At 64.6% G+C, this 57,671-nt stretch carries 47 protein-coding genes and 1 pseudogene (1 of these 48 running past the window's edge); 20 read left to right on the forward strand and 28 right to left on the reverse strand.

Annotation, left to right across the window (positions count from 1 at the left end; genetic code table 11):
- Positions 1-351 precede the first annotated feature (351 nt).
- From XI04_RS23260 to XI04_RS23275, 4 genes are all read left to right on the forward strand, one after another.
- Positions 352-3,219: a PAS-domain containing protein gene (locus tag XI04_RS23260; protein ID WP_212475272.1), complete on the forward strand. Its 2,868-nt coding sequence runs from the start codon at positions 352-354 to the stop codon at positions 3,217-3,219.
- A gap of 208 nt (positions 3,220-3,427) precedes the next feature.
- Positions 3,428-4,405, forward strand: coding sequence for a tripartite tricarboxylate transporter substrate binding protein (locus XI04_RS23265; RefSeq protein ID WP_212475273.1), 978 nt, complete (start codon positions 3,428-3,430; stop codon positions 4,403-4,405).
- A gap of 156 nt (positions 4,406-4,561) precedes the next feature.
- The gene (locus tag XI04_RS23270; RefSeq protein WP_028139646.1) at positions 4,562-5,047 is read left to right on the forward strand and encodes a tripartite tricarboxylate transporter TctB family protein; all 486 of its coding nucleotides are present in this window, start codon (positions 4,562-4,564) and stop codon (positions 5,045-5,047) included.
- Between the two features lie 4 nt (positions 5,048-5,051).
- The gene (locus XI04_RS23275; RefSeq protein ID WP_095424917.1) at positions 5,052-6,560 is read left to right on the forward strand and encodes a tripartite tricarboxylate transporter permease; all 1,509 of its coding nucleotides are present in this window, start codon (positions 5,052-5,054) and stop codon (positions 6,558-6,560) included.
- A gap of 103 nt (positions 6,561-6,663) precedes the next feature.
- On the opposite strand, the gene XI04_RS23280 is transcribed toward XI04_RS23275, so the two are convergent.
- On the reverse strand, positions 6,664-8,358 hold the full coding sequence (locus tag XI04_RS23280) for a putative bifunctional diguanylate cyclase/phosphodiesterase (protein ID WP_271610298.1): 1,695 nt from the start codon (positions 8,356-8,358) through the stop codon (positions 6,664-6,666).
- A gap of 223 nt (positions 8,359-8,581) precedes the next feature.
- Here XI04_RS23280 and XI04_RS23285 point away from each other — a divergent pair, with 223 nt between their 5' ends.
- On the forward strand, positions 8,582-8,842 hold the full coding sequence (locus XI04_RS23285; protein WP_028139643.1) for a hypothetical protein: 261 nt from the start codon (positions 8,582-8,584) through the stop codon (positions 8,840-8,842).
- 6 nt (positions 8,843-8,848) lie between these two features.
- Here the strand turns inward: XI04_RS23285 and XI04_RS23290 are convergent, their stop codons facing one another.
- The 3 genes from XI04_RS23290 to mtgA form a co-directional block, all read right to left on the reverse strand.
- Complete coding sequence (locus tag XI04_RS23290) at positions 8,849-9,502, reverse strand: hypothetical protein (protein WP_271610297.1); 654 nt, start codon at positions 9,500-9,502, stop codon at positions 8,849-8,851.
- 143 nt (positions 9,503-9,645) lie between these two features.
- Positions 9,646-9,828 (reverse strand): 50S ribosomal protein L32, encoded by a 183-nt coding sequence (gene rpmF / locus XI04_RS23295; protein WP_007598106.1) that lies wholly within the window; start codon positions 9,826-9,828, stop codon positions 9,646-9,648.
- Positions 9,829-9,996: 168 nt separating this feature from the next.
- Positions 9,997-10,671 (reverse strand): monofunctional biosynthetic peptidoglycan transglycosylase, encoded by a 675-nt coding sequence (gene mtgA / locus XI04_RS23300; protein WP_271610296.1) that lies wholly within the window; start codon positions 10,669-10,671, stop codon positions 9,997-9,999.
- 161 nt (positions 10,672-10,832) lie between these two features.
- Between mtgA and XI04_RS23305 the strand changes: the two genes are divergently transcribed.
- Positions 10,833-11,756 (forward strand): polyprenyl synthetase family protein, encoded by a 924-nt coding sequence (locus XI04_RS23305; protein ID WP_095424920.1) that lies wholly within the window; start codon positions 10,833-10,835, stop codon positions 11,754-11,756.
- 9 nt (positions 11,757-11,765) lie between these two features.
- Complete coding sequence (locus tag XI04_RS23310; RefSeq protein ID WP_028139639.1) at positions 11,766-12,455, forward strand: DUF1345 domain-containing protein; 690 nt, start codon at positions 11,766-11,768, stop codon at positions 12,453-12,455.
- A gap of 44 nt (positions 12,456-12,499) precedes the next feature.
- On the opposite strand, the gene XI04_RS23315 is transcribed toward XI04_RS23310, so the two are convergent.
- Both XI04_RS23315 and XI04_RS23320 read right to left on the reverse strand, forming a co-directional pair.
- Positions 12,500-14,314 (reverse strand): caspase family protein, encoded by a 1,815-nt coding sequence (locus XI04_RS23315; RefSeq protein WP_028139638.1) that lies wholly within the window; start codon positions 14,312-14,314, stop codon positions 12,500-12,502.
- Positions 14,315-14,497: 183 nt separating this feature from the next.
- Positions 14,498-14,926 carry a GFA family protein gene (locus XI04_RS23320; protein ID WP_028139637.1) on the reverse strand — a complete coding sequence of 143 codons (429 nt, stop codon included), beginning with the start codon at positions 14,924-14,926 and terminating at the stop codon, positions 14,498-14,500.
- A gap of 95 nt (positions 14,927-15,021) precedes the next feature.
- Between XI04_RS23320 and XI04_RS23325 the strand changes: the two genes are divergently transcribed.
- From XI04_RS23325 to XI04_RS23335, 3 genes and pseudogenes are all read left to right on the forward strand, one after another.
- Positions 15,022-15,396: a nuclear transport factor 2 family protein gene (locus tag XI04_RS23325; protein ID WP_028139636.1), complete on the forward strand. Its 375-nt coding sequence runs from the start codon at positions 15,022-15,024 to the stop codon at positions 15,394-15,396.
- A gap of 218 nt (positions 15,397-15,614) precedes the next feature.
- A pseudogene (gene bla, locus XI04_RS23330) lies at positions 15,615-16,483 on the forward strand (class A beta-lactamase).
- 48 nt (positions 16,484-16,531) lie between these two features.
- The gene (locus XI04_RS23335; RefSeq protein WP_028139634.1) at positions 16,532-18,139 is read left to right on the forward strand and encodes a Na+/H+ antiporter; all 1,608 of its coding nucleotides are present in this window, start codon (positions 16,532-16,534) and stop codon (positions 18,137-18,139) included.
- Positions 18,140-18,244: 105 nt separating this feature from the next.
- Here the strand turns inward: XI04_RS23335 and XI04_RS23340 are convergent, their stop codons facing one another.
- From XI04_RS23340 to XI04_RS23365, 6 genes are all read right to left on the reverse strand, one after another.
- On the reverse strand, positions 18,245-19,060 hold the full coding sequence (locus tag XI04_RS23340; protein ID WP_038949502.1) for an N-acetylmuramoyl-L-alanine amidase: 816 nt from the start codon (positions 19,058-19,060) through the stop codon (positions 18,245-18,247).
- 3 nt (positions 19,061-19,063) lie between these two features.
- The gene (locus XI04_RS23345; RefSeq protein ID WP_271610295.1) at positions 19,064-20,401 is read right to left on the reverse strand and encodes a Rieske 2Fe-2S domain-containing protein; all 1,338 of its coding nucleotides are present in this window, start codon (positions 20,399-20,401) and stop codon (positions 19,064-19,066) included.
- A gap of 182 nt (positions 20,402-20,583) precedes the next feature.
- Entirely contained in the window at positions 20,584-21,480 is an 897-nt protein-coding gene (locus XI04_RS23350) for a TauD/TfdA dioxygenase family protein (RefSeq protein WP_038949501.1), read from the reverse strand.
- Positions 21,481-21,725: 245 nt separating this feature from the next.
- On the reverse strand, positions 21,726-23,009 hold the full coding sequence (ispG, locus tag XI04_RS23355) for a flavodoxin-dependent (E)-4-hydroxy-3-methylbut-2-enyl-diphosphate synthase (RefSeq protein WP_028139631.1): 1,284 nt from the start codon (positions 23,007-23,009) through the stop codon (positions 21,726-21,728).
- Between the two features lie 12 nt (positions 23,010-23,021).
- The gene (locus tag XI04_RS23360) at positions 23,022-23,975 is read right to left on the reverse strand and encodes a DMT family transporter (protein ID WP_028139630.1); all 954 of its coding nucleotides are present in this window, start codon (positions 23,973-23,975) and stop codon (positions 23,022-23,024) included.
- Between the two features lie 35 nt (positions 23,976-24,010).
- Positions 24,011-24,505, reverse strand: coding sequence for a Fur family transcriptional regulator (locus tag XI04_RS23365; RefSeq protein ID WP_028139629.1), 495 nt, complete (start codon positions 24,503-24,505; stop codon positions 24,011-24,013).
- 156 nt (positions 24,506-24,661) lie between these two features.
- Here XI04_RS23365 and XI04_RS23370 point away from each other — a divergent pair, with 156 nt between their 5' ends.
- Genes XI04_RS23370 through XI04_RS23380 form a run of 3 tightly spaced genes read left to right on the forward strand, consistent with a single transcriptional unit; the run spans position 24,662 to position 27,874 of the window.
- Positions 24,662-25,144, forward strand: coding sequence for a MarR family winged helix-turn-helix transcriptional regulator (locus tag XI04_RS23370; protein WP_271610294.1), 483 nt, complete (start codon positions 24,662-24,664; stop codon positions 25,142-25,144).
- Positions 25,137-26,300, forward strand: a complete 1,164-nt coding sequence (locus XI04_RS23375; protein WP_028139627.1) for an HlyD family secretion protein — start codon at positions 25,137-25,139, stop codon at positions 26,298-26,300. Before XI04_RS23370 ends, XI04_RS23375 begins: the two co-directional genes overlap by 8 nt.
- A gap of 17 nt (positions 26,301-26,317) precedes the next feature.
- Positions 26,318-27,874 carry an MDR family MFS transporter gene (locus XI04_RS23380; RefSeq protein WP_271610293.1) on the forward strand — a complete coding sequence of 519 codons (1,557 nt, stop codon included), beginning with the start codon at positions 26,318-26,320 and terminating at the stop codon, positions 27,872-27,874.
- Positions 27,875-28,063: 189 nt separating this feature from the next.
- On the opposite strand, the gene XI04_RS23385 is transcribed toward XI04_RS23380, so the two are convergent.
- From XI04_RS23385 to pcaF, 6 genes are all read right to left on the reverse strand, one after another.
- Positions 28,064-29,155, reverse strand: a complete 1,092-nt coding sequence (locus XI04_RS23385; RefSeq protein ID WP_271623772.1) for a phosphotransferase — start codon at positions 29,153-29,155, stop codon at positions 28,064-28,066.
- A gap of 48 nt (positions 29,156-29,203) precedes the next feature.
- Positions 29,204-30,892: a methyl-accepting chemotaxis protein gene (locus XI04_RS23390; RefSeq protein WP_271610292.1), complete on the reverse strand. Its 1,689-nt coding sequence runs from the start codon at positions 30,890-30,892 to the stop codon at positions 29,204-29,206.
- 251 nt (positions 30,893-31,143) lie between these two features.
- Positions 31,144-31,746 (reverse strand): protocatechuate 3,4-dioxygenase subunit alpha, encoded by a 603-nt coding sequence (pcaG, locus tag XI04_RS23395; RefSeq protein WP_028139623.1) that lies wholly within the window; start codon positions 31,744-31,746, stop codon positions 31,144-31,146.
- Positions 31,747-32,448, reverse strand: a complete 702-nt coding sequence (pcaH, locus tag XI04_RS23400; protein WP_028139622.1) for a protocatechuate 3,4-dioxygenase subunit beta — start codon at positions 32,446-32,448, stop codon at positions 31,747-31,749.
- A 94-nt stretch (positions 32,449-32,542) separates the two neighbouring features.
- Positions 32,543-33,436: a dioxygenase family protein gene (locus XI04_RS23405; RefSeq protein WP_028139621.1), complete on the reverse strand. Its 894-nt coding sequence runs from the start codon at positions 33,434-33,436 to the stop codon at positions 32,543-32,545.
- A gap of 137 nt (positions 33,437-33,573) precedes the next feature.
- Entirely contained in the window at positions 33,574-34,782 is a 1,209-nt protein-coding gene (pcaF, locus tag XI04_RS23410; RefSeq protein WP_028139620.1) for a 3-oxoadipyl-CoA thiolase, read from the reverse strand.
- A gap of 362 nt (positions 34,783-35,144) precedes the next feature.
- On the opposite strand from pcaF, the gene mutS reads away from it, so the two are divergent.
- Positions 35,145-37,883 (forward strand): DNA mismatch repair protein MutS, encoded by a 2,739-nt coding sequence (mutS, locus tag XI04_RS23415; RefSeq protein ID WP_271610291.1) that lies wholly within the window; start codon positions 35,145-35,147, stop codon positions 37,881-37,883.
- A gap of 113 nt (positions 37,884-37,996) precedes the next feature.
- Here the strand turns inward: mutS and XI04_RS23420 are convergent, their stop codons facing one another.
- The 6 genes from XI04_RS23420 to XI04_RS23445 all read right to left on the reverse strand — a co-directional run bounded on the left by XI04_RS23420 (position 37,997) and on the right by XI04_RS23445 (position 44,438).
- Entirely contained in the window at positions 37,997-39,673 is a 1,677-nt protein-coding gene (locus tag XI04_RS23420) for a methyl-accepting chemotaxis protein (protein ID WP_271610290.1), read from the reverse strand.
- A gap of 380 nt (positions 39,674-40,053) precedes the next feature.
- Positions 40,054-40,863, reverse strand: coding sequence for a hypothetical protein (locus XI04_RS23425; protein WP_271610289.1), 810 nt, complete (start codon positions 40,861-40,863; stop codon positions 40,054-40,056).
- A 168-nt stretch (positions 40,864-41,031) separates the two neighbouring features.
- Positions 41,032-41,541 carry an OsmC family protein gene (locus XI04_RS23430; RefSeq protein ID WP_028139616.1) on the reverse strand — a complete coding sequence of 170 codons (510 nt, stop codon included), beginning with the start codon at positions 41,539-41,541 and terminating at the stop codon, positions 41,032-41,034.
- A 54-nt stretch (positions 41,542-41,595) separates the two neighbouring features.
- Complete coding sequence (locus XI04_RS23435) at positions 41,596-42,381, reverse strand: ABC transporter ATP-binding protein (RefSeq protein WP_271610288.1); 786 nt, start codon at positions 42,379-42,381, stop codon at positions 41,596-41,598.
- A 4-nt stretch (positions 42,382-42,385) separates the two neighbouring features.
- The gene (locus XI04_RS23440) at positions 42,386-43,231 is read right to left on the reverse strand and encodes an ABC transporter permease (RefSeq protein ID WP_028139614.1); all 846 of its coding nucleotides are present in this window, start codon (positions 43,229-43,231) and stop codon (positions 42,386-42,388) included.
- 235 nt (positions 43,232-43,466) lie between these two features.
- Positions 43,467-44,438, reverse strand: a complete 972-nt coding sequence (locus tag XI04_RS23445; RefSeq protein ID WP_271610287.1) for an aliphatic sulfonate ABC transporter substrate-binding protein — start codon at positions 44,436-44,438, stop codon at positions 43,467-43,469.
- A gap of 187 nt (positions 44,439-44,625) precedes the next feature.
- Here XI04_RS23445 and XI04_RS23450 point away from each other — a divergent pair, with 187 nt between their 5' ends.
- A complete protein-coding gene (locus XI04_RS23450; protein ID WP_028139612.1) occupies positions 44,626-47,415 on the forward strand; it encodes a [protein-PII] uridylyltransferase in 2,790 nt (929 codons plus the stop codon).
- A gap of 136 nt (positions 47,416-47,551) precedes the next feature.
- On the opposite strand, the gene XI04_RS23455 is transcribed toward XI04_RS23450, so the two are convergent.
- The gene (locus XI04_RS23455) at positions 47,552-48,082 is read right to left on the reverse strand and encodes a methylated-DNA--[protein]-cysteine S-methyltransferase (RefSeq protein WP_271610286.1); all 531 of its coding nucleotides are present in this window, start codon (positions 48,080-48,082) and stop codon (positions 47,552-47,554) included.
- 38 nt (positions 48,083-48,120) lie between these two features.
- On the opposite strand from XI04_RS23455, the gene XI04_RS23460 reads away from it, so the two are divergent.
- The 3 genes from XI04_RS23460 (at position 48,121) to XI04_RS23470 (ending at position 51,345) form a co-directional block, all read left to right on the forward strand.
- Complete coding sequence (locus tag XI04_RS23460; protein ID WP_271610285.1) at positions 48,121-48,534, forward strand: DUF1304 domain-containing protein; 414 nt, start codon at positions 48,121-48,123, stop codon at positions 48,532-48,534.
- A 162-nt stretch (positions 48,535-48,696) separates the two neighbouring features.
- Positions 48,697-49,938, forward strand: coding sequence for an ABC transporter substrate-binding protein (locus XI04_RS23465; RefSeq protein WP_028139609.1), 1,242 nt, complete (start codon positions 48,697-48,699; stop codon positions 49,936-49,938).
- Positions 49,939-50,124: 186 nt separating this feature from the next.
- Entirely contained in the window at positions 50,125-51,345 is a 1,221-nt protein-coding gene (locus XI04_RS23470; RefSeq protein ID WP_028139608.1) for an ABC transporter substrate-binding protein, read from the forward strand.
- A gap of 212 nt (positions 51,346-51,557) precedes the next feature.
- On the opposite strand, the gene XI04_RS23475 is transcribed toward XI04_RS23470, so the two are convergent.
- A complete protein-coding gene (locus XI04_RS23475) occupies positions 51,558-51,983 on the reverse strand; it encodes a DUF1330 domain-containing protein (protein ID WP_028139607.1) in 426 nt (141 codons plus the stop codon).
- Positions 51,984-52,165: 182 nt separating this feature from the next.
- On the opposite strand from XI04_RS23475, the gene XI04_RS23480 reads away from it, so the two are divergent.
- The gene (locus tag XI04_RS23480) at positions 52,166-54,379 is read left to right on the forward strand and encodes a transglycosylase domain-containing protein (RefSeq protein WP_271610284.1); all 2,214 of its coding nucleotides are present in this window, start codon (positions 52,166-52,168) and stop codon (positions 54,377-54,379) included.
- Positions 54,380-54,692: 313 nt separating this feature from the next.
- Entirely contained in the window at positions 54,693-55,316 is a 624-nt protein-coding gene (locus XI04_RS23485) for a hypothetical protein (protein WP_097668305.1), read from the forward strand.
- Positions 55,317-55,471: 155 nt separating this feature from the next.
- Here XI04_RS23485 and XI04_RS23490 read toward each other — a convergent pair whose 3' ends face one another.
- Together XI04_RS23490 and XI04_RS23495 are read right to left on the reverse strand one after the other, a co-directional pair.
- Positions 55,472-56,311: a M48 family metallopeptidase gene (locus tag XI04_RS23490; protein ID WP_028139604.1), complete on the reverse strand. Its 840-nt coding sequence runs from the start codon at positions 56,309-56,311 to the stop codon at positions 55,472-55,474.
- A 217-nt stretch (positions 56,312-56,528) separates the two neighbouring features.
- A protein-coding gene (locus XI04_RS23495; protein ID WP_028139603.1) for a polyhydroxyalkanoate depolymerase crosses the window boundary here: on the reverse strand, positions 56,529-57,671 show its 3' portion. 186 nt of this gene lie beyond the right edge of the window; the window shows 1,143 of its 1,329 coding nt (coding positions 187-1,329); its start codon lies beyond the right edge, outside the window; it ends in the stop codon at positions 56,529-56,531.

The raw sequence follows: 57,671 nt of genomic DNA on the forward strand, positions 1-57,671 counted from the left end.
GCAGGATGGAGCCTCAGAGATATGTGCATGCCCTAGTGCGAACGCAGGGACCCATACCGCGTGATCTGTCCCTAAGCCGCAATGCTGGTACCACGGGAAGGCCCCTTCACTTCCAATCTCAGTCAAACCTTTCTTGTGGTTATGGGTCCCTGCTTTCGCAGGGACGACACTTCATTTGACGCTCCCTCCCGGCCAACTCTCGCGCGCACCTCCGCATTTCCGACGCGCTCTCCCTCGCCAGTCATCCTCCGTAAACTACTGCGCTTAAGGGAATTTTCCGGCCTCTTCGCTACCCTCGATGGCTGAATTAGGTTGCGTTAAGTCTAGTGCCCGCCGAGACCCCGCCAACCCATGATTTCGACCCGCGATAACGAGCTTGGTGCACGCCGCGAGCAAGGCCCGGAGGCCCTGGTCGCGCTGAGCCAGCTTGCGCTCGACCACATGGAACAGGGTGTCTGCGTCTACGATGCCGACAACCGGATCGTGCTCGTCAACCAGCGCTATTTGAGCCTGTTCAACATGTCGGCCGAGATCGTGCGGATCGGCACGAGCTATCGCGACGTGCTCGCTCACAGCGCCTCGCTCGGCAACTTTCCGGTGAGCGAGATCGAGACGCTCTACACCAGGCGCGTGGAGCAGATCGCGGGGGGAAAGCCGTTCCGGACCGAGCAGCAGCTTGCGACCGGCCTCGTCATGTCGCTCGAGCTGAAGCCGCTTCCCGGCGGCGGCTGGATGACGATCTGCGACGACGTCACCCGCCTCGCCCGGCTCGAGGCGGAATTGCGCGTGCAGACGGAGCGCAGCCAGCACGCTCTCTCCAACATGTCCCACGGCCTCATCATGTACGATGCCGACAGCCGTGTCGTCGTCTGCAACGAACGCTTCCTGAACCTCTACAATCTCGACCCCGAGATCGTGAAGCCAGGGGTCCCGCATAGCACGGTGATCGACCATTGGATGTCACGCGGCAATTTGCCGGGCATGGCGGCCGACGATTTCCAGAACTCCAGGTTGGAGGACGTGCGGGCCAGAAAGGCGAAATCCCTGCTGGTGATGCGCCATGACGGACGCATGGTGCAGGCGGTCTCGCGCTTCCTGCCCGACGGCGGCTGGGTGACCGTGCATGAGGACGTCACGGAGCGGCTGCAATACGAGGAAACGCTGCGGCAGCAGAACTTCATCCTCGACGCGGCGCTGGAAAATATGGCGCATGGGCTCGCCTTCTACGACAGCGACATGCGCCTCCGCGTCTGCAACACCACCTACCGCAAGATCTACCTGCTGTCGCCGCAAGAGACCAGGCCCGGCACGCATCTCGCCGAGTTGATCGAGCGCTCGATGGCGAACGGCGCGTTCTCTTCCGAATACAGCCCGCAACAGCTGCTGGAAGCCGCCAGTGCGAGGATCGCCAATCACGACGCCTCTCCGATGCGCCGACGGATGTCGAACAACACCGTGATTTCGGTCAGGTACTGCGCTCTGGCCCAGGGCGGCTTCGTCGCCACTTATGAGGACATCACCGAACGCGAGCACGCGATCGAGGAGCTGAGCGAGCAGTATCGCCGCTTCGACGCGGCGCTGAACAACATGAGCCAGGGCCTGTGCATGCTCGATGCGAGCCTGCGCGTCATCGTGTGCAATCGCCGCTACATCGAGATGTACGGCCTGTCGCCTGATGTCGTGAAGCCCGGCGTCTCGATGCGCGAGATCATGGAGCATAGCTGCGAGCTCGGTATCCATCAGAACACCACAGCCGCGCGGCTCTATGCCGATTACGTCGAGCGGCTACGCGAGGGCGAGCATACGCTGCACCGCCATTTGAGCGACGGCCGCATCATCAAGCTCAATCACAAGCGGATGGAGCATGGCGGCTGGGTCGTCACCTACGAGGACGTCACCGAGCGCCACAAGGCCCAGGCGCGCGTCGCGCACATGGCGCGGCACGATTCGTTGACCGACCTGCCCAACCGCATGCTGTTCCGCGAGAAGATGGGCGAGGGACTGAACCAGGTCGCGATCGCCGGCGGCGCCATGGCCGTGCTGTGCTTCGACCTCGACAATTTCAAGACCGTCAACGACCGCCTCGGCCACGCCGCCGGCGACCGGCTGCTGCGCTGGGTCGCGGCGCGGCTGAAGGAGAATGTCGGCGAGCACGATACCGTCGCCCGGCTCGGCGGCGACGAGTTCGCCGTGCTCCAGCGCGGACCGCAACCGCAATCGGCGGAAAAGCTGGCCCGGCGCCTGGTCGAGGTCATCGGTCATCCGCCGCCGCTGGAAAGCCAGTCGATCCATGTCGGCGTCTCCGTCGGCATCGCGATCGCGCCCGACCACGGGCTCGATGCCGACGAGCTGATGAAATGCGCCGATCTCGCGCTGTACCAGGCCAAGGCCAAGGGGCGTGGCGCCTATCAGCTGTTCGAGCCCGAGATGGAGGAAGAGGCGCGCAGTCGGCACGCGCTGGAGCACGATCTGCGCGGCGCGCTTGAGGCGCGTGAATTCCATCTGGTGTTCCAGCCGCAGGTGCGGCTGGATTCATCCGAGCTCACCGGGTTCGAGGCGCTGCTGCGCTGGAAACATCCCTCGCGCGGCTTCGTCTCGCCGGCCGAGTTCATTCCGATCGCTGAAGAGACCGGGCTGATCGTTCCGATCGGCGAATGGGTGCTGCGCAGCGCTTGTGCGACTGCCGCATCCTGGCCCGATGTCACCGTCGCGGTAAATCTGTCGCCGGTGCAGTTCCGCTCGCGTGGGTTGGTGGCGATGGTCACGAGCGCACTTGCCGAAGCCGGCCTGCCGCCGCAACGGCTCGAGCTCGAGGTCACCGAGACGGCGCTGCTCGACGACAGCGAGGCGACGATCGAGATCCTGCACCAGCTTCGCGCGTTAGGCGTGCACGTCAGCCTCGACGATTTCGGCGTCGGCTATTCCTCGCTGAGCTATTTACGCAAATTTCCGTTCGATCGCATCAAGATCGATCGCTCCTTCGTCGGCACGCTCGGCGAAAGTCCGGAGAGCGTTGCCATCGTCCGCACCATCGCGAGCCTCGGCTCCGTGCTCGGGGTCGAAACGACCGCGGAGGGCGTGGAGACCGAGGAGCAACTCGACTTCGTCCGCGAATGCGGCTGCACCGCCGTACAGGGCTATTATTTCGGCAGGCCGTGCCCGGCATCGGAGGTCGGCCGCGCCATAGAGACGCTGAGTTCGGTCCGGCGCGTGGCGTAGCGGCTTTCTGCTCCCTCAAATTCCGTCTCTCGGCACACGAAAAAACGACGAATTGTCGCACGTGCCGCCTCGACCGGGATTGCCGCACCGCCCGGCGCCCGCGATCCGCGCAATGCGCTTTTCTTCTCCGTCGATTTCAGGAACAATCGCCTCGCAAGAACGAGAAACGGCGACCCTCAAAGAGGCCGCCGCGAGGGGAGGAGTTTCAATGCCGCGATACGGGCTGAAGACGATCGCATTTGCCGCGATGCATGCTGTCATGGGCGCATTGCTCTCGACTGGCACCAGCGCGCAGGACTATCCCAGCAAGCCGATCACGCTGATCGTGCCATGGCCGGCCGGCGGATCGACCGATATCTCCATGCGCGCCATCGCCGACAGCGCGTCGAAGGTGCTGGGGCAGCCGATCGTGATCGACAACAAGGCCGGCGGCGGCGGCACGGTGGGCCCGGCGACCATGGCGGCGGCCGCGAAGCCGGACGGCTACACCATCTCGCAGATTCCGATCACCGTGTTCCGCCTGCCCTTGATGCAGGAAGTGTCGTGGGATCCGGCAAAGGACTTCACCTACATCATCCATCTCACCGGCTACACCTTCGGCGTGACCACCAGCGCGGAGTCGCAGTTCAAGAGCTGGAAGGACGTCGTGGAGTTCGCCAAGGCGAATCCGGGCAAGGTGACCTATGCCACGCCGGGCGCCGGCACCTCGCTGCATATCGGCATGGAGCAGATCGCCGCGATGTCCGGCATCAAGTTGACGCAAGTCCCTTTCAAGGGCGGCGCGGAGACCAATGCCGCGGTGCTGGGGCAGCACACGATGCTTCAGGCGGACTCCACGGGATGGCGGCCGCTGGTCGACGCCGGCAAGTTGCGGCTGCTGATGGTGTGGACCGGCGCACGCTCGCCGAACTATCCCGACGCGCCGACGCTGAAGGAGCTCGGCTATCCCATGGTCTATGATTCCCCCTTCGGCATCGCCGGCCCGAAAGGCATGGATCCAAAGATCGTCGCCAAGCTGCACGATGCCTTCAAGAAGGCGGTCGAGGATCCGGCGGTCGTGGCTACGCTTGCCAAATACGACATGGTGCCGAACTACAAGAACACCGAAGACTACAAGAAGTTCGTGGTCGAGGTCACGGAGTCTGAGCGCAAGGTGATCGAGACCCTCGGGCTCGCGAAGAAGTAGGACTGAGCCAGTTCCGTGTCCCGGACGCGGTGCAGCGCTTCTTCAGCGGTGCATCGCAGAGCCGGGATCCACCTTTGCCACGAACCTATGGGCCCCGGCTCTGCAGCGCAGCGCTTCGCGCTGCGCAGCGTCCGGGGAACGGCCGAGAGAGCGCCGATGAACAGTCAAACCAACGTCAAACTCCGCCTCAGCAATTCCGAGCTCTGGGGCGGGCTGATCGGGCTTGGGCTCGGCGGCTTCGTGATCTGGTCCGGTATGAAGCTCAAGCTCGGCACCATCAACGACCCCGGCTCCGGCTACGTGCTGTTCTACACGGGCATCCTGATGTGCGTGTTCGCAGGCGCCATCATCGTCTCGGCGGTCACCGAGGGTGCACCGACATTGGCCTCGCGCTGGGAGAATGTGCGCTGGAGCAAGCCGCTCCTGTTGATTGGCTGTCTCGTGGCATTCTCCATTGCGCTGGAACCACTCGGCTTCCTGCTGTCGTCGATCCCGTTGGTGCTGCTGCTGTTGCGGCTGATTGATCCCGTTCGCTGGACGCTGGCGATCCCGATCGCCGTGCTGGTGCCATCAGGCATGTGGTGGGTGCTCAAGCGGCTGCTGTTGATCCAGCTGCCCTCGGGCCTGTTCGGGATCGGTTGACCCTATGGATACGCTTGTCAACGTCGCCCATGGATTCGGCGTCGCGCTGCTGCCGGTCAACCTGCTCTACTGCTTCATCGGTGTCTTCATCGGCACGCTGGTCGGCGTACTGCCGGGCATCGGGCCGATCTCGGCGATGTCGCTCCTGCTGCCCGTGACGCTGTCGGGCACGCCGGAATCCGGCATCATCATGATGGCTGGCATCTATTACGGCTCGATGTATGGCGGCTCGACCACCTCGATCCTGGTCAACATCCCCGGCGAAGCTGCTTCCGTCGTCACCTGCATCGACGGCCACCAGATGGCGAAGCAGGGACGCGCTGGCCCTGCACTCGGCATTTCCGCCTTCGGCTCCTTCATTGCCGGCACATTCGCGCTGATCGCCTTGATGCTGGTCGCGCCGAAGCTTGCCAGCGTCGCCATCGCGTTCGGCCCGGCCGAATATTTCAGCCTGATGGTGCTCGGCCTCGTGGTGCTCACCTTCCTCACCCAGGGTTCGATGCCGAAGGCATTGCTGATGGCATGCATCGGCGTCGTGCTCGGACTGATCGGGCTCGACAGCATCACGGCACAGCCGCGTCTGACCTTCGGCCGCATGGAGCTGATCGACGGCATCGGGCTCGTGCCTGTCGTGATGGGCCTGTTCGGCGTTGCCGAGGTACTGCTCAACACCGAGCAGGCGATCAAGCGCGACATCATCAACACCAGGATCACCCATCTGCTGCCCACCAGGGAGGACTGGAAGGCGAGTGCAGGTCCGGTCGGCCGCGGCACCATCCTCGGCTTCTTCCTCGGCATCCTGCCGGGCGGCGGCGCGGTCGTGGCGTCCTTTGCCTCCTACGCGCTGGAGAAGCGGCTATCGAAGACGCCGGAGCGTTTTGGCCATGGCGCGATCGAAGGCGTCGCCGGGCCGGAATCGGCGAACAACGCCGCGGCGGGCGGCGCCTTCATTCCGCTGATGACGCTCGGCATTCCGCCGAATGTGGTGATGGCGCTGCTGCTCGGCGCGTTCGTCATTCACGGTCTGCAGCCGGGGCCGCTGCTGATCACGCAAAACCCCGGCCTGTTCTGGGGCATCGTCGCCAGCATGTATATCGGCAACGTCATGCTGCTGATCCTGAACCTGCCGATGATCGGCATGTGGGTGCAACTGCTCAAGCTGCCCTACAACATCCTGTTTCCCCTGATCATCCTGTTCACGATCCTGGGCGTCTACTGCTCCAGCAACAACGTGTTCGATGTCTATGTGATGATCGCGTTCGGCATCATCGGCTATTTCATGCGCAAGCTCGGCTATGAACCGGCGCCGCTGGTGCTGGCCTTCGTGCTGGGACCGATGATGGAGAACAACCTGCGCAAGTCGCTGATCCTGTCGCAGGGCGATCTCTGGACCTTCGTGCAGCGGCCGATCTCGGGGGTGTGTCTCGTGTTTGCCCTGGTGCTGCTGATCGCGCCACTATTGCCGTCGCTGCGCAAGAAGCGCGAACTGGTGGCGCTGGATGAGGGGGCGTGACGTTTCGTAGGTGGGCAAAGCGAAGCGTGCCCACCATTCGCGCCGAATTGTTGGAGAGATGGTGGACACGGCGCAAGTGCGCCTTTGCCCACCCTACGGCATCTCAGCTTGCAGCAGGCAGCGCACTATCCGTTGAAGCGCCCCACGGGCGCTCGGCAGACGCCAAGCCAATCAGGCGGCCCTGGATGTAATCACAGCCCCAGTCGCGCAGCATGTTGGCGGCCTCCTCGTTCTGCACCCATTCAGCGACGGTCTTGATGTCGAGGCGGCGGGCGAGATCGATCAGGGTCTGCACGAAGGCGCGATCGTCGGCGGAATGTGTGATGTTCTGCACGAACGCGCCGTCGATCTTCACGATATCCACGCCGAGCTTGCGCAAGTTTCGAAATGAGGTGTAGCCGGCGCCAAAATCGTCGATGGCGATACGGCTGCCGAAATGCTTGAGGCGGCCGACGAAGGCGCGGACGTCATCGATGTCCTGGATCGCGACCGTCTCGGTGATCTCGACGATCAGCCGCTCGGCAACGCCGGGATGGGCCTGCATCAGCGATTCGATTCCCGCCCACCAGTCCGGATCCATGGTCGTATCCGGCGAGATGTTGAGGCTGAGGCAGATGTCGGGCGCGGCTGCGAGCTCGGCCACCACGAGCTCGAGCACGCGGTGATCGACCAGGCGGATCAGGCCGAGCCGTTCGGCGACCGGCACGATATCGGGCGCGAGCAGCACCTGGCCGTCGCCCTGGTCCATCCGCACCAGGCATTCATGGAAAGCGCGCTCGCGCGAGCCGGCCGACACCACCGGCTCATAGGCGAGCTTGATGCGGCGCTCGTTCAGTGCGGTGACGATTTCGTCGGTGACGCGGATGTTGACGCGGCGCTGCGCATCGCGTGTGGCATCCGGACGCCATACCGCGAACGAGCCGACGCGGCGGCGCTTGGCGGCATCCAGCGTCTCATGGGCGCGGTTGACGGCCTCGTCGGTGTTGCGGGCATAGCGCGGTACGCTGACCGCGCCGATCGAGGCGGTGACCGAGACCGGACCGGATTTGGTCGGCACCACCTCGTCGCGGATGCCGGCGAGGAAGCGCTCGGCGGCGACATTCATGTCGTCGACGGTGCAGTTCTTCAGGATCAGGCCGAACTTGTTGCCGGAAAAGCGGCCGAGCACGTCGCCGCCGCGCAGGCGCGAGCGGATGCGCTTGGCGACGTCAAGGATCACGGCGTCGGCAACGTCGAAGCCGAAGGCGTCGTTGACGCGGGCGAGATGGTCGATGCCGACCAGCATGAAGGCCGCAGTCGAGCGGAAGCGGGTCGTCTCCTCGATCGCCTCGGCCAGCGCGGCAATCAGATGAGAGCGGTTGAGCTCGCCGGTCAGCGGATCGAGCCGGGCCAGCTTGGTCAGTTCCTCGTCGCGGGCGTGGCGCTCATTGTTGATTCGGACCGAGCCGATCGCGCGCACCGGGCGGCCGTCGGGGCCGGCGAACCAGCGGCCGGTCTCCTCGATCCAGATCACGGGATCGGCGGCGCTCATGCGCACGCCGTACTCGACCCGGTAGGGCGTGCCGTCGGCACCATGCACGGCGTAGGCTTGTGCCAGCGCCGCGGTCCGCAGCGATGACGCGGGCTCGATCAGCTTGGCAAATTCGGCGCCCGTCGCCAGCCGCTCGGCGGGAATGCCGGGAAAGACGCTGGCGACCTGGTCACCCCAGACGATCGCATCACTGCCGATGTCCCAGGCAAACACGGCCTGGCCGAGGGCGGCCAGGATGTCGGAGGCTTGCGGTAATGCGGGGATCAAAATCGCCTCGTTTCGGGACAGGGGGAAAGTCCTGAGCTGACACAGGATAGAGCCAGATTCGTCCCCAACCCTAGGCAAAGTTGATAAACAATTTGGAAACCACGTTTCTACACGCCGGGGGAACCAAACCGGCCCGTCCGGCATAGGCCTTGCGAGTACTGACACGCACCCGGCGCCAGCGTCCCGAAACGCGACAGGCTCTGCCGGATCAACGGTGATAGCGATGTTGAGTACCGATCGAACGGACGCGGCGGATAACGGCACGGGCACGGCCCTGGTGCCGCTACTGCCGGTTTTGCAATGGGTCCACAAGACGCCGTTGCCGCGTCCCGATCCGAGCTTCGTCGCCCAGCTGATCGCCAATGCCGAACATCTGCCCCAGGCAAGCAGGCTGCGCCGCGCCTCTTCCGAAGATGCGCAGACGGCCTATGGCAGCAAGCGCCCGCTTCAAAGCGTCAGTGCGCGCACGCGGCAGGTGGCTTGAGATCGATCAGCGCGGCGGCGTGTCGGGGGACGGAGACGTGCCGTCGCCCGGCTGCAAATGCGGCGAGGGGACTTCCGGCGATGGCATGCTCGACACCGGCTTCGGTGCGGGAGGATCCATCAGCACGGATTCGGCGACCGACTGTGCCGAGGGCGCGGGCGGTGCCGCCGGTGCTGCGATCGGCGCGGACACCGGCTCGAACTTGGGCTCGGCCACGGCATCCCCCGCCGGAGCTTCCGCCTGACGCTTGGCCTTGCGTGGCGCCGGCACCGTTGTCTCGGCGACATAGGTGACGCGGCGGCGCGTGCGCTGGGCAATGCCGCCGAGGAAATCGGCCATCGCGAGCAGCACCAGCAGGAAATAGGTCGAGTTGCCGAATTTGGGCCACATCACGAATTCGGCAGCGGCCGCACCGAACAGGATCAGTGACAGCAGATGATCCATCAGGAATTTCGAGCCGGGCCGCGCGCCCTTAATAACTTCGAGCAGCAGCAGCACGATACCGAGCGCCAGCATCACGTCGGCGAGCGTGACCGGCCAGGTCTCGCCTGACACCATCGGCACCTTGAACAGCACATCCGTGAAGGACACGGTCGGCATCAGGAAGGCGATGATGTTGTAGACCGCGAGCGGAATCAGAAGCAGCGGGAAACCGACCATCGGCGAAATGCCTTCTCGATCAAGATATCCAGACAGGACAATGCGGCGGCGAAGCATTAGCTCCGCCGCCGCCACTGTCATAGCTCATGGGTTGGCCGAAATCAGGCAGGCCCAATTATCCTGCCTGGAGAAAGGTCCTTAACTCAGGACTCTTTCTTCTTCAGGACCTGACGGCCCTTGTACATGCCGGTCTTGAGGTCGAGATGATGCGGACGACGCAGCTCGCCGGAGTCCTTGTCTTCCACATAGGTCGGCTTCTTGATGGCGTCTGCCGAGCGGCGCATGCCACGGCGCGACGGCGAGGTTTTTCTTCTCGGAACGGCCATTTCAATATCCTCTAGGGATTGGTGTTATCAGGGCATCGTCCGCGAGGGACGGCTCAGCACCCGCAATCCGAGGCGAGCTGAATGCCGATCAAGGCCGCGCTTATAGAGGAAGGCTGGCCGCAAAGCTAGGCTCTTGGGCCGGAAAATACGCCCGGAAAGGGCCCAAAATCAACGATTTTCCCGCCAGCAGGTCGCAAGCGAAGAGGCCTGCGCCCTTGCCACATAGGTCCCGGCCAGCCGCCGGACGCCCGGACCGGGGGTTTTAGCGCTGCGTTTGACCGGATTCGGCAGGATCGAGGCCAGAAGGGCCGCCTCGCGCGGGGAGAGGGCGCCGGCCGATTTGCCGAAGGCATAGGCGCTGGCCGCCCCCACCCCGAACTGGCCCTGCGGGCCGAGCTCGGCGATGTTAAGGTAAATCTCCAGGATCCGCGACTTGGGCAGGACGAGATCGATCCAGAGCGCCAGCGGGAATTCGAGCGCCTTGCGGACGAAATCCCGGCCCTGCCAGAGGAACAGATTCTTCGCGACCTGCTGGGTGATCGTGGAGGCGCCCCGGAACGGCATACCATCCTCCTGCGCGTCGTCGATCGCCTCGCGTAGCGCGCCCCAATCGATGCCGTGATGCTTGCAGAAATGGGCATCCTCGGCTGCAACCACCGATCGCGGCAGCGAGGGCGACATCGCCGCCAGATCGATCCATTCCCGCTGCATCGGCGCGCCGCGAAGCGAGCGCCACGCCATCAGCGTCGAAACCGGATGGCCGGTGCGGTAGAACGGCGCGATCACATAGGGCGCGAGAATGACGACCGCGAGCGCTACCAGCAGGATTTTGACGATGCGCAAATCGACCTTTCCGGCACGGAACGAAACGCGGCCACGGCTCTCCCCATTAAGTCTGTGATAATCCGGGCCTTTTCCAGCACTTTTTAGGCCTTCCAAACGATTGACTGGGGCGGGCGCATAAAGGATTGTCCCGCCGAATTTTAGTTCTGGAGCCCTTCTTGATGACCGGCACGTCCCCGTCCGATTTCGCCAAGCGTCTGGACAAGACCGCTGATGACACCGAGGCCCTGCTCGGGCGCCTGTTGTCGGACGACATCCTGCACGATGAGATCGCCCGGCCCAAGCGACTGATGGACGCAATGCGCTATTCGAGCCTGAACGGCGGCAAGCGTCTGCGCCCGTTCCTGGTGGTCGAGAGCGCGGCTGTGTTCGGTATTCCCCGTGAAGCCGCGTTGCTCGTCGGCGCCGCGCTCGAATGCATCCACTGCTATTCGCTGATCCACGACGATCTGCCGGCGATGGACAATTCGGACCTGCGCCGCGGCCGCCCGACCCTGCACAAGAAGACCGATGATGCGACCGCGATCCTCGCCGGCGACGGTCTGTTGACGCTCGCCTTTGACATCGTCACCCGCGACGAGATCCATCGCGACGCCAATGTGCGGCTGCTGCTGACGCGCGCGCTGGCGCGCTGCGCCGGCATCGGCGGCATGGTCGGCGGCCAGATCCTCGACCTCGCCGGCGAAGGCCGCTTTGGCGGCAACGAGCCGATCGATGTCGCCCGCATTCAGCAGATGAAGACCGGTGCGCTCTTGCGTTACGGCTGCATCGCCGGCGCGATCCTCGGCCAGGCCACGGAAAAGGAATATCAGGCGCTCGACGATTACGGCCGCGCGCTCGGCGAAGCCTTCCAGATCGCCGACGATCTGCTCGATGTCGAAGGCGATGCGGCGGCCCTCGGCAAGCCGGCCGGCGCCGACGCCGCACTCGGCAAGACCACCTTCGTCACCCAGCTCGGCATCGAAGGCGCCAAGCAGCGCGTGCGCGACCTGCTCGCCCGGGCCGACAGCGCGGTCTCGATCTTCGGCGATCGCGCCGCAGTGCTGCAGGCCGCTGCGCGCTTCGTCGCCGAGCGGAAGAGCTGACACGCATCGATGGCGGCCGAGGGCAAAGAAGACCCCGTCCTCGCCCGCTTCCGCCAGATGTCGCGGCCGATGCGGCTGCTCTATGCGCGGCCGCGGACATTCATCGCGCTCGCGGCTGGCGTCCTTGTCTGTCTGCTCTTGCCGGGCTCACACCGGCTGGTGACACGGCTCCTGTTCGGCTGGGATGCGCTGATCGCGGTCTATCTCGTGCTGGTCTACGCAATGATGCTTTGCAACGACCATCAGCACATCCGGCGCGCCGCCGCGATGCAGGACGACGGCCGTTTCGTGATCCTGCTGGTGACGGCGATCGGCGCCTTCGCCAGCATCGCCGCGATCGTCTCGGAGCTCGGCACACCGCACCGGGGCGTGTTGGAGCTGACCATCGCCATCAGCACCATCGCGCTATCATGGGCCGCCGTGCACACGACCTTCGCGCTGCATTACGCGCATGATTATTATCGGAACGCCCCGGGTGGTCTTCAGTTCCCGAGCGGCGACAAGGAAGACCACGCCGACTACTGGGACTTCGTCTATTTCTCGTTCGTGATCGGCATGACCGCGCAGGTCTCCGACGTTGGCATCACAGACAAGACGATCCGCCGCACGGCCACGGCGCACGGGATCGTGTCGTTCATCTACAACACGGCGTTGCTGGCACTGACGGTCAACATCGCGGCGAGCGCGATTGCGACCTGACGTCGTCCCGGCCTTTCGGGACGACGATCTGGATCATGCACACCCTAACGACACACTTCGGCATTGGCATCGTTGCCGGGACCGCCGCCGCCGCGATATTCGAGGTGGCAACCGCGGCTGACCGGACGGCAGCCGGTGCTATTGCAGATGACTTGCCCGCCACCTGCGGCGCGACCGGCGCCGGCAGCGGCAGCAATGCCGGCCGCGGCACCATAGCCGCCCGCCGCGCCGCCGGCCTGAGGACGCTGCCGGGCGGGACGTTCATCACCGTCGTCGCGCTTCGCCGTTGCAGGCTTGGCCGGCTTGGCGGCTCGCTTCTTCTCGCACTCATTGTCGTCGTTGACCGCATAGCCCTCACGGCAGACGATCTTCGTGCACTTGTCGCCATCGGCCTTGAAGCCGTGCTCGCAGACCAGCGGGCAGACGCGCGACGGCTTGGCCTTGACCGCATCCAGCGCGTCAGTGCTCGCTACCTTCACGTCGAGCTTGGTGCCGGCATAGCGGTTGAACTGCGACAGCGAGCGTTGCGAGGACGTACTCCAAGTGCCGTCGGCAGCGCCCGAGAAGCAGCCAACGCGGCCGAGCTCGGTCTGCACCGAGCGGCTGAGATCGGCCGGCGCGGTCGCCGGCGTCAGGGTGGCAACATTGGTGCCTGCAGGGCTCGCCGTGCTGGCCGGCGCCGCGCTCGGGGCCGCAGCGGCGAGGTTGACGCGCTGCTGCTCGGCGGCAGCTGCCTGCTGCTGCGCCTGCTCCTTGGCCTTCTGCGCGGCGAGCTGCGCCTGCTCGGCGGCCTTCGCATCGGCCGCGGCCTTGGCCTGTGCATCCTTCTGCGCGCCAAGCGCGGCGAGACGATCACGTTCCGCCTCGGCCTGTTTCGCCTTCTCGGTGGCAGCCGCATGGGCCTGCTCGGCACCAATCTTCTCGACCTGAAGCTTGGCGAGGCTGGCATAGAAGCCATCGGGATGCTGGGCGAGGAAGGCGGCCCACGCCGCCTTGTTACCGACCTGGAGCGCGAGCTCGTAATCGCGGCGGATGTCGGCCTGCGGGTTCGGTGCAGGCGCAACTGTTGCTGCGGCCGTCACCTTGACCGGAACCAGCGGCACGTCCTCACCACCGAGCGAGCCGTAGACGAACGGCTCCTGTTTGTTACCGGTCGACTTGAGCACGTCGTCGCGCACGAAGCCGAAGGCGCGGCGGACGTCGAGGCCCGGCGTCGTCAGATGCTTCGACAGCGCGACCGTAAAGGGACTGTTGGCCCCGTCGCCGTCCTGGGCGGTGAAGCCGGCCTTCGCCGAATAGGCGATCAGCGTGTTGGGGCTGGTCGGCTCGACCTGGGCAAGCCCCCGGCCGATACCGCGCGCGGCCACCGTGCGCTTCATGGTCTTGCCGAACGGATTATCGCGGCAGGCGTCCAGGATCACCAGCCGAAGCTGTTTTGCCGGTTCGACGGCGACCAGGACGCGGTCGAGCGAGAGCGCCTCGTCGTAGACGTCGGTGTCGCGCTCGAGCTTGGCGTCGACGGGGATCAGATAATTCGAGCCCTCGACCTCGATGCCGTGACCGGCATAATAGACCACGGCGATGTCCGCATTGCGGGTCGCATCGGCAAACTCGCGCAGCACGCGCCGCGTATCCAGGGCCGACAGGTCGTGGCGGAAATCGACGCTGTTGAAACCGGCCTCTTTCAGCGTCTTCGCCATCACGGCACCGTCGTTGACGGGATTGGCGAGCGACGGCGCGTGCTGATAGGCCGAGTTGGCGATCACCAGCGCGACGCGGTTGCCGGCAAAGGCGGGATCCGTGCCGAACAGCAGCACGGCGGCGAGGAGAAGCGGGCAGAGTCTGAGCAGGTTGCGCATGACACGACTTCCGAAGTTCGGGACGTTTCGGTCCCCCTTGTGACCGCTTTAGCAGGATCCGGTGCCGGCGCTTGTGATGGAGGTCACCAAGGCCGGGCCGGCGACAGCCCGAAGGACCCCCTTTGTTTGTCGCGCCAGCGCGGTCGGGGTTCGCTGCCAAACCGGCGGACAGACCGAACTCCCCTAGCCATCGCCAATATGCCCCCGATATTGCGGCAGATTGTCCGAAATCTCGTGCCAGGGCGCCTTCGAGGCTACGAAAATGTGGGCGCTTGGCCGGATCGAGGGGGCATCAACCAGGGTTCCCATGGCGACATGGACCCATTGTCCTTCCCGCACCCGGGAATAAAGCAGTGAGCCGCATCGCCCACAATGGGCGTCATGGGTAGTGTCGTCGCCGAAAATCATCCGCTGATCCCCTCCCCCGACAATGCGGAGCTTGTCCTGCGCGATGCCGGCGAACGGCTTGAAGGCGGAGCCGGTGGTGCGGCGGCAGTTCGAGCAGTGGCAGTTCATCGCATAGGAGAACGCGTCGGCCACCTCAAAGCGCACGGCGCGGCAGTAGCATTCGCCGATCAGCATACGAGCGTTCGAAGTTTCTGATCCGGTCATTCCAACACCCTCGCGCGATTAGCGAGAGACACCCATAGCGCATTTCGAAGTGTACGACTAAGTTCCGCCCAAGCCATCATGCAAAAGGATGACCCATGAGCCAGAACCGTTCGAGTATCGAAGCCGTCGTGCAATCCTATTTCGACGGGCTTTACGAGGGTGACGCCGAGAAGCTCGGCACCATTTTCCATCCCTCCGCTGACTTGCGCTGGGTCGAGAAGGGCGAGCTTCAGGTCCTGACCGTGCCCGACTGGCTCGACCGCGTCCGCAAGCGCGCCTCCGCCAAGGCTGAAGGCAAGCCGCGCGAGGATTTCATCGTCACCATCGACCGTTCGGACGAAAGGACCGCCTTCATCAAGGTCCGTTGCCAACTGCCTCCGCGCTTCTTCACCGATTATCTGGTGGCGATGAAGCTCGCCGACGGCTGGCAGATCGTGTCGAAGTCGTATCGGTATGACCTGAGGGAATGAGGAGGGCCTGACGTTCCGCTGCCTGAATTCGGACGCGCTCGCCCTCCATTCTGCATCATTGCAAGCATAACTCTCGCGGCGTCATTGCGAGGAGCTCTTGCGACGAAGCAATCCAGAGTCTCTCCGCGGAGGGATTCTGGATTGCTTCGCTGCGCTCGCAATGACGGCGCGGATGAAGCGTGCGTAATCTCTTCCATCTCTTCTCCCGAAAGCTCCCCATGCATCTCGATCGTCGCTCCCTCCTCGCCTCGCTGTGCTGGATCGCCGCCTCCCCCGCGTTGGCCGCTGAGGCCCTGCCTGAGCTCGAAACCTATGAGCGCGACAGCGGTGGACGGATCGGGGTCTATGCAGAGAACCTTGCGACCGGAAAAAACTCGCATGGCGCGCCGACGAGCGCTTCGTCATGTGCTCGACCTTCAAGGCCTCGCTTGCGGCTTGCGTGCTGGCCCGGGTCGACCGCGGCGAGGAGCAGCTTGCGGCCATGATCGCTTACGGCAAGCCTGACCTCTTGGACTACGCGCCGACCGCCAAACAGAATCTTGCGGCCGGCGCGATGTCGGTCAGCGACATGTGCAAGGCGATCGTCGAGCTCAGCGACAATACCTGCGCCAATCTGCTGCTGGCGAGGATCGGCGGCCCCGCCACCCTCACCGCCTTCTGGCGATCGCTCGGCGATACCACATCCCGGCTCGACCACAACGAACCCGAGCTCAACCGCTCGCCGCCGGGCGATCCCCACGACACCACAACGCCGGCAGCGATGGCGGGAAATTTGCGGCGCCTGGTGGTGGGCGAGGCGCTGTCGCCGGCCTCCCGTGCCCTGCTCACCGACTGGATGGTGAACTGCAAGACCGGCGCGAACCGGTTGCGCGGCGGCCTGCCCGCGGGCTGGACCATCGGCGACAAGACCGGCAACAACGGCAAGGACGCCTCGGGCGATATCGCGGTGGTCTGGCCCAAGTTCGACAATAAGCCCGGGACGCCGATCCTGATCGCGGCCTATACCCAGGGCGGCACACCGAATGCGGCGCAGATCGAAGCCGCCTTTGCACGCATCGGGCGGATGGTGGCCGAGCGGCTGGCGTAAGCCACGCGCATTGACGTTGCAGCCGCTTCCGGGTCAAGACAGACCATCATGGAAGCGAAGTTTCAGACCTTTCTCATCCTGCTCGCTGTACTGGCAGGCGTGGCGCTGGCCGCACGCCGCTTCAACGTCGCCCCCGCCATCCTGCTGATGCTGGCGGGCGTCGGCCTCGCCTTCGTGCCGGGCATGCCCCCGGTGGAATTGCCGCCGGAATTGGTGCTGCTGATGGTGCTGCCGCCGCTGATCTACTCGGCGAGCGTTGCCATGAGCTGGCGTGAGTTCAAGAACAATTTGCGTCCCATCGTGCTGCTCGCGGTCGGAGCCGTGATCTTCACCGCAGCGATGGTGGCGGCCGCCACGCACTATATGATCGGCCTGCCCTGGACCATCGGCTTCCTGCTCGGCGCCATCGTCGCGCCGCCCGACGTGGTGGCGCCGCTCGCGATCGCGCGCCGGCTCAACATGCCGCGGCGGCTCCTGGTCATCCTCGAGGGTGAGGGGCTTGCCAATGATGCCACAGCGCTGATCCTCTACCGCTTCGCGCTGGCCGCCATCATGGTCGGGCATTTCTCGCTGCCGCTCGCCGCCGGCGAATTCCTCCTCATCGTCGCCAGCGAGATCGCCTTCGGCATCGGCGTCGGCTGGCTCTCCCTTCGCTTCCGCAAATGGTCCGGGGATCCGCAGGTCGAGCTGACGCTGTCGCTGATCACCCCCTACGTGTCCTACTGGCTGCCCGAGCATATCGGCGGCTCCGGGGTGATCGCGACGGTGGCCTGCGGTCTCTATGTGAGCTGGAACGGCCCGCTGCTGATCTCGTCGGCAACGCGCCTGCAGGGCATCTTCTTCTGGGACCTCGTGATCTACCTGATCGAGGGCGTGCTGTTCCTGCTCACCGGATTCCAGATGCGCGCGCTCTACGAGAAATCGAAGGCGTTCCCGCTCGACGACATCCTGATCGCGACTGCCGTGGTCCTCGTGATCGTCGTCGTCGCGCGCTTCGCCTGGCTCTATCCCGCAACCTATCTGCCGCGGATGCTCAGCAGATCGTTGCGCGAGCGCGATCCGTCGCCGCCCTGGCAATGGCCGTTCGTGCTCGCCTTCACCGGCGTGCGCGGCGCGGTGTCGCTGGCGGCCGCGCTGGCACTGCCGTTCACGCTGCCTGATGGCGATGCATTTCCGTATCGCGACCTGATCCTGTTCGTGGCCTTCGGCGTCATCTTCGTCACACTGATCGGCGTCGGGCTGACGCTGCCACCAGTAGTGCGGTGGCTCGGCGTCGCCGAGGCCGGCCGCAACGAGCATGCCGCCGAGCACGAGGCCGAGATCGCCGCACGCCGCCAGGCGCTCGATGCAGCACTGAAATCACTCGACGCGCTCACCGAGCAGAAGGACGTTTCCGACGAGGTCATGCGGCTGCTGCGCGCCCGCCACGACATCCGTGTCAACCAGCTGCCTGATTCACTCGATCCCACCCACCACGACGTCTCCGCCGCCGGCACCGCGCTGACCCGCGACCTGATCGCCGCCGAACGAAAATTCATCCACGATCTCCTGCGCGACGGCCAGATCACCGACGAGACGCGGCGGCGGATCGAGCGCGATCTGGATCTGGAGGAAGCCAGCCTGGCGAACCGGGAGTATCGGCGGACGCCGCTGTAGGCGCGGCCAGTCATTGCGAGGAGCCGTTGCGACGAAGCAATCCAGACTGCCTCCACGGAAAGACTCTGGATTGCTTCGCTGCGCTCGCAATGACGGCGGGAGCAACTACCGCCTCGCGCAAAACTCCACTATGGCCGACGCCACGGCCGCCGCAATCGTCTCATGCCGCTCGGGTGCGTTCATCGCCATTTCCTCGTCGCGGTTGATGATGGAGCCGGCCTCGAGCAGCACTGCGGCACTGCTGGTCCGCGAGAGGACGACGAGCCCGTCATAGCGGTAGACGCCGAAATCCTTGTCGAGCAACTGGCGCCGGTAACGGCCCATCAGCGGCAAAGTGTATTGGCTGGCATAGTGCAGGCCTTGCTCCTTCAACTGTCTGCCGATCATCCGGGCCAGCACCAGGCTGGTGGCGAAGTGCGAATTCTGCTGCGACACGAACAGCGAGTGGCCCGAAAAGCGATCGCTGAAATAGCTCTTCGCGCCATCGAATTCCCAGGTCTCGAGCAGCTTGTCCGGCACCGAATCGTGATGGATCGACAGGAAAAGATCGGCGCGCGACCCATTGGCGCTGCCGACACGTTTGAACAGGCTGGGCCGAGCCTTGCCGTCCGTGACGAGCAGGCGTGTTGCGGCAAAGCCTTCGGACTTGAGTTTCGCCGTGATGAGTCTTGCGAGACGGAAGTTGAAGCCGAACTCCGGATCGTTGCGCGCGCTCAGTGCGCCGTAGGAGTCCGGCGTATGCCCGACATCCACGACGATCCGGAATTTCGGCATCTCACATTTGGCTGGCGCGGGCGAAGGCCTGGGCCTCGCTTTCGCGACCTTTCGGGCCGGGGCGGCCAGACCCGCATCGATCGATGGAAGCAATAGCGCGACCAGCGACACCAGGAGAATTGCGACGATGTCCCGCCCTGACGACAAATCCTACTCCGCTGCCGCGATGCGTGGCCGGCCGACGAAGCCCGCGACATCGCCGAATCGTTCGAGCATGACCGCGGGCAGATCCTTCGACTTGCTGGTGACGCAGGCGCCCGAGCGCACCGCATAGCGATCCTGATGCGCCGCCTGCGGAGGCGGCTCACCCTGCTGCAGCGCCCGCGCCAGATCCATCACGGCCTTGCGAAAATGCATGATGCCGAGATCGGTCGGCCCGAGATGCTCGCGGGTCCGGTCGGCGATCGGCCCTTGGCTGTCCTGCACGGCGGCGTCCTGCTCGGAGACACCCTTGATGCCGGTGTAGCTCCGGGTCTTCTGGAGCTTGCGGTCAATCAGATAGTCGTTCCCCTTATGGCGCAGCGGCACGTAATGGTCGTCGACCTCCGCGATCACGCCGTTGCCGCGGTCGTAGGCGTCGCGCTCTGCTTGCGTCAGGGGGCGCTCCGGATTCCAGGCATAGGTGTAGATCCAGCAATTGGTGTCGGTGACAGGCACGAAGGTCTGGCCAAAAATGCTCTCGCCCGGCATCGCGCTCGGCGCGTAGGCGTGGAACGGCATCAGGAATTGCGCAATGCGCCAGTAGATGCTGTCGCCGCCGGTGAGCCGGCCGCCGGCAATGGTCAGTCCGGCGTCGTGCGGGCTGATCTTGATCACCGGACGCGGGTCTTCCGCGATCCAGCGCATGTGATCGCTCGCCATCCGCGCGATCGGATTCACAAAGTGCTTCTTGATGTCCAGGATCTCGTTCTCCTCCTTGTCGAAGGAGAGATGGGCAAAGGTGAAATGCGCAGTGTCGATCGAGCCTTCCAGCGCCTGCACCCAGTTGCAGTCCTGCCATTTCTTGCTGACGTAGCGGTGCGAGGCGGGCAGCAGTGCCATTTCGAGATCAGGCAATTCGGGTGTGGCCTCGAGCGGCCCCATATAGGCCCAGACCATCTCGCCCCATTCACGCACCGGATAGGATTTGATGCGGATCAGGTCCTTGGCGTTGAGGTCGGGGTAGGAGGTCGGCATGTCCAGGCAGCGGCCGTCGGTGTCGAATTTCCAGCCGTGATAGACGCAGCGGATGCCGCACTCTTCGTTGCGCCCGAGCCAGAGATTGGCGCCGCGATGCGGGCAATACTGGTCGATGACACCGACGACGCCGCGCGTGTCGCGGAAGGCGAGCAGTTCCTCGCCGAGGACGACGATCTTCTTCGGCTCGCCATCGGGCTCGGGAAGCTCTTCTGACAGCAAGACGGGAATCCAGAAGCGGCGCAGCAATTCGCCCATGCCCGTTCCGGGGCCGGCCTCGGTCAGGAATTTATTGTCCTCTGCGCGAAGCATGGAAGATCCTCCCGATTTGTTTTTAGGAAGATTGGCGCGGACACGGGAGGACGTCAACGCAAGAACGGGCTCTCGTAGGGTGGGCAAAGGCGCGCTCTTCGCGCGCCGTGCCCACCATCCTGTCACGTGTGCGGCGAGATGGTGGGCACGCTTCGCTTTGCCCACCCTACGGCACCGTCTCCTTAAACCGGCCGCTCCCCCTTCACCGTCACCCGCGTACCCGAGCGCGTGTGGGGCCAGTAGTCCCACATCGCGCGGTGCTGGGTGCAGCGGTTGTCCCAGAAGGCGATGGCGTTCTCGGTCCAGCGGAAGCGGCACTGGAACAGCGGGTTCTCGGCGTGCTGGTAGAGATAGGCGAGCATCGCGTCGCTCTCGTCCCGCGGGATACCGTTGATGTGGCGGGTGAAGCCGCGGTTGACGTAAAGCGCCTTCTTGGCCGTGACGGGATGCGTCCGCACAACGGGATGCTCGGCGCTCGGATAGGACGGACGGTCGGCGACGCCATAGTTCGCATAGAGCCCGCGATAGATCGGCTCGCCGTCATGCAGCGCGGTGAGGCCATCGAGATAGGCCTTCATGCGGTCGGACAGCGCCTCATAGGCGGCGTACATGTTGGCGAACAGCGTGTCGCCGCCGCGCGGCGGGCACTGCTTGATGTAGAGGATCGAACCCATCGGCGGTTCGAGATCGCAGGACACGTCGGAGTGCCAGCCCTCGCCGTTGGCGCGCGGCGAGTTCTTGTCGGCGTAGATCTTCATCAGCGCCGGGTCTTCGTCCTCATGCGGCGCGGCGGGATGGAAATGCAGCTCGCCGAACTTGCGGCCGAAGGCGAGATGCTGCTTCGGCGTGATTTGCTGGTCACGGAAGAAGATGACGAGGTTTTCGGCGAGCGCGCGGTGGATCTCGTCCATCTGCTGGTTGGAGCGCGCGTCGTCGGAGACGAGCCTGCCGATGTCCACGCCCGATATTTCCGCGCCGATGATGGGGGTGAGCTTCTCGACCGCGATGGTCTCATAGGGCGCGCCGTCATCGGCCGTGTGGCGATAGCGCGGGCCCTGCTTGCCGGCGAGTGAGCTCATGGCGTGTCTCCCGATCATTCTTGATTGGGAGCCATCGTAGCGCGCGGTGAGGGATGTGCAATCTGCACCGCACACTCAGTTCGTCGTCCCGGACAAGCGCAAGCGCAGATCCGGGACCCATAGCCACAGGGAGGGGTTTGACGCGAAATTGGTAACTCCGAGTCTTCGCCAAACCACTCCCTGTGGTTATGGGTCCCTGCTTTCGCAGGGACGACAGCGGAGTGTGGAGCGCTAGCGGAGTGAAATCACTCCGCCGCGGTCACCGGCACCTTGGCGCCCTGGCCGTAACGCTGCTCGATGTAGTCGATGACCAGCGCCTTGAAGTCGGCGGAGATGGTCGGCCCGCGCAGGGTGCGGAACTTCTTGCCGTCGACGAAAACCGGCGCGGCGGGCGCTTCGCCGGTGCCCGGCAGCGAGATACCGATATTGGCGTGCTTGGATTCGCCGGGGCCGTTGACGATGCAGCCCATCACCGCGACGTTGAGTTCTTCGACGCCGGGATATTTCGTCTTCCAGGTCGGCATCTCGTCGCGGATGAAATCCTGGATCGAGCGCGCCAGTTCCTGGAACGTGGTCGAGGTGGTGCGGCCGCAGCCGGGGCACGCCGCGACCAGCGGCACGAAGGTGCGGAAGCCCATGGTCTGCAGCAGCTCCTGGCCGACCTGCACCTCGCGGGTGCGATCGCCGCCGGGCTCCGGCGTCAGCGAGATGCGGATGGTGTCGCCGATGCCCTGCTGCAAGAGGATGCCGAGCGCGGCCGAGGACGCCACGATGCCCTTCGAGCCCATGCCGGCTTCGGTGAGGCCGAGATGGATGGCATAATCGGAGCGGCTGGCGAGGTCCTGATAGACCGCGATCAGATCCTGCACCGCCGAGACCTTTGCGGAGAGGATGATGCGGTTCTTGGGCATGCCGAGCTCTTCGGCGCGCGCGGCCGAGAGCAGCGCGGACTGCACCATCGCTTCGCGCGTCACCGCGCGCACGTCGCGCGGATTGGCCGAGGCGGCGTTCTCGTCCATCAGCTTGGTCAGCAGCTCCTGATCGAGCGAGCCCCAATTGGCGCCGATGCGCACCGGCTTGCTGTTCTTGTTGGCGATCTCGATGATGTCGGCGAACTGGGTGTCGCGCTTGTCCTTGAAGCCGACATTGCCGGGATTGATGCGGTACTTGGCGAGCGCCTCGGCGCAGGCCGGATAGGCCGCGAGCAGCTTGTGGCCGATATAGTGGAAGTCGCCGATCAACGGCGTGGTGATACCGCGCTTGGCGAGGCCGTCGCGAATGTGCGGCACGGCGGCCGCGGCTTCCTCGCGGTCCACGGTGATGCGGACCATTTCGGAGCCGGCGCGCGCGAGCGCCGCGACCTGGGCAATGGTACCGTCGATGTCGGCGGTGTCGGTGTTGGTCATCGACTGCACGACGATCGGCGCACCGCCGCCGACGGCGACGTCGCCGACCTTGACCTGGGTGGTGTGATGGCGCGGCGCTGGCCCCGCGATGTCGGAATCGATGGTGGTTTCGGGCTTGTTCATGGGGTCCAAATATCAGGTTTTGGTGACGTTCAGCAATGCATCGCGCGGCGCCGCAGCGACTTGGCTGGGACGGTTAACCAGAAAAAGCCCAGCAATTACAAGGACGGCAGCCGCCCCGAACGCCAAGCTTAGGGTGTCGTGCATGATGAAATAGCTACCGACGACGCCAAACAAAGGGGTGATGAAGGTAAAAGCCGACAATTTGCTGGCCGAATAGGCCTTCACCAGCGCGAACCAAAGCGTGAACGTGGTTCCAACCACCCAGATCGCCTGAAAGGCCATCAGGCCGAGCGACAGCGGCGCCGGGGTATGCGTGATGGTCTCACCGAACAGCCATGCCGCCAGTCCCAGGATCGGGATCGAGATCGCCACCTGATAACCCAGCGCCTTCTCGGGCGCGGCGAACCGCAACCTTGTGCCCTTGGCGACCAGTGTCGTCGCCGCCCACAGCGCGGCGCCACCGACGATCATGAGGTCGCCGAGCAGGACATGCGAATCGACATTGGGCTGCGGCACGCCAATCGCGAGGGCGACGCCGGCAAAGCTGATGGCAAGGCCCAGCCATTGCGAGGCGCCGAGCCGCTCGCCAAGCACCTGATAAGAGCCGAGCGCGACGAAGAACGGCGCGGTGTAGAGGAACACCACTGCGCGCGAGGCTGAGGTGAGACGCAGCCCCTGGAAGATCAGCACGAATTCGATGCCGAACATCAGCCCGGCAATCAGGCCCGGCTTCCACGTGCCATCATTCTCGAAGAATTTGACGCCGCGAAGCGTGCCGATGAGGAACAGCACCGGCAGCGCGCCCGCCGAGCGGATCGTGGCCTGCAGCATCGGCGGAATGTCAGGCAGCACCAGCTTCACCGCGATCTGGTTGAACCCCCAGGTCAGGCACAGCATGAGCATCAGGGCGATGGCGCCGGCACTGAGGGGACGTGCGGCGGAATAGTTGGCTTGTGGCGAGGACATCTCTTCCCGATTACCGGCTTTGCGCCGTTGTTGCTCTATGCAGCTTTCTGACAATGGGTGCAGACGCCCGTGATCTCCACCACGGACAATTTAGGCGCAAAGCCCGAGCTGCGCGCCGCGGCATTGAGGTCCCCGGCGAAGGACGCCGACGGGATCTCGCCGACCAGGCCGCAGCGCTCGCAGATCAGGAACGCCACCGCCGAGGTCGCGTCGTGGTCGTGGGCGGCACAGGCAAGGTAGGCATTGCGGCTTTCAATGCGGTGCACGAGGCCGTTGGCCATCAGGAAATCGAGCGCGCGATAGACCGTGATCGGCGCCGGCCGCGACATCGATTTGGCAAGCTCGTCGATCACCTCATAGGCGCCGAGCGGGCGGTGGCTGGAGAGCAAGGCCCCCAGCACCTGACGGCGTATCGGCGTTAATTTCTGAGCGCGCTGCTTGCAGACCTCCTCGGCATGCGCCAGCGCATCCGCGGTGCAGCGGCCGTGATCGTGGTCAGGCGCGGGAAATGCCGGCTTTGCGAGGGTCATGCGGCCACGTTCTAGCATTTGAGCCCGGGAACCCAAAGCACGACCCTGCGACCGGCTGCCAGCCATGCTCGCGCTGCGGGACAGCATCCTGATAATCCGCCATGGAATAATCATAAGCTTGCTTATTATATCCCAAGCTTATTGGAGACCAAGCTTATGACCCGCGGGTCCGTCGACCAGAACTTCCTGTTCACGCTCGGTGAGCTCTACCGCCTCTTGCGCGTTTATGCCGACAAGGAGGCATCGCGGTTCGGCATCACCCGGGCGCAATGGGCGGTGCTGGCCAAGGTCGAGCGCAGCGAGGGCATGAAGCAGTCGGAACTCGCGGAGCTGCTCGAGATGCAGCCGATCACGCTGACCCGCCTGATCGACAAGCTCTGCGACAGCGACTGGATCGAGCGCCGCAGCGACGCTTCGGACCGCCGCGTCAAGCGCCTGTATCTGAAGAAGGCTGGCCGGCAATTGCTGGGCCGGATGAGCGGGCTGAAGTCCGAGCTCACCGCCAACGCGCTCGACGGCATCACGCCGGCGGACGCCCATCGCCTCCTGGCCCAGCTCGAAACCATCAAGGAAAACGTGCGTACCGCGATCCAGACCAGCGGCGCGGAACAGGCGCGTAAGGAGCAGCGCTATGGCTGACCAAGTCCTCAAGTTCCAGCCCGAGCAGAAGACCGACAGCGGCAAGCCCACCAAGAAGGCCGGCACCGATCCGCGCCGCCGCCTGGTAGCCGGCCTGCGGCGTTACCGCCGCTTCCTGCTCCTGGTCGTGCTGCCTGTCATCGCCGCCATCGGCGGCATCACTTTCTACCTGCATGGCGGCCGCTATGTCGGCACCGACGACGCCTATGTCGGCGCGCAGAAGGTGCTGGTGACGCCCGACATCTCCGGCAAGATCCAGAAGGTCGTCGTGAAGGAAGGCCAGTCCGTCAAGCAGGGCGACGAGCTGTTCGAGATCGACCCCGCTCCGTTTCGCCACGCGGTGGACGAAGCCAAGGCGCAGCTCGCGCAGGCCCGCACGACTTACGACAACCTCGTCGCCAACATCAAGATCTATGGCGACATGCTGGGGCTTGCCCAGCAAGGCATCGATTTGAAGCAGCGCGACGTCGAGCGCAAGCAGGCGCTGGTGAAGAACAATTACGGCTCGCAGCTCGATCTCGACAATGCCTCGAATGCGCTGGTCACCGCCGGCGCACAGGCGCAATACATCAAGCAACAGCTCTCCAACGCCAAGACGCAGCTGCTCGGCGACCCCGAATTGCCGCTGGAGCAATTCCCATCCTACGCCCAGGCGAAGGCCAAGCTGGACGATGCCCAGCGGAACCTCGACCACACCGTGCTGCGCGCGCCGATGGACGGCGTGGCGACGCAGGTCGAGCAAATCCAGCTCGGCCGCTATGTCGCCGCCGGCACGCCGGTGTTTTCCATCATCGACGTCGCCCACCCCTGGGTCGACGCCAATCCAAAGGAGAGCGACCTCACCCACGTCACCGAAGGACAGCCCGTCACGCTCGAGGTCGACGCGTTCCCGAACCACGTCTTCAAGGGCAAGATCGGCTCGCTTTCGCCCGGCACCGGCGCGCAATTCGCGATCCTGCCGCCGCAGAACGCTACCGGCAATTTCGTCAAGGTGGTGCAGCGCGTGCCGATCCGCATCTATTTCGACGAGACCGACAAATATGTGCGGAAGCTGAAGGCCGGCATGAGCGTCTACGCCACCATCGACACCGGCCATCAGCGCTCGCTCGCCGGCCTGCTCGGCTTGTCGGCGACAGCGAGCCAGGATAAAGACTGAACGCAAGGACTGACCCGATGTCCGGTCCCAATGCCAGCCTGATGGTCCCCGGCCTGCGCCGGAACATGGTGACGATCTGCGCCATGACCGCGACCATCATGCAGGCGCTGGACACCACCATCGCCAACGTCGCCCTGCCCTACATGCAGGGCACGTTGTCGGCCTCGCAGGACCAGATCAACTGGGTGCTGACCTCCTACATCGTCGCCGCTGCGATCATGACGGCGCCGGTCGGCTGGATCGCCAACCGCTTCGGCCGCAAGCGCATCTTCATCATCTGCTCGGCCGGCTTCACCATGGCCTCGGTGCTGTGCGGCCTCGCCCAGGACATCAACCAGATGGTGCTGTTCCGCCTGCTGCAAGGTGTGTTCGGCGCCGCCCTGGTGCCGCTGTCGCAATCGGTGATGCTCGACTATTACACGCTCCAGGAACGCGCCAAGGCGATGTCGATCTGGGGCATGGGCGTGATGATGGGTCCGATCATGGGTCCATCACTCGGCGCCTGGCTGACCGAGACTTATTCCTGGCACTGGGTGTTCTTCGTCAACCTGCCGTTCGGCTTCATCACCGTGCTCGGGCTGATCGTCTTCATGGACGAGACCGACAAGAATCTCAGCCTCAGATTCGACTGGTTCGGCTTCGCCGCGCTGGCGGTCGCGATCGGCTCGCTTCAGCTCGCGCTCGACCGCGGCGAGCAGCTGGGCTGGCTGGAATCCAATGAGATCCTCGCGGAGTTCATCGTTTCGGCCGTCGCCTTCTATTTCTTCCTCGCGCACTCCTTCACGACCTCAACGCCGTTCATCCGGTTCGCGCTGTTTCGGGATCGCAACTTCGTCACCGGTTGCGTGTTCATGATCGTGATGGGGCTCGTGCTGTTCTCGACCATGGCGCTGGCTTCACCCTATATGCAGAACGTGATCGGCTATCCCATCATCACCGCCGGCCTCTTGTTGGCGAGCCGCGGCTTCGGCACCTTCTTCGCGATGATGCTGGTCGGCCGCATGATGCGCTATTTCGAGGCGCGCACGCTGATCATCGCCGGCCTGACGCTGACCGCGGGCTCGCTGTTCCAGATGACCGGCTGGACCGATTTGACCCAGGTGCCGGAGATCGTCACCGTCAGCGTCATCCAGGGCTTCGGCTTCGGCCTCGTCTTCGTGCCGCTCTCGACCGTGGCGTTCCTGACGCTGTCGAACGATCTGCGCACTGACGGCACCGCGATGCTGACCCTGATGCGCAACGTCGCGAGCTCGGTCGGCATTTCCGTCGTCATCGCCCAATTGACGCAGGGGACGCGGCGGACCTATGCGATCCTGTCCGAGCACATCAACCCGTTCAACCACGCGCTCCAGATGCCCAGCGTCAGCGGCATGATCAACCTGTCCACCGACGCCGGCCGCGCCATGGCCGACAGGATGGTCAGCGTGCAGGCGCAGATCATCGCCTTCGCCTACGACTATCAGCTGGTGATGTTCTTCATCCTCTGCACCATCCCGCTCGCCTTGCTGATCGGCTCGACCAAGGCCACGCTGCGCAAGCAGGCGGCCGGACCGGAACATGCGGTGATGGAGTAGGACGCGGTCGATCACCAATCTCCACTGTCATCCCGGACAAGCGCAGCGAAGCGGAGCGCAGATCCGGGATCCATAATCACAGGGAGTAGTTTGGCGAAGACTCTGAATTACCAGTCTCGCGCCAAACTACTCCCTGTGATTGTGGGTCCCTGCGTTCGCAGGGACGACACTGAATATGCGGCGCGACCCCTACAACAACTCCTCGCAGCCCAGATCATCCACGGCCGCAAATATCCGCTCCAGATTGTTCCACCAGATCAGCGGCGGAAGGTTGATGCTCCATTGCCAGACCGGCTTGGTGATGTGCCAGAGCACCGATCGGCGATAGTCCTGGTCAAGTGCGCCGCGCGTGTAGCCGCTGACGCCGTGCGAGATCAGGGTCTCATGATAACGGTTGAGCAGCAGGCGCTCGAGCGTCTGCCTGCGCTCCGGATACCATTGCGTCGCCATCATGTAGGCGAGATCGTGGGTCGGCACGTTGATGCGCCACTGGTCGAAGTCGAAAATGCGCACGGTGTCGGCGATGTCCGCGCGCGGCAGGAGGAAATTCCAAGTATGGGCATCGCCGTGGGCAATAGAGAGATGTCGATGGGAATGATAGCGCTCAAGCAAACGATCCGACTGCTCAATGAACCTTCGATAGAGGATGCGTCGTTCTTCGCTCAGGCGGTCGCCGAGAAGATCGGCAAAACGATCATAGTGGCCAGCAAAGGTCTCCATCAACCTTGACGTATCATCGGCGCTCATCCAACTGCCGACGGTGTCGCCGAGACTTGGGTGGTCCCACCATGCCGCGTGCCAGCTCGCGAGCGTCGTGACGATCGCCAGCGCCTGTTCGCGAGACGGCGGCAGGGGCCACTGGGCCGCGACATCATGGCTATCGGTGAGATCCTCGAGCAGCAGATGCCAACTGACATTTTCCTCATCGAACTGTCCGTCAAAGCAACGCGGCACCAGCCCCGGCGGCATATTCGGTGCAAGTTTCGCATAGAAGGCCACTTCGTGCCGGCCACCATGCGCGAGCGTCTTGGCAAAATCGGCATGCGGCGTCTTCAGGATCAGTGTCTGCGGCGCGCCGCCGGATTCGCCGACATAGCGCAGGCCGAGACGCACGATATGTGACACGACGTTGTCACGCTGATGCAGCACCTTCACCTCGCGGACCGCGCCGGCGTCGAGCACGCCGCCCCTGCGCAGTGCCGCCGTCAGTCGGGCGGGCTCAACGACATCAGGCAGTTGTGGAGGTGTCATGAAATTCACGATGCCCCTGTCCCGCGCCATACTGCACGATCATGACCCCACGCACCAGCCGCCGGTCCGATGCCGCGCTCAAGCCGCCTCGGTCGAGTCGCGCACGGTCCGCACCACGACCGACCGGAGCTGTTCGAGATTGGCCGCCATGCCGGCGATCGCCTGCCTGACCTCGGCGGCGCGCTCGTTCACGGAAGCGGCGTCGCGGCTGACATTGCCGATCTTGGCCGAGACCTCCTTGGCCGCGGAAGCCGATTCGAAAATCGACCGCGTGATCTCCCGCGTCGCGGCGTCCTGCTCCTCCATCGCGGCGGCAACCGAGGTCGCCACGCCGTCGATCTCGACGATGTGGCCCCCCATGGTCTCGACGGCATCGACCGCGGCCTGCGTCGAGGCCTGAATCTCGGTGATTAGCCGCGTGATCTCCTCGGTGGATTTGGCGGTCTGGTCGGACAGGGACTTCACTTCGGCGGCGACCACGGCGAAGCCGCGGCCGGCCTCGCCCGCACGGGCGGCCTCGATCGTGGCGTTGAGCGCCAGAAGGTTGGTCTGGCCGGCGATGCCGCCGATGAGGTCGGAGACCTCGGCGATCTTCTTCACCGATCCGGCCAGTGCCTGGATGGTCGAACGCGCCTGCTCGCGGCCGGCGACAGCCGATTTTGTGACGGTGCTGGTCCGCACGACCTGGCTTGCGATCTCGCGGATCGAGGCGCTGAGCTCTTCGGCCGCGGCCGAGACGGCCTGCGAGCTGCCGAGGGCCTGGGTGGAGGCCGCCGCGACCGCCTGCGACTGTGCGGAGAGCGACTTCGCGATCTCCGACAGGCTGGACGCCGCCCGCTCGACGCCTTGCGTCGCTGCGCCGGCGGTGTCGACCGATCGGCCGGTCTCGCGCTCGACGGTCTCGGCCATCTGGTGCAGGGCGGAGCGCTTGGCGAGCGCCGCCTCCTGCTCCTGCCGCAACTGCTCCTCGCGCAGGCGGGAATTCTCGACCGCCGCCTGCTTGAACACCACAAGCGCCCCCGCCATCGAGCCGACCTCGTCCTTTCGGTCAGCGAAAGGAATGTCGGCGGCGAGATCGCCGGTCGCAAGCTTCTGCATCGTATCAGTCATGCGCACGATCGGGCGCACCACGCCGAGGGCGACGCCGAGCAGGCCCGCAGCAACGAAAGCCAGGACAGCGGCGGAGACGCCGAGGAGGATATAAAGCATCGAGCTGTCGCGGTCCGCCGCCAGCTTTTCCATGGCGGCATTCTGCTTGTTGGCGTTCTCGACGATGCTGTCGATCACGGCGCGATGCGCGGTGTAGGCGTCCTTCAGCTGCGCATAGATGCGCTCGGACGCAGCGGCGTCCTTGGCCTTGAGGGCCGGCAGGAGCTGGTCGGACGCCTTCCAGAACTTCTGCACCTCGGCGTCGGACTTGGACACCAGCGCCGTTTTCAGGTCGGCCGAGAGGCTGGAGGTGACCCAGAACGCCTTGCGCTCGTCGTAGTCCTTGCGGAGCTGGACCAGACGTTCGCCGTGGGCCGCCAGCTGGTCCGGCTCGCGCATGGCCAGCGTCGCCTCGAGATAGGCCTCGATGACATATTCCGGCGGCGGCAGAATGTCCGCGATGAGGTCGTTGCCGAGCTTGATGTCGGAGTAGAGCGGACCGCCGACCTTGAGCTCTTTCAAGGCATAGAGGCTGGTCGAAACCACGGCGGCAAAACCGATGGCGAGAACGATGCCGAACGCAATGATCGCAGAGGACAAGGACAGACGAAATTTCATGAAACAATCCGGGGCGGCGTCGAAACTGCAGCCACCCTAGACGAATACGGTAAATACGGGATTGCTTCGCGCCGAAATTGTATCGCGCGAACTCCGCATAACTACGGGAATTTGCCGTCAAGCCATCGGTATTTGAGTCAGCGAGGCTGACGCACACACGTGCGAATCGTTTCGGCCGGAGGCAACCTCGGCTTCGATGCGCCAGATGAGACGTGCGTGCCGAGGATCAAGCCTCCCCGGCACGCATTGCCTCACACGTCGAAGAACACTGTCTCGTTGTCGCCCTGGAGCCGCAGGTCGAGCCGGTAGACGGGCTTGCCGGCTTCGCGCACCGCAGTCAGCGTGGGGCGGCGCTCGGTGGGCACCAGCGCCAGCACAAGGTCGGCGGCGTTGCCGGCCTCGTCGCTGAAATAGATCCGGGTGTAGAGATGCCGCAGCATGCCGCGGCCGAACACCGCAAGGAGGATGTGCGGCGCCTGTGGCTTGCCATCGGGATCAGGCACCGTGCCCGGCTTGATGGTCTCGAACGCGTAATAGCCGTCCTTGTCGGTGCCGCAACGGGCAAAGCCGCGGAAGCTCGCATTCGGCAGCGCACGCTTGTCCTGCGGGTCGGCAAAGCGACCCTGCGCGTCCGCCTGCCAGATCTCCAGCATGCAATCTGGCACGGCAACGCCGTCACCGTCGAACACACGCCCCTCGATGCGGATGCGCTCGCCGGTGACGTCTGGCGTGAGTGTCGAGTTGGTGAACGCGTCGTTCCAGGCGTATTCGCCGTTCGGCGTCAGGCCGTATTTGAAGAACGGGCCGACCGTCTGCGATGGGGTGATCCCGTCGGGCGTCACAGAATCCTGCACTTAGTGATTCTCCATGGGGGTGGCGTTCTTGCCGCGCAGCACGACGTCAAAGCGGTAGCACAGCGCCCATTCGGGCTGGGTGTTCTCGAGATCGAACGAGGAGACCATCCGCGCCCGCGCCTTCTCGTCCGGCACCGAGTTGAAGATCGGATCGAACGGGAACAGCGGATCGTTCGGAAAATACATCTGCGTCACGAGGCGCGTGACGAAGGAATGGCCGAACACCGACAGATGGATATGCGCGGGACGCCAGGCATTGTGGTGATTGCCCCAGGGATAGGCGCCCGGCTTGATGCTGACGAAGCGGTAGTAGCCGGCAGCATCGCTCACGGTGCGGCCGGCCCCCGTGAAATTCGGATCGAGCGGCGCCGGATGCTGGTCGCGGACATGGACGTAACGGCCGCACGAATTGGCCTGCCAGATCTCGACCAGCGAGTTCGGCACGCCGCGACCGTCCTCGTCGCGCACATGGCCGTGCACGATGATGCGCTCGCCGATCGGCTCGCCCTTGTGCTGGGTGGTGAGGTCGTTGTCGCCTTTGCGGACGGTCTCGTGGCCGTAGACCGGGCCTGTCAGCTCCGACAACGTATGGCGCATCGGAATCAAGGGCTTGTTCGGCGCACGCTTGATCGAGCTCTTGTAGTCGGGCGACAGCGGCAGCGGATGCGCCTTGTTGCTGTCAGTGGGATAGATGAATGTCATGGACGAACTCCTCCCCGGCCATTGTGGTCCGGCCGGACAACGCTTCCGCCAATCATTATAGGATATAACTAATTGGGGGAAGCGGGTTTGAGCCCTATTTGATCGGCGGACGCGGCAGTACGGCTTCCCCGACTTCGAGCCGGTAGACATGGTCGAGCGAATACCAGGGCGTCGCAACCTCGCGTTCGGTCGGATGTGGCGCGTCATGGCGTAGGAACTTGCCGATCAGCGCCTGCGTCACGCCGAATTGCACGTCGCTGTCGATATGGGGATCGTTGGGATCGTAGACCTGCGAGATCAGGACCTTGAAGCCCGGCTTGAGGATCAGGGCATGCAGATGCGCGGGGCGATAGGGATGGCGGCTCTGCGCCTCCAGCAGGCGGCCGACCACGCCGCCCGTCGGAATGGGATAGCCGACCATCATCACCGAACGGAAGGAGAAGCGCCCGTCCTGGTCGGTCGTGAACTTGCCACGCAGGTTCATGTCGGCCTGATCGGGGTCCTGGTTCTCGTAGAGGCCGACCGGGGAGGCGTGCCAGACATCGACCTCGGCGCCAGCGATCGGACGACCGTCCTTGTCCACGACGCGGCCGTTCACGAATAGCGGCGCACCCGGGGTCTCGGAGCGGACGATCGATCCGCCATTCTCGACCCGCGGCGAGTTCAACCGCCAGAACGGCCCGAGCAGCGACTGATCGGTTTCGGTATTTCCCTGGTCGCCATTGTTGAGCAGGCACACCAGCGGGGAGACGCCGAGCGAGCCCGCCATCAGGACCACTTCGTTGTGCGTGTCGGTGGTCAGCTTGCCGAGCTCGGCGATGACAGCGGTGGCATCGCGAAACTCCTTCTCGGTCAGGCGGACGTCGCGCACGAAGCCGTGCAAATGCTTGACCAGGGAGATCATGATCTGGCGCATGCGCGGATCGGAAGTCCGCTCCATCACCGCCAGTGCCGCGGCCGTGACGTCCTGCTCGCGCTCGATGATCATGGGACGGTCCTTGAAGCGACCCGCGTAACGCCAACACTGTCATTCCGGGATGGTCCGAAGGACCAGGCCCGGAATCTCGAGATCCCGGGTTCAGCCCTTTCGGGCTGCCCCGGGATGACGGTCCACTGCGTGGACCGTCAGTTCAGCTTCTCGATCGCGACCGCGACGCCCTGGCCGACGCCGACGCACATGGTGGCGAGCGCGAGCTTGCCGCCGCGCTTCTCCATGCCGTGGACGGCGGTGAGCGCGAGGCGTGCGCCGCTCATGCCGAGGGGATGGCCGAGCGCGATGGCGCCGCCATGCGGATTGACGAAATCCGCATCGTCAGCGACGCCGAGCTGGCGCATGCAGGCGATGCCTTGCGAGGCGAAGGCCTCGTTGAGCTCGATCAGGTCGAAATCGCTGATCTTCTTGCCGAGCCGCTCCATCAGCTTGCGGGTCGCGGGCACGGGACCGATGCCCATGATGCGCGGCGGCACGCCGGCCGAGGCGAGGCCGAGGATGCGCGCACGGGGCGTCAGGCCGTGCTTCTTCACCGCGGCTTCGGATGCCAGGATCATGGCCGCGGCGCCGTCATTGACGCCGGAGGCGTTGCCGGCGGTGACCGTGCCGGGATTGCGCACGATCGGCTTCAGTTTTGCCAAACCTTCCAGCGTGGTCTCGGGACGCGGATGCTCGTCCTTGTCGACGGTTACAGGACCCGCCTTGCCGCCGGGAATGGTGATCGGAATGATTTCTTCCGCAAAATAGCCGGCCGCGATCGCCTTGCCTGCGCGCTGCTGCGAGCGGATGGCGAAGGCGTCCTGGTCGGCACGTGAGACCTGGAATTCCTCGGCGACGTTCTCGCCGGTCTCCGGCATGGCATCGACGCCGTACTGCGCCTTCAGCAGCGGATTGATGAAGCGCCAGCCGATGGTGGTGTCGAAGATTTCGGCCGAACGCGAGAAGGCTTCCTGCGCCTTGCCCATCACGAAGGGCGCGCGGGTCATGGATTCGACGCCGCCGGCAATGGCAAGCTCGATCTCGCCGGAGCGGATGGCGCGGCCGGCCGCACCGACCGCATCCAGGCCGGAGGCGCAGAGCCGGTTGAGCGTCTGGCCGGGAACCGAGTCCGGCAGACCTGCGAGCAGGAGCGCCATGCGGGCGACGTTGCGGTTGTCCTCGCCGGCCTGGTTGGCACAGCCGAAGAAGACTTCGTCCACCTGCGCCCAGTCGAGATTGGGGTGTTTTGCCATCAGCGCCTTGATCGGGGCCGCCGCAAGATCGTCGGCGCGCACCTTGGCGAGCGAGCCGCCGAAACGGCCGATCGGGGTCCGCACGGCATCGCAGATAAAGACGTCACGCATCGCTGTTCTCCCTGAATGCCGCGGTTCGGCCAGAATTTCTTCAATGACGGCGGAGTTTTAGGAGGGCGCCCGCAGCAGGTCAATTGACGGTTTCGCGGGTGGCGCATTCGACCGATGACCATGAAACTCAGTCGTCATTCCGGGGCGCGACGAAGTCGCGAGCTATGGTGCGCAATTGCGCACCTGAGAATCCATAACCGCGAGCCGGGGTTATGGATTCCGGGCCTGCGCCTGACGGCGCATCCCGGAATGACGACCGGAATGTGGCGCCCATATCCCGCCATGCGGACAGCGTGGAAAACCCGCCCTTCCAAGCCAAACCAATAGGACGCTCAGGCGAAATTTTGTAGGTTGCGCCGCCCATGACAGTACAACAGCCGATACCCGTGCCGCCCCCCGACGAAGTGCCCGCCTCGCCGGCGGAAGCCATCGCGCGCGTGACGCCGATGATGGAACAGTACCTGGAGATCAAGGCGGCGCATCAGGGCCTGCTGCTGTTCTACCGGATGGGCGATTTCTACGAATTGTTCTTCGAGGACGCCGAGATCGCCTCCAGGACGCTCGGCATCGTCTTGACCAAGCGCGGCAAGCATCAAGGCGCCGACATCCCGATGTGCGGCGTGCCGGTCGAGCGCTCCGAGGATTATCTGCACCGCCTGATCTCGGCCGGCCACCGCGTCGCGGTGTGCGAGCAGACCGAGGATCCCGCGGCCGCGAAGGCGCGCGGCAACAAGAGTGTGGTCCGCCGCGGCGTGGTGCGGCTGGTCACGCCGGGCACGCTGACCGAAGACACGCTGCTCGATGCCCGCGCCAACAATTATCTGCTCGCGATCGCGCGCGCCCGCTCCTCTGCCGGCGGCGACCGCTTCGGCCTCGCCTGGATCGACATCTCGACCGCCGAGTTCACCGTGATGGAATGCTCGGGCGGCGAGCTCGCCGCAACGCTGGCGCGCATCAACCCGAACGAGGCCATCGTCACCGACGCGCTCTATAACGACAACGAGCTCGGACAGACCTTGCGCGAGCTGCCGGCCGTGACACCGCTGACCCGCGACGTCTTCGACGGCGCCACCGCCGAGAGGCGCCTCTGCGACTACTTTGCCGTCGCGACCATGGACGGGCTGGCGCAGCTCACACGGCTGGAGGCTACCGCAGCAGCAGCAGCCGTCACCTATGTCGACCGCACCCAGGTCGGCAAGCATCCGCCGCTGTCGCCGCCAGCGCGCGAAGCCTCGGGCGCAACGATGGCGATCGACCCGGCCACGCGGGCCAATCTGGAACTGACGCGAACGCTCGCCGGCGAACGCCGCGGCTCGCTGCTCGATGCGATCGACTGCACGGTGACCTCGGCGGGCTCGCGCCTGCTTGCCCAGCGTCTGGCCGCGCCGCTGACGGACGCTCCCGCGATCGCGCGCCGGCTCGATGCGGTGAGCACCTTCTTCGCCGATTCAGCTGCGCGCGAAGACATCCGCAGCATCCTGCGCGGCGCGCCCGACATGTCGCGCGCGCTGGCGCGTCTGTCGGTCGGCCGCGGCGGCCCGCGCGACCTCGCAGGTCTGCGCGACGGCATCATCGCCGCCGACCAGGTGCTGGCCCGGCTTGGTGAACTCGAGCAGCCGCCGCAGGAGATCGCGGTGGTGATGGCGGCGCTGCAAAGGCCGTCGCGCGAGCTCGCATCCGAATTCGCCAGCGCGCTCGACGAGCAGCTGCCGCTGATCAAGCGCGACGGCGGCTTCGTTCGACAGGGCTATGAGCCCGCGCTCGACGAAGCCCGAAACCTGCGCGATGCCTCGCGTCTCGTCGTCGCCTCGATGCAGGCGCGCTACGCCGACACGACGTCCGTGAAAGGCCTGAAGATCCGGCACAACAACGTGCTCGGCTATTTCGTCGAGGTCACCGCGCAGCACGGCGACAAGCTGATGTCGGCGCCGCTGAACGCCACCTTCATCCATCGCCAGACGCTGGCGGGCCAAGTGCGCTTCACCACTTCGGAACTCGGCGAGATCGAAGCCAAGATCGCCAATGCCGGCGACCGCGCCCTCGGGCTCGAGCTCGAGATCTTCGAGCGGCTGTCAGCCAAGGCCATGGCGATCAGCGACGATCTACGCGCCGCCGCCCACGCCTTCGCCTTGCTCGACGTCGCGACCTCGCTGGCAAAACTCGCGGTCGACGACAATTATGTGCGACCGGATGTGGACGACTCGCTCGGCTTTGCGATCGAGGCCGGCCGCCATCCCGTGGTGGAGCAGGCCCTGAAGCGCAATGGCGAGCCGTTCATCGCCAATGCCTGCGACCTCTCACCAAGCCCGGCGCAAAAGTCCGGCCAGCTCTGGCTGCTCACCGGCCCCAACATGGCCGGTAAATCGACCTTCCTGCGCCAGAACGCGCTGATCGCCCTTCTTGCCCAGATCGGCAGCTTCGTGCCGGCCACGCGGGCGCGGATCGGCATCATCGACCGCCTGTTCTCCCGCGTCGGCGCCGCCGACGATCTCGCCCGCGGCCGCTCCACCTTCATGGTGGAGATGGTCGAGACCGCGGCGATCCTGAACCAGGCCGGCGAGCGCTCGCTCGTGATCCTGGATGAGATCGGTCGCGGCACCGCGACCTTCGACGGTCTCTCGATCGCCTGGGCCGCGATCGAGCATCTGCACGAAAGCAATCGCTGCCGCACGCTGTTCGCCACGCATTATCACGAACTGACCGCGCTCTCGGCCAAGCTGCCGCGGATGTTCAACGCCACGGTGCGGGTGAAGGAGTGGCAGGGCAATGTCGTATTCCTGCACGAGGTGCTGCCGGGCTCGGCCGACCGCTCCTACGGCATCCAGGTGGCCAAGCTCGCCGGCCTGCCGCCGGCCGTGATCACGCGCGCGAAGTCGGTGCTCTCCAAGCTGGAGGCGCAGGACCGCGGCCAGACCGCGCGCGCGCTGGTGGACGACCTGCCTCTATTCGCCGTGCCCTCGCGCGCGGCCGCCGAAGCCGCTCCGCCGAGCGAGGCGGAGCTCTTGATGGAAGCCGTGAAGGCGCTGCATCCGGACGAGATGTCGCCACGCGAGGCGCTGGATGCGTTGTATGCGTTGAAGGCCAAGCTGCCGAAGCAGTGACGGTGCCGTAGGGTGGGTTAGCCGAAGGCGTAACCCACCACGTCCGTCACCGCAGAAACTAAAGAGGTGGGTTACGCTGCGCTAACCCACCCTACGCTTCCGTGCGCTGAGCGCTACGCCCGCGCCGCGATCGCCGCGGCTTCCGCGGCGGCGCGCTGCATGCTGGTCGACATCTCGTTCGTCACCGTGCTCTGCTCCTCGACGGCAGCGGCGGTCGATGTCACGTATTCGCTGACATTGTTGATCGCCTGCTTGATCGAGCCGAGCGCGCTGACCACGTCGCCGGAGATGCCGTTGAGGCTGCCGATCTCCTGGCCGATCTTGTCGGTGGCCTGCTTGGCCTGATTGGCGAGGCTCTTCACTTCGGAGGCGACCACCGCAAAGCCGCGGCCGGCTTCGCCGGCCCGGGCCGATTCGATCGTGGCGTTCAGCGCCAAGAGGTTGATCTGGCCGGTGATGCTGTTGATCATCTCGACGATGCCGCTCATCGATTGCGCCGCCTCGGTGAGACGCTGGGCCTGAGCGTCGGCGGAGGCGACCTGCTCCACCGCGCTCATCGCGGTCTCGCGGGACTTGGTCATCGCCTCGGAGATCTCCCGCACCGACGCGTTCAGTTCCTCCGAACCGGCGGCGACGGATTCCATCATGCCGCGCACGCGCTCGTTGCCCATGCGGACCAGCACCTGCCGCGTGGTGTCGGTGGCATATTTCACGACCTTGAACGGCTTGCCGTTGAGGTCGAGGATCGGGTTGTAGGAGGCCTGGATGTAGACCTCCTTGCCGCCCTTGCCGATGCGCTTGTATTCGGCCGCCTGGTACTGACCGCGGTTGAGCGCGGCCCAGAACTCGCGATAGGCGGCGCCGTCGCGCTCCGTGGGCTCGACGAACATGCTGTGGTGCTTGCCCTTGATCTCGGCCATCGAGTAGCCGAGCGCGCCGAGGAAGTTGGCGTTGGCGGCGATGATCGTGCCGTCCATGTTGAATTCGATCACGGCCTGGGCCTTGTCGATCGCCGATATCTGACCGGCAAGATCGGCGTTCTTCAGCTTCTCCGCAGTCACGTCGGTCGCGAATTTGACGACACCGTACGGCTTGCCGGTCTCGTCGAGCAGCGGATTGTAGGAAGCGAGAATCCAGACCTCGCGGCCACCCTTGCCGATACGCTTGAACTCCCCGGCCTGGTAGTCGCCGCGGTTGAGTGCGGCCCAGAACTCGCGATAGGCCGTGCCGTTGCGGTCGGCCTCGGCCACGAACAGGCTATGATGCTTGCCCTCGATCTCGGCCAACGAATAGCCGAGCGTCTTGCAGAAATTCTCGTTGGCGGTGACGATGGTGCCGTCGAGCTTAAATTCGATGACGGCCTGGGCACGGCTGATGGCCGCGATCTTCGACGCATCCGTCATGCTCCGCATCTTCTTCGCGGTGATGTCGGTCGCGATCTTGGCGACCATCACCGTCTTACCATTGCCGTCGAGCACCGGATTGTAGGCTGCTTCGATCCAGACTTCGCGGCCGCCCTTCGCGATCCGCTTGAACTCGCGGGCCTGACACTCGCCACGGTTCAACGCAGCCCAGAACGCCTTGTACTCGGCGCTGTCGCGCTGGTCGGACGGCAAGAACATGGAATGATGCTTGCCCTGGATCTCGTCAAGCCGATAGCCGAGGGCGTCGAGAAAGTTCTTGTTGGCCGTGAGAATCGTGCCATCCAGATTGAATTCGATCATGGCCTGGGAGCGGCCGATCGCATCGAGCCGTGCTTGTGCGTCAATCTGGGACTTGCGACCGAACATCAAAGAATCTCCATCTCGAAATTACGTAGACAGCTCGTAGGGGAAGTGACCGTCGCGGCGAAACAGCCGTACTCAAATAACAATTCCCGCGAGTCCCTGCACTCGGATGCAGCTCGGACGAGTTCGCGCCGATGACAGCGGAGCGGGTATGCAGGATCATTCCTACGGTAAAAGCTCGAACAAAGTTCTAATAGAAGTATCGGAAAGCGGCGGGAGCGGGAATGACCGCTACCCACGTCGCGATCAGTCCCGACCGGCGGCACCATTTGAAATGACGCATCTCATTCAATAGCTTGTGAAGATGTCGCGTTGCCCTCGAGCACGAGATCGACATGCCGGACACGACTTTCCGCGACACGGCGTCGCGCGTGTCCGTAGTCTCACGGCCCTTGCCGCGCGTTGTGCATCGCGCGTCGGCCGATTCCCCACAGCGTCAGATTCCAGGCGATGCAGGTGCCGAGCGCGAGACACAGACCGACGGCCGAGCCGAAAGACACCACTGCAACGTGCAGGACGGCGATTGCGGTGCCGAATCCGAGCAGGCCCCAGGCGGAGTTGGCGAGCACGGCCGCAGTTGGCGGGCCGCCGATGCGCGGATGCAGGATCACCATGATGCTGGAGAACACCACGGGATACAGCGCGATGATGCCGCTGATGCGGGGGCCCACCCAGCCCGAGGTCGAGACCACGATGGCGACCAGGGTCGCGACCAGTGCAGCCCGCATCGGCACGTCGTACCAGCGCCGCGTAACCAGCGGCATCTTCACATGGCGATAGCCCGCCAGCAGCGGAATGCAGATGCCGAAGGCGATCAGATTGGCGGCGAGCCCGGCGGTGAGCGACCAGTCGAACTGGCGGATGATCGAGGCAAGCACGATCCAGACGGCAACCGCACTTCCACAACTCGCCGCAAGACCATGCCGCTGCGCCAGCACGACATAAATGAGGCACATGAAGATCGTCGCAGCATTGATCGGAAGGCTCGCCAGCGAGCCCTGCGCGATGAAGGCGGCATCGTGGTCGAGCGCGAGGAAGACGTAGGAGGGACCGGCCGAGATCGGCAGGGTCGCGACCAGCGCACCGATCACCGGACCCGCGCGCTCGGTGATGATCGAGGCCGTCACGACGAACGCCGCCGCGATCGCCATGCGCAGGAGAAGAAAGAGGAGGAAGTAGAGATCGGGGGACATTCTGTCTGTCATTTCGGGGCGCGCGAAGCGCAAGCCCGGAATCCATAGCCACAGGCCGTACTGGTTTGAGAGCTGGAGCAACGACCGTGCGAAATCACGACGGCCTGGGGTTATGGGTTCCCGCCTCCGCGGGAACGACACCATCCGTGGAGTAGCGGCTTTCGCCCCTCACATCCGCTGCATCGACACCGAAACCTTCGGGCCGTTCTTGATGGTCTGGTAGACCACGCAATAGCGCTCGGTCAGCTTGAGCAGGAGATCTAGCTTGTCCTGCGGCGCCGATGTGTCGACCTCGAAGCGCAGACGGATCTCGGCGAAGCCGACCGGGGTCTCCTTGTCGACGCCGAGCGTGCCGCGGAAATCGAGATCACCCTCGGCATAGACGTTGCCGGTCTTGAGCGGCACCTCGATCGCAGTCGCGACCGACTTCAACGTGACCCCGGCACAGGCGACGAGCGCCTCAAGCAACATGTCCCCGGAGCAAAGCTCGAGGCCGGAACCGCCGGTCGCCGGATGCAGGCCCGCAAGCGCGATGGCGCGGCCGGTCTCGACCTTGCAGGCGATGCCTTCGCTGTCGGTGGAGCCCTTGGCCTTCAGCGTGATCAGCGCGGTCTTGGGATCGGTCTTGTAGCGCTCCTTGATCGGAGCCTGCATCTGGCGCAGCTCTGCAGCGTCCATTTTCGTTCTCTCCCGGAAAATTGCCCCTCGATGTACCGGTTCAGAGCGAAATTGTCACCACCACATGGCCTGACCGGGACCCTGGGTTGCGTCACGGTCGGGCACATTGCGGTCGAGCGAACGGTCGAGTGACGTCAGCACACTTCGCTTGAAATTCTCGAACAGCGGCGAATTGCGGTCGCGTGGGCGGCCGAGATTGATCTCGATCTGGTCGAACAACCGGCCCGGCCGCGGCCGCATCACCAACACGCGGTCGGCCAGCACCACGGCCTCGTCGACGTCGTGTGTGACGAGGATGAGCGTCGGCCGCGTGTCCGCCCAGAGGTCGAGCAGATGATCCTGGAGATCCCTGCGGGTGAAGGCGTCGAGCGCGGAGAACGGCTCGTCAAGCAGCAGCACCTCCGGCTGCGGCACCAGCGCCCGCGCGATCGCAACCCGCTGCGCCTGCCCACCGGAGAGCTCGCGCGGCCAGGCCTGCGCCTTGTCGGCGAGACCAACGCGTTCGAGCGCGCGCGCCACCTTCTCGCGGCGCTCGGCCGCGGGCAGATCGGCGAGTCCAAAACCGATATTGTCGGCGACGCTGAGCCAGGGCAGCAGCCGCGGCTCCTGGAAGATGATGCCGATCTTGGCATGCGGCGAGACGATCGCCTCATTGTCGAGCGTCACCGTGCCCGAGCTGGCGCGGTCGAGCCCGGCGACGGCGCGCAGCAGCGTGGACTTGCCACAGCCGGAGCCGCCGATGATGGCGATGATCTCGCCTTGCCTGATGTCGGCGGAGAAGCGCGAAAGCGCCTGCACGCCATTGGGATAGGTCTTGCTGACCCGGTCGAGCGCCAGCATTGCCTCAAGCTCCCTTCGCGCGCCCGAAGGCATCCTGCCAGCGCAGAAAGGGCGCAGCCGCGACCTCGATCAACCAGTCCGTGAGCTTGCCGAGGATGGCGAAGATCACGATGGCGGCCAGGATCTGCGCGGGCTTGCCGAGCTGCTGGCCGTCGAGCAGGAGATAGCCGAGCCCTTCGGAGGCACCAATCAGCTCGGCCGCGACCACGAACATCCAGCCGAGGCCGAGACCGACGCGCAGGGAAACCACATAGGCCGGCAGCACCGCCGGCAGCAGGATGCGGCGGATCATGGCGAAGCCCGAGAGGCGAAAGGTCCGGCCGACCTCCACGATCTTGCGATCCACCGAGAGGATCGCGCCCATCACGCCGAGATAGACCGGAAAGAACACCCCGACCGCGATCAGCGCAACCTTCGAGGTCTCGAAGATACCGAGCCAGAGGATGAACAGCGGCACCCAGGCGAGCGACGGAATCGCGCGCAGCGCCTGCACGGTCGGATCGAGCAGCCGGCGCGCCAGCGACCAGTAGCCGGAGACGGCCCCCAGCAACGTGCCTGCGATCACACCGAAGGCGAAGCCGAGCCCGACGCGCCACAGCGTTGCGGTGATGTGGCGGACCAGCTCGCCGGAGCGGGCGAGCTCGGCGAGGGTGGCAAAAACGCGCGAAGGCGGCGGCACCAGCCGTCCGTTCGACCAGCCGAGCCACACCACGAGCTCCCAGCCGAGCGCAAGCGCGACCGGCAGCAGCAGCCCCAGCACCGGCCGTGCATAACGCGCGGCGCGCGAGGGCGCAGCAGCGCTCTCGGCCGGTTCCGAAGTCTGTTGCAAGGCTGGCGCGTCGGAGATCATGGCCGGTAGGAAGCGCGTCTTGTGTGGGATTGCAAGGGCGCGCGGCAATCTCGATTGTCGCCCCGGACAAGCGAAGCGCAGATCCGGGGTCCATAACCACAGGAAGGCATGGTTACGGGGACTCGGAGTGGCCGCCTGCGCGCGGCAGCCACGCCCCGTGGTTATGGGTCCCGGGCTCGCTTCGCGCCCCGGGACGACGGCGGGGTGTGGTGCGCGCTTGCCTCTTCCCTGCCGATCAGTTCGTCGGCAGCGGGACCTGGTCGTCGATCAGGGCGTCGAGCGTCGCCTTCACGTCGACCTTTGCATCGACGACGCCCGCCTGCTGCAAAGCGAGGCCGGCGGCGAGGATCGACTCGCGCTGGGCTGCGCCGATGCGGCTGTGGGTGAGCTCGGTGCGCTCCTTGAGCTGCTTGTCGACGACGGCCTCGGGGAGTTTTGTGACCGCGATGAAGGCCTTCTTCAGCTCGTCGTAATTGGCCAGCGAATATTTGCGCGCCTCCTCATACACCGCGAGGACGCGGCGGGCAGCGTCAGGATGGTCCTTCAAAAACTGCTCGCGCACATTGAGGATGCCCCAAGTGTTGGCGTCGGCCTTGCGGTAGAACAGCTTTGCGCCCTCCTCGACCTCGGCCTGCGCCATCATCGGATCGAGGCCGGCCCAGGCATCGACGTCGCCGCGGATCAGTGCGGTCTTGCCGTCGGCATGCTGGAGCAGCACCGGGGTGATGTCCTTTTCGGTGAGGCCCGCCCCTAACAGCGCGCGCACCAGGAAGATGTGCGGATCGGTGCCGCGCGTCACCGCGACGCGCTTGCCCTTGAGGTCTGCGACGCCGGCAATCTTGGAATCCTTTGATGTCACCAGCGCCGTCCACTCAGGGCGCGAATAGACATAGATCGACTTGATCGGGTTGCCGTTGATGCGGGCGACCAGCGCCGCCGAACCCGCGGTCGAGCCGAAATCGATCGAGCCGGCATTGAGGAATTCGAGCGCCTTGTTGGAGCCGGCGGACTGCACCCAGGTGACGGTGATGCCGTCCTTGGCGAACTCCTTCTCCAGGAACCCCTTCTGCTTCAGAACCATCGACACCGGATTGTAAGTCGCCCAGTCGATGCGGATTTCCTTGAGCGGATCGGCCGCCTTGGCCGCGGGGGTCATTGCGAGCGCAACCGCTCCCGCCAACAGAATGCGTCGTGTAATTCCGGTCATGCCCAGACTCCTCCAAAACTTCATTTTTTTCAATGAGTTATATCTAGAGGTCAACGAGAAAATCCGCCCCTTGAAAGCGCGCCGGCCGAGAACAGATTTGCCCAAAGCCGGAGCTTTCCAGCATGGAACGACTATTGCCAGAGAATGGCGGGTGACAGCGCCTGTCACCTCTTATATCCGGTGAGACATGGACAGCGTCGCGACTGAGCACAAGGCCGAGGTGGACGATCGTTTCGACACTGCGCGGATCACCGCCGCGGTCGATGCGCTTGCCGAAAAGCACCAGGGGCGCGAGGACGCATTCCGCACGGCCATGGCGCAATTGCTCAAGGCCGAGCTGATCGCGGCACGCGCCGCGGCACAGGAAATCCTCCTGAAGGACCGCCACGGGAGGCGCTGCGCCGAGCGGCTGTGTCACGTGCAGGACGAGATCATCCGCATCCTGTATTCGGCGGCGACCCGCCATCTCTACCGCTCGCCGATCCCGAGCGGCGCCGAGCGCATGGCGGTGGTCGCGACCGGCGGCTACGGCCGGGGCCTGATGGCGCCCGAATCCGACATCGATCTGTTGTTCATCCTGCCCTACAAGCAGACCGCCTGGGGCGAGCAGGTCGCCGAAGCCATTCTCTATTGCCTCTGGGACATGGGGCTGAAGGTCGGCCACGCCACGCGATCGGTGGACGAGTCGATCCGGCAGGCGCGCGGCGACATGACCATCCGCACCGCGATCCTGGAAACGCGCTTCCTCACCGGCGACAAGCCGCTCTATGAGGAGCTGGTCGAGCGCTTCGACAAGGAAGTCGTGCAGGGCACCGCGTCCGAATTCGTCACCGCCAAGCTCGCCGAGCGCGAGGAGCGCCATCGCCGCGGCGGTCAGTCGCGCTACCTGGTCGAGCCCAACGTCAAGGACGGCAAGGGCGCACTTCGCGACCTGCACACGCTGTTCTGGATCGCCAAATACGTCTACCGCGTCCGCGACACCGGCGAGCTGGTCGAGCGCGGCGTGTTCGATGCGCAGGAATACCGCAGCTTCCGCCGCTGCGCCGATTTCCTCTGGTCGGTGCGTTGCAATCTGCACTTCTACTCCGGCCGCGCCGAAGAGCGTCTCTCCTTCGACCTCCAGCGCGAGATCGCGGTGCGGCTCGGCTACACCTCGCATCCCGGCATGCAGGATGTCGAGCGCTTCATGAAGCACTACTTCCTGGTCGCCAAGGAAGTCGGCAACCTCACCGCCATCCTCTGCGCCAAGCTCGAGGACCAGCAGGCCAAGCCCGCGCCGGTCTTGAGCCGGATGATGGCGCGGCTGCGGCCGACCGCGGCGAAGCGGCGCGTCCCCGACAGCGACGACTTCATCGTCGACAACAACCGTATCAACGTCGCCGCGCCCGACGTGTTCAAGCACGATCCGGTCAATCTGATCCGGATCTTCCGTCTCGCGCAGAAGAACAACCTCGCCTTCCATCCGGATGCGATGCGCGACGTGACGCGGTCGCTCGGCCTGATCAACGCGCAGATGCGCGAGAATCCCGAGGCCAACCGGCTGTTCATGGAGATCCTGACCTCCGACAACGCCGAGATCGTGCTGCGGCGGATGAACGAGACCGGCGTGCTCGGCCAGTTCATCCGTGCCTTCGGCAAGATCGTCTCGATGATGCAGTTCAACATGTATCATCACTACACCGTCGACGAGCACCTGATCCGCTGCATCGGCTTCCTCCAGGACATCGAGCGCGGTGGCATCGAGGAGTTCACCCTCGCCAGCGACCTGATGCGCAAATCCCGGCCCGAGCACCGGTCGGTGATCTACATCGCAACACTGCTGCACGATGTCGCCAAGGGCCGGCCGGAGGACCACTCGATCGCCGGCGCCAAGGTAGCGCGGCGGCTGTGTCCGCGGCTAGGGTTCAGCCCGGCCGACACCGAGCTCATCGCCTGGCTGATCGAGGAGCATCTGACGATGTCCACAGTCGCGCAGTCGCGCGACCTCTCCGACCGCAAGACCATCGAGAATTTCGCCGCCGTGGTGCAGTCGGTCGAGCAGATGAAGCTGCTGACGATCCTGACCACCGCCGACATCCGCGGCGTCGGTCCCGGCGTGTGGAACGGCTGGAAGGCGCAGCTCTTGCGTTCACTGTATTACGAGACCGAGCCGGTGCTGACCGGCGGCTTCTCGGAAGTCGACCGAGGCAAGCGCCTCACCGCCGCCTACGCCGAATTCCGAAATGCCTTCGCCGAATGGCCGGCGGAGGAACTCGATGCCTATATCGGCCGGCACTACCCGGCATACTGGCTCAAGGTCGAGCTGGCGCGCAAAATTCGCCATGCCCGCTTCGTCCGCTCCAGCGAACAGGCCGGCCATAAGCTCGCGATCAATGTCGGCTTCGACGAGGTGCGCGGCGTCACCGAGCTGACGATCTTCGCGGCCGACCATCCCTGGCTGCTGTCGATCATCGCCGGCGCCTGCGCTTCGGCCGGCGCCAACATCGTCGACGCCCAGATCTACACCACGACCGACGGCCGCGCGCTCGATACCATCTCGATCTCACGGGAATACGACCGCGACGAGGACGAGGGACGGCGCGCCACCCGCATCGGCGAGATGATCGAGGACGTGCTGGAAGGCAAGCTGCGGCTGCCCGAAGTGGTGGCGCGGCGCACGGTGCGCAGCAAGGCGCGCCCCTTCGTGATCGAGCCGGAAGTCACCATCAACAACCAATGGTCCGACCGCTACACCGTGATCGAGGTGTCCGGCCTCGACCGGCCCGGCCTGCTCTACGAGCTGACCACCGCGATCTCGAAGCTCAACCTCAACATCGCCTCAGCCCATGTCGCGACCTTCGGCGAGCGCGCCCGCGACGTGTTCTACGTCACCGACCTCCTGGGCGCGCAGATCAGCGCGCCGACCCGGCAGGCCGCGATCAAGAGCGCGCTGACCCATGTGATGGCCGGCGACAAGGCGGTCCAGCCGGCGGCGTGAAGAGCGTTCGCGCACCTCCGTTCTCTTGTCATTCCGGGGCGCCGCGCAGCGGCGAGCCCGGAATCCATCGAGCCACCGGTGACGCGGAGAAATGGATTCCGGGCTCGCGCTTCGCGCGCCCCGGAATGACAGGTGACTAAACCTCCACCCCTTCATGCCGCAGCAGCCAGCGCTTGCGCGCGAGCCCGCCGCCATATTTCACCAGCGAACCATCCGCGCCGATCAAGCGGTGGCAGGGCAGCACCACACTGATCGGATTGGAGCCGTTGGCATGACCGACGGCACGAATGGCTTTTGGCAAATCAATCTTTGCGGCGAGTGCGCCGTAGCTCATCGTGGTGCCGGCGGGGATGTGAGTCAGCGCGTTCCAGACCTTCTGCTGGAACGGCGTGCCGGCGATACGCCATGCGATGGCCGAGAGCTGACTGAGATCGCGTTCGAAGTAACCGGACAGCGCCGTCCGCATGGATGCAGGCGCAGGCCGATCACTGAGATCGACTGCACCGTAGTGCAAGCGTAAGAGCTCGCGCATGCGATGCTCATAGTCTTCCCAGTCCAGTGCGCGTAGCGCACCCTCGGCATCGGTGACGAGCAAGGCAATCCCGATCGGCGTCGTCAGGCGATCGAGGCCGAAGCTTGCAGACGGTTTGGTTGATCGCCCGGGCATGGTGGCACCATTGCATCGAAACATGCATCGCGTTTGACATGCCGGCCGTGCTATCGTCCACCCGAAAGCTGACGCTGGGGGAGCTCAACTTGATCCTGATCGCCAATGTCCTGGTGGCGCTGGTCGCCACACTGCACGTCTTCTTCCTGATCCTGGAGATGTTCCTCTGGGACAAGCCGCAGGGCTTGAAGGTGTTTCGCAACACGCCGGAGAAGGCCGAGATCACGAAGGTGCTGGCCGCCAATCAGGGCCTCTATAACGGCTTCCTCGCCGCCGGCCTGATCTGGGGTCTCGTCCACGGCAACCCGGCCTTCGCATTCCAGATCAAGGCGTTCTTCCTGCTTTGCGTGATCGTGGCCGGCGCCTATGGCGCTGCGACCGTCAGCACCCGCATCCTGATGGTGCAGGCCCTTCCGGCGGCGGTCGCGCTGGTTGCGTTGTTCCTGGCCTGAGACGCCTGACCCGGGACTCCCTGGCCTGAGACGCTACGGCGCAGCGCTGCGATCCTTGCGCGGCGGCGAAGCTTCCTCCACAATCTTCGGCAGCGATGGCGACCGTTGCAATCAACGGGAAAAGACCATCGGCCGAAAATTCCGTCAGGAGGAACAACCAATATGACCAATCGCAGAGCTTTCTTAGCTGCCACGACAGCGCTCGCCTTCACGTTCTCCGCGAACCAGGCCTTCGTAAGCCAAGCCTTCGCCCAGAAGAAGTACGACACGGGGGCGACCGACACCGAGATCAAGATCGGCCAGACCGTGCCGTTCTCCGGCGCCTACTCGGTCTACGCCAATATCGGCAAGACCCAGGCCGCCTACTTCAAGATGATCAACGATCAGGGCGGCATCAACGGCCGCAAGATCAATCTGATCCAGTATGACGACGCCTATTCGCCGCCGAAGACGGTGGAGCAGGTGCGCAAGCTCGTCGAGGGCGACGAGGTGCTGTTCACCTTCCAGCTCATCGGCACCGCGGCCAACGCCGCCGTGCAAAAATATCTCAACGGCAAGAAGGTGCCGCAGTTGCTGGCCTCGACCGGCGCGGCCCGCTTCAACGATCCCCAGAACTATCCCTGGACCATCGCCTACAATCCCAACTACGTGTCCGAGGGACGCATCTACGCCAAATACATTCTCAAGGAGCATCCGAACGCCAAGATCGGCGTGCTCTACCAGAACGACGACATGGGCCGCGACTATCTTGCGGGCCTCAAGAGCGGCCTCGGCGACAGGGCCGCCAGCATGATCGTCGGCGAGGTCTCCTACGAGGTCACCGACCCGACCGTCGATTCCCAGGTGGTCAAGCTGAAGTCGATGGGCGTCGACGTGTTCTTCGATGCCTCGACGCCGAAATTCGCGGCACAGGCGATCAAGAAGCTCGCCGACCTCGGCTGGACGCCGGTGCACATCCTCGACATCAATGCGAGCCCGATCTCGGCGACGCTGAAGCCGGCCGGCCTCGACATCTCCAAGGGCATCATCTCGACCCAGTACGGCAAGGAGCCCAGCGATCCCCAGTGGAAGGACGATCCCGGCGTGAAGGCCTTCTTCGCCTTCATGGACAAGTATTTCCCGGAAGGCGACAAGCTCAACACCGTCAACACCTACGCCTATTCGGTGGCGGAGCTGCTGGTGCAGGTCCTGAAGCAATGCGGCGACGATCTGACGCGTGAGAACATCATGAAGCAGGTCGCCAACATCAAGGACTTCACGCCGAGCTTCGCGCTGCCCGGCATCAAGATCAACACCGGGCCGAACGACTTCCGCGTCAACAAGCAGATGCAGATGATGAAGTTCAACGGCGAACGCTGGGAACTGTTCGGACCGATCATCGAGGACACGGGACCGTCGGGCTAGTCCCGATCTCGTAGGGTGGGTTACGCCCAGCGGACTGCGCTTCGCGCAGTCCGCAAGGCTATCCCACCCTACGAACGCCCACCTTGCGTCGCAACAATCGTTCCTCCACACTTGCCCTCAGCGATGGCATCGGACGCGTCCTGCGGCCGGCAGATCATCGGCAAAAACAAACTGAGGGAATTGCGAATGAGGAATGGAAAGCTGCATCTGGCCACGGCGCTTGCTCTGGCGCTGTCGATTTCAGCGGCCAATGCCCAGAAGAAATATGATCCGGGCGCCAGCGACACCGAGATCAAGGTCGGACAGACCATGCCGTTCTCGGGGCCGGCGTCGGCCTATTCGTCGATCGGCAAGACGCAGGCCGCCTATTTCAAGATGATCAACGACCAGGGCGGCGTGAACGGCCGCAAGATCAATTTGATCCAGTATGACGACGCCTATTCGCCGCCGAAAGCCGTGGAGCAGATCCGCAAGCTGGTCGAGAGCGACGAGGTGTTGCTGACCTTCCAGATCATCGGCACGCCCGTGAACGCGGCCGTGCAGAAATATCTCAACGCCAAGAAGGTGCCGCAGCTGTTCGCGGCGACCGGGGCCTCGAGGTTCACTGATCCCAAGAACTTTCCGTGGACCATGGGCTTCAATCCCAATTACTTCGTCGAGGGCCGCATCTACGGCCAGTACATTCTGAAGGAGCATCCGAACGCCAAGGTAGGCGTGCTCTATCAGAACGACGACCTCGGCAAGGACTATCTGAACGGCATCAAGGCCGGCCTCGGTGACAAGGCCGCCAAGATGATCGTGACGGAAGCCTCCTACGAGGTGTCCGATCCCACCGTCGATTCGCAGGTCCTCAAGATCAAGGATGCCGGCGCCGACCTGTTCTTCAGTGCGACGACGCCGAAGCAGGCCGCGCAGGCCATCAAGAAGATCGCCGAAATGGGCTGGCATCCGGTCCAGATCGTCGACATCAACGCCACCTCGGTCGGCGCGGTGCTGAAACCCGCAGGCCTTGACGCCGCCAAGGGCCTGATCAGCGTCAACTACGGTAAGGAACCGCTCGATCCGACCTGGAAGGATGACCCCGGCATGAAGAAGTATTTCGACTTCATGGCGAAGTACTATCCGGATGGCGACAAGGATTCGAACTTCAACACCTACGGCTACAGCACCGCGCAGCTGCTGGTGCACGTGCTGCAGCAGTGCGGCGACAACCTGACGCGCGAGAACGTCATGAAGCAGGCGGCGTCACTGAAGGACGTCGCCAGCGACACTGCGCTGCCCGGCATCAAGGCCAACACGTCGCCTACCGACTACCGCGTCAACAAGCAGCTTCAGATGATGAAGTTCAACGGCGAGCGCTGGGAGCTGTTCGGCCCGATCCTGGAGGATGCGGGCCCGGCGGGTTAGGCGAAGAGTTCTGAAATGCAATCGGCGGCCTGCGGGCCGCCGATCTTTTGGAGCTATCCCCGTCACCCCTTAGGGGGTGGCCGCTTCTTCAGCGGCCCTCGATGGGCGACGGCCCGCTGGTGGCCGCACATCCTCCGAGGCTCCCGGCGCGATGCTTTGCATCGCGCCACTCGCACCTCGGGATGACGGAGGGAGATCACCGATTTGGCGGCCTACTCCGGTATCTCTCCAAAATTCTTCCCGATCCGCAGCACGGCGTGCCGGATCAGCCGCGAGTCCTCGACCGCGGCCTGGCGGTGCTTCACAGCCTCGCGGTAGACGGGATCGCGGATCATCTCGACGAAGGCTCCGACATCAGGATATTCGGCGATGAAGCAATGGTCCCAGCGCTCCTCCTGCGGACCGATCAGCATCAGCTCGAACTTGCCCTGCCAGATGATGCGGCCGCCGAGGCGTTCGAACACCGGGCCGCTCTCGCGGCCATAGGCCGCGTAGGCTTCGGCGCCGCTCGCCTTGCGGCCGTCCGGGTAGGCCGCCTCCTTGCGCAGGCGCACCAGGTTGAGCATGTGGATCGGACCCGGGCGGTCATTGTCCCGGAATTGCGCGAAGATCTCCTTGGTCGGATCGATATGGCCCATTTGGGTTTCCTCTGCGTGTTTCCTCGTGTTTTATGCCGGCGATCCTAGCTCCGTCATCCAATCAGCGGAACTGCGGCGGGGGAATGCCGCACCTCCTAATCGGGCGTTAAGGTCTGGGTAACCGGGCCTTAAACAGCGACCGCTAGCGTGCGGCGGGGCGGGCTGACCGGGCGTTTTTGCGTATGGCGTGGGGAAAGAAAAAGGGTGGGCGGAAGGAGCCGCTGTTCGGCTTGCCCGCGGCGCTCGCCGATCTGCGCCTGACCGCGGCGGATCGCATTCCCGGCGGCGACGACAAGCCGAAGAAATCGACGAAATCATCCGCCAAGCGCAAGGGCGAGGATTCCGGCGACGAGCCGCCGCGCGAGCGGAAAGCGCCAGCCAGCCGCAGCGGCGCCAAGCGGCGCACCAAGTCACGTATTGGCGCCAGCATCGGCCGCCTGGTCTATTGGGGCGCGGTGCTCGGCCTGTGGGGCGCGATCGCTCTGATCGGCGTCGTGATCTATGTCGGCGCCCATCTGCCGCCGATCCAGTCGCTGGAGATTCCCAAGCGGCCGCCAACGATCCAGATCGTCGGCATCGACGGCAGCATGCTGGCGCAACGCGGCGAGATGGCCGGCGCCAATGTCTCGCTGAAGGATTTGCCGCCGTATTTGCCGAAGGCTTTCATCGCCATCGAGGACCGCCGCTTCTACTCGCATTTCGGCATCGACCCGATCGGCATCCTGCGCGCCCTCGTCACCAACGTCATGCATCGCGGCGTCTCGCAGGGCGGCTCGACGCTGACGCAGCAGCTCGCCAAGAACCTGTTCCTGACCCAGGAGCGCACCATGCAGCGCAAGCTGCAGGAGGTGGAGCTCGCGATCTGGCTCGAGCGCAAGCACTCCAAGAACGAGATCCTGGAGCTCTATCTCAACCGCGTCTATTTCGGCTCGGGCGCGTATGGCGTCGAGGCCGCCGCGCAGAAATATTTCGGCAAGTCGGCGAAGAACGTCACGGTCGCCGAGGCCGCAATGCTGGCCGGGCTCGTCAAATCGCCCTCGCGCCTTGCGCCGAACCGCAACCCCGAAGGCGCCGAAGCCCGCGCGCAGATCGTGCTCGCGGCGATGGCGGACGCAAAGTTCATCACCGACGCGCAGGCGCAGGCCTCGATCGGTCATCCCTCCTACAATGTGAAGCCGGTCGGCGCCGGCACGGTCAATTACGTTGCCGACTGGATCGGCGAGGTGCTGGACGATCTGGTTGGCCAGATCGACGAGAGCATCAAAGTCGAGACCACGATCGATCCGAAGCTGCAGAGCGTGGCGGAAGCCGCCATCATCGACGAGCTCGCGGCCAAGAGCGTGAAGTTCAATGTCAGCCAGGGCGCGCTGGTGGCGATGACACCTGATGGCGCGGTGCGCGCCATGGTGGGCGGGCGGAACTATTCCGAGAGCCAATACAACCGCGCTGTGACCGCCAGACGCCAGCCGGGCTCCTCGTTCAAGCCGTTCGTGTACCTGACCGCGCTCGAGCAGGGCCTGACGCCTGATACGATGCGACAGGACGCGCCGATCGAGGTCAAGGGCTGGCGACCCGAGAACTACACCCATGAATATTTCGGCGCGGTGACGCTGACGCAGGCGCTGGCGATGTCGCTCAATACCGTCGCCATCCGTCTCGGCCTCGAGGTCGGACCGAAGAACGTGGTGCGCACCGCGCACCGGCTCGGCATCTCCTCCAAGCTCGAGCCCAACGCCTCGATCGCGCTCGGCACCTCCGAAGTCTCGGTGGTCGAGCTGGTCGGCGCCTATGCGCCCTTCGCCAATGGCGGTCTCGCGGTGGCACCGCACGTCGTCACGCGGATCAAGACGCTGGGCGGCAAGCTGCTCTACATGCGCCAGCCTGAGGAGCGCAATCAGGTCATCGACCCCCGCTATGTCGGCATGATGAACGCGATGATGCGGGAGACGCTGATATCAGGCACCGCCAAGAAGGCCGAGATCCCCGGCTGGCCCGCGGCCGGCAAGACCGGCACCAGCCAGGATTACCGCGACGCCTGGTTCATCGGCTACACCGCGAGCCTCGTCACGGGTGTCTGGCTCGGCAATGACGACAACTCGCCGACCAAGAAGGCGACCGGCGGCGGCCTGCCGGTGGAAGTGTGGTCGCGCTTCATGAAGGCGGCGCACGAGGGCGTGCCGGTCGCGGCATTGCCGAGCACACAAGTTGGCTGGGGCCTGTCGAACCTCGCGCAGGCGGCCTCGCAGGTGTCGCCGCCGACAGCGGCAGCGCCCGGGCCGGCACCCGCAAGCAATGGCGGCTATCGTCCACCGCCGACGCGCGCCAATGCGCGGCCGGAAGCGGCGGCGGGGCTCGACGGCTGGCTGATGGACCGGCTGTTCGGCGGAAACCGATAGGCTCGCGCTGAGGTCTCCATGACCTCAAGACAAAAACTGCGAAAACAACCCCATGCACAGTAGCCGAAGATAACGAAATCAACGGCTTGCAGAGGCAGCCCAGACGCCTGAAGCACGTGCCTGGAAATCAGCGGCATCGCTTCGGCAAGTCCTGCCCAGCGCGGCAAAATTCGCCGCGCCCCGGAACTCGCCTAAAGCAAAAACTCCAATCCCTTCAAGCTCCCGTCAGCGGCCCGGGATTTGCTCTCATAAGTTGAGCGAGTGTCTGGGAGCGTTCCATGATTCAAATCTATCCAGCGCGGCGCTGCCGCATCTGCGGCCCGCATCAGCATCCACTTCAAATGCGAGGTCTGGTCTTCAGGCGGTGGCACCGGATGCGACCGACGCGGCAACCAGCGGCTTCCGGATCGACCTCTCGCAGGTCAAGCCGCTGTCAGGCGCCAAGGTCATATCGGCCGCGGATGATCCCGTCCTGCATGACCTCATGGCAACGCATTGGCTGATCGCGCACGAGACGAATGCACCTCAGTCGGTCGTCGCGGACAATGCGCCGGAGAATACCTACGCGCAGGTGAAAGTGGACGGCAAGGTGGTGGCCACGCTGTACAACGGCGGATCCTCGGCCATGACCAACCTGGCGGGCGCGAGGATCGGCAAGCTGGAAGATCCTCCCGGCTTGAGCGGACCAGACCTGGCGCAGTGGCGCGCCGACAATTACGCCAGGCTGCTTGGCGGCACCGTCGAAAAGGCGCCCACCGCGATCACGCAATCGCAATGGACACCGCGTGAAAGCAGTTCCACGACCTACAGCCGCGAGCAACTCGACGCTGCGTTCCAGGCGATGCTGGCCGAGGGCCAGAAGGCCAGCGCGCAGCGGCAATCGTCCTATCTGGCGTCAGGCGCGCAAGCGGGGACGAGTGCGGATTTCAGTGCGTGAGCGGAGTCTGAAGCCGGCTCATTCTCAACTGTCATTCCCCGCGAAGGCGGGGAGTCCAGCATTCCAGAGACATCGAGATTCATAACGACTGCCGCGGCTTACTGGGTCGCCCGGTCGAGCCGGGCGACGACAGCGACGGTTAGGCGACAGCGCCCCTAATCCTCGACCCCATACCGGTGCAGATCATTGCCGTAGGTGTCGAGCCACTTCTTGGCGCGCTCCATCGACGGGCAGACTTTTCCGCACACGCGCCAGAACCGCGCCGAGTGGTTCATCTCGACGAGATGGGCGACTTCGTGCGCGGCGAGGTAGTCGAGCACGAAGGGCGGCGCGAGGATCAGGCGCCAGGAGAACGACAGCGAGCCGGCCGAGGTGCAGGAACCCCAGCGGCTGGACTGATCGCGGATCGACAGGCGCTTGACCCTGACGCCGAGCTCGGCGGCGTAAGCCTCCGCCGAACGCTGGAGGTCGCGGCGCGCCTCGCGCTTGAGGAAGTCGCTGACGCGGCGATCGACATGCTCGAGCCCGCCGGCGACGCAGAGAATGCGTTCGCCGCTATCGCGCGTCTCGGTCCACACCGTGCCGCGCGTGCCAGCGCGATGAACGATGCGATGCGACGTGCCGCGGAGCGGTATCACCGTGCCCGGCTGGAACGGCGCGGCCTTCGGCAAGCGACCGAGGCGCGCCGCGATCCACGCACCGTGGCGCTGCGCAAAGTCTTTTGCCTCGGCCAGCGTGCCGCGCGGCGGCATGGTGAGGATGGCTTCGCGATCGCTCGGATGAATTCTCAGGGTGTAACGGCGCGCGCGGCGGTGCCGGCGCAATCGGATGGCAAAATATTGCGATCCATGGGTGATCAGGACGGTCTTGGGTTCGTGGGGCCGCCGATAGAGGAGAGCGCGAGTGGCCATGTCTGTCAGTCCGGGGGGCAGGAGGGCGCCCGGATTTTGCCATAACCGCCGCCAGGGAAAGCGCTCGGCGCAAAAACAAATCATTTGCCCAATATACAGCGGTCTGACGTCCGGGAGACCCTACAGACTGGGGTTGGAACCGTCTTTTTTCGCCCCCGCTGGACGCATGCGGCACCCCCAAGGGGTGAGGGAAGACTCACTCCTATAAGGCTACCTAAATACCGCGAATCTGAAGAGAACCAGGCCCGGCCGGAGCCTCCGGCGGGGCCTGGATTTTCGACGGGAAAGCCGAAAACGAAGGTTATTCGGCCGCCAGAGCCTGCAATGAACTCGGATTCGCAGCTGAGACCATGAAGTCATGGATTCGCGGAACGATTTCCGACTTGAAGCGCGAGCCGTTGAACACGCCGTAATGTCCAACGCCCTTCTGGACGTAATGAACGCGGCGATGATCGGGGATCGAGCTGCACAATGTGTGCGTCGCTTCGGTCTGACCGAGACCCGAGATGTCGTCGTTCTCGCCTTCGACCGTCATCAACGCCACGCGCGTGACCTTGGATGGGTCCACGCGTGTTCCGCGATGGGTCATCTCGCCCTTCGGCAGCGAGTGCTTCACGAACACGGTGTCGACCGTCTGCAGGTAATACTCGGCGGAGAGGTCCATCACCGCGAGATATTCGTCATAGAACTCGCGATGCTTGTCGACGAGGTCGCCGTCGCCCTTCACCAGATGGGCAAAGAGCTGCTTGTGGGCGTCCATGTGGCGGTCGAGATTCATGCTGATGAAGCCGTTGAGCTGCAAAAATCCCGGATAGACGTCGCGCATCATGCCGGGATGCGGGAACGGCACCTTGGTGATGACGTGGTTGCGGAACCAGTCGATGCCGCGCTCCTGGGCGAGATTGTTCACCGCCGTTGGGTTGCGACGGGTGTCGATCGGGCCGCCCATCAGCGTCATAGAGGTCGGCACGAAGGGATCGCGCCGCGCTTCCATGATCGAGACGGCGGCGACCACCGGCACGGAGGGCTGGCACACCGCCATGACATGGGTGTTGCCGCCGAGGACGTGCAGCATCTCGATGACGTAGTCGATGTAATCGTCGAGATCGAAGCGGCCATCGCTGAGCGGCACCATTCGGGCATCGGCCCAATCGGTGATGTAGACCTCATGCGCGGGCAGGAAGGCCTCGACCGTGCCGCGAAGCAGCGTCGCATAATGCCCGGACATCGGCGCCACGATCAGCACGCGCGGCTGCGGGCTGCGCAGGGGACGAGCGAACTTGCGATCGAAGTAGAGCAGCCGGCAGAACGGCTTTTCCCAGACCGAGCGGATCTCGACGGGGACGCGGATGCCGTTGACCTCGGTGTCGTTGAGGCCCCATTCCGGCTTGCCGTAGCGGCGCGTGGTGCGCTCGAACAATTCGCAGGCCGCGGCGACCGACTT

Source organism: Bradyrhizobium sp. CCBAU 11430 (genome assembly GCF_028128855.1).
Classification (GTDB): Bacteria; Pseudomonadota; Alphaproteobacteria; order Rhizobiales; family Xanthobacteraceae; genus Bradyrhizobium; species Bradyrhizobium ottawaense.

What these genes read in the sequence shown, in the direction of transcription:
- XI04_RS23420 (WP_271610290.1), bottom strand. Translation starts at nt 39,673, where the DNA reads ATGTTCGGTCGCAAGTCCCAGATTGACGCACAAGCACGGCTCGATGCG.
- rpmF (WP_007598106.1), bottom strand. Translation starts at nt 9,828, where the DNA reads ATGGCCGTTCCGAGAAGAAAAACCTCGCCGTCGCGCCGTGGCATGCGC.
- XI04_RS23365 (WP_028139629.1), bottom strand. Translation starts at nt 24,505, where the DNA reads ATGACCCTCGCAAAGCCGGCATTTCCCGCGCCTGACCACGATCACGGC.
- XI04_RS23450 (WP_028139612.1), top strand. Translation starts at nt 44,626, where the DNA reads ATGGACAGCGTCGCGACTGAGCACAAGGCCGAGGTGGACGATCGTTTC.
- XI04_RS23345 (WP_271610295.1), bottom strand. Translation starts at nt 20,401, where the DNA reads ATGCTTCGCGCAGAGGACAATAAATTCCTGACCGAGGCCGGCCCCGGA.
- XI04_RS23480 (WP_271610284.1), top strand. Translation starts at nt 52,166, where the DNA reads ATGGCGTGGGGAAAGAAAAAGGGTGGGCGGAAGGAGCCGCTGTTCGGC.
- XI04_RS23380 (WP_271610293.1), top strand. Translation starts at nt 26,318, where the DNA reads ATGTCCGGTCCCAATGCCAGCCTGATGGTCCCCGGCCTGCGCCGGAAC.
- ispG (WP_028139631.1), bottom strand. Translation starts at nt 23,009, where the DNA reads ATGAACAAGCCCGAAACCACCATCGATTCCGACATCGCGGGGCCAGCG.
- XI04_RS23285 (WP_028139643.1), top strand. Translation starts at nt 8,582, where the DNA reads ATGTTGAGTACCGATCGAACGGACGCGGCGGATAACGGCACGGGCACG.
- XI04_RS23425 (WP_271610289.1), bottom strand. Translation starts at nt 40,863, where the DNA reads ATGTCCCCCGATCTCTACTTCCTCCTCTTTCTTCTCCTGCGCATGGCG.
- XI04_RS23385 (WP_271623772.1), bottom strand. Translation starts at nt 29,155, where the DNA reads ATGGCGCGGGACAGGGGCATCGTGAATTTCATGACACCTCCACAACTG.
- XI04_RS23465 (WP_028139609.1), top strand. Translation starts at nt 48,697, where the DNA reads ATGACCAATCGCAGAGCTTTCTTAGCTGCCACGACAGCGCTCGCCTTC.
- XI04_RS23390 (WP_271610292.1), bottom strand. Translation starts at nt 30,892, where the DNA reads ATGAAATTTCGTCTGTCCTTGTCCTCTGCGATCATTGCGTTCGGCATC.
- XI04_RS23440 (WP_028139614.1), bottom strand. Translation starts at nt 43,231, where the DNA reads ATGATCTCCGACGCGCCAGCCTTGCAACAGACTTCGGAACCGGCCGAG.
- mutS (WP_271610291.1), top strand. Translation starts at nt 35,145, where the DNA reads ATGACAGTACAACAGCCGATACCCGTGCCGCCCCCCGACGAAGTGCCC.
- XI04_RS23470 (WP_028139608.1), top strand. Translation starts at nt 50,125, where the DNA reads ATGAGGAATGGAAAGCTGCATCTGGCCACGGCGCTTGCTCTGGCGCTG.
- XI04_RS23455 (WP_271610286.1), bottom strand. Translation starts at nt 48,082, where the DNA reads ATGCCCGGGCGATCAACCAAACCGTCTGCAAGCTTCGGCCTCGATCGC.
- XI04_RS23475 (WP_028139607.1), bottom strand. Translation starts at nt 51,983, where the DNA reads ATGGGCCATATCGATCCGACCAAGGAGATCTTCGCGCAATTCCGGGAC.
- XI04_RS23325 (WP_028139636.1), top strand. Translation starts at nt 15,022, where the DNA reads ATGAGCCAGAACCGTTCGAGTATCGAAGCCGTCGTGCAATCCTATTTC.
- XI04_RS23275 (WP_095424917.1), top strand. Translation starts at nt 5,052, where the DNA reads ATGGATACGCTTGTCAACGTCGCCCATGGATTCGGCGTCGCGCTGCTG.
- XI04_RS23310 (WP_028139639.1), top strand. Translation starts at nt 11,766, where the DNA reads ATGGCGGCCGAGGGCAAAGAAGACCCCGTCCTCGCCCGCTTCCGCCAG.
- XI04_RS23315 (WP_028139638.1), bottom strand. Translation starts at nt 14,314, where the DNA reads ATGCGCAACCTGCTCAGACTCTGCCCGCTTCTCCTCGCCGCCGTGCTG.
- XI04_RS23370 (WP_271610294.1), top strand. Translation starts at nt 24,662, where the DNA reads ATGACCCGCGGGTCCGTCGACCAGAACTTCCTGTTCACGCTCGGTGAG.
- XI04_RS23305 (WP_095424920.1), top strand. Translation starts at nt 10,833, where the DNA reads ATGACCGGCACGTCCCCGTCCGATTTCGCCAAGCGTCTGGACAAGACC.
- XI04_RS23290 (WP_271610297.1), bottom strand. Translation starts at nt 9,502, where the DNA reads ATGGTCGGTTTCCCGCTGCTTCTGATTCCGCTCGCGGTCTACAACATC.
- XI04_RS23350 (WP_038949501.1), bottom strand. Translation starts at nt 21,480, where the DNA reads ATGAGCTCACTCGCCGGCAAGCAGGGCCCGCGCTATCGCCACACGGCC.
- XI04_RS23460 (WP_271610285.1), top strand. Translation starts at nt 48,121, where the DNA reads ATGCCGGCCGTGCTATCGTCCACCCGAAAGCTGACGCTGGGGGAGCTC.
- XI04_RS23445 (WP_271610287.1), bottom strand. Translation starts at nt 44,438, where the DNA reads ATGACCGGAATTACACGACGCATTCTGTTGGCGGGAGCGGTTGCGCTC.
- XI04_RS23265 (WP_212475273.1), top strand. Translation starts at nt 3,428, where the DNA reads ATGCCGCGATACGGGCTGAAGACGATCGCATTTGCCGCGATGCATGCT.
- XI04_RS23490 (WP_028139604.1), bottom strand. Translation starts at nt 56,311, where the DNA reads ATGATTTGTTTTTGCGCCGAGCGCTTTCCCTGGCGGCGGTTATGGCAA.
- XI04_RS23375 (WP_028139627.1), top strand. Translation starts at nt 25,137, where the DNA reads ATGGCTGACCAAGTCCTCAAGTTCCAGCCCGAGCAGAAGACCGACAGC.
- XI04_RS23405 (WP_028139621.1), bottom strand. Translation starts at nt 33,436, where the DNA reads ATGATCATCGAGCGCGAGCAGGACGTCACGGCCGCGGCACTGGCGGTG.
- XI04_RS23270 (WP_028139646.1), top strand. Translation starts at nt 4,562, where the DNA reads ATGAACAGTCAAACCAACGTCAAACTCCGCCTCAGCAATTCCGAGCTC.
- XI04_RS23430 (WP_028139616.1), bottom strand. Translation starts at nt 41,541, where the DNA reads ATGGACGCTGCAGAGCTGCGCCAGATGCAGGCTCCGATCAAGGAGCGC.
- XI04_RS23260 (WP_212475272.1), top strand. Translation starts at nt 352, where the DNA reads ATGATTTCGACCCGCGATAACGAGCTTGGTGCACGCCGCGAGCAAGGC.
- XI04_RS23360 (WP_028139630.1), bottom strand. Translation starts at nt 23,975, where the DNA reads ATGTCCTCGCCACAAGCCAACTATTCCGCCGCACGTCCCCTCAGTGCC.
- pcaF (WP_028139620.1), bottom strand. Translation starts at nt 34,782, where the DNA reads ATGCGTGACGTCTTTATCTGCGATGCCGTGCGGACCCCGATCGGCCGT.
- pcaH (WP_028139622.1), bottom strand. Translation starts at nt 32,448, where the DNA reads ATGACATTCATCTATCCCACTGACAGCAACAAGGCGCATCCGCTGCCG.
- XI04_RS23320 (WP_028139637.1), bottom strand. Translation starts at nt 14,926, where the DNA reads ATGACCGGATCAGAAACTTCGAACGCTCGTATGCTGATCGGCGAATGC.
- XI04_RS23435 (WP_271610288.1), bottom strand. Translation starts at nt 42,381, where the DNA reads ATGCTGGCGCTCGACCGGGTCAGCAAGACCTATCCCAATGGCGTGCAG.
- XI04_RS23335 (WP_028139634.1), top strand. Translation starts at nt 16,532, where the DNA reads ATGGAAGCGAAGTTTCAGACCTTTCTCATCCTGCTCGCTGTACTGGCA.